The sequence below is a fragment of the Exiguobacterium sp. s59 genome, assembly GCF_018617475.1.
Lineage (GTDB): Bacteria > Bacillota > Bacilli > Exiguobacteriales > Exiguobacteriaceae > Exiguobacterium > Exiguobacterium aestuarii.
The window spans coordinates 230,687-288,357 of the sequence record NZ_JACSKG010000004.1 but is presented as its reverse complement, the minus strand read 5'-3'; the positions used below and the strand labels follow the sequence as shown (position 1 = coordinate 288,357).

Annotated in this window: 57 protein-coding genes (2 of these 57 running past the window's edge); 37 read left to right on the top strand and 20 right to left on the bottom strand. The window is 46.2% G+C overall.

The annotated features are described in order from the left end of the window. Window positions 1-614, top strand: the 3' portion of a protein-coding gene (locus KNO91_RS09635) for a glycine C-acetyltransferase (protein WP_214787695.1). 568 nt of this gene lie to the left of the window's left edge; only the last 614 of its 1,182 coding nucleotides appear in the window; its start codon lies off the left edge, out of view; the stop codon is at window positions 612-614. Window positions 615-752: 138 nt separating this feature from the next. On the opposite strand, the gene KNO91_RS09630 is transcribed toward KNO91_RS09635, so the two are convergent. Beyond that, on the bottom strand, window positions 753-1,301 hold the full coding sequence (locus tag KNO91_RS09630; protein ID WP_214817744.1) for a DUF4256 domain-containing protein: 549 nt from the start codon (window positions 1,299-1,301) through the stop codon (window positions 753-755). 463 nt (window positions 1,302-1,764) lie between these two features. Between KNO91_RS09630 and KNO91_RS09625 the strand changes: the two genes are divergently transcribed. Beyond that, complete coding sequence (locus tag KNO91_RS09625) at window positions 1,765-2,184, top strand: hypothetical protein (protein WP_214794788.1); 420 nt, start codon at window positions 1,765-1,767, stop codon at window positions 2,182-2,184. A gap of 105 nt (window positions 2,185-2,289) precedes the next feature. On the opposite strand, the gene KNO91_RS09620 is transcribed toward KNO91_RS09625, so the two are convergent. Then, window positions 2,290-3,447 (bottom strand): MFS transporter, encoded by a 1,158-nt coding sequence (locus KNO91_RS09620; protein ID WP_214794790.1) that lies wholly within the window; start codon window positions 3,445-3,447, stop codon window positions 2,290-2,292. Between the two features lie 157 nt (window positions 3,448-3,604). Here KNO91_RS09620 and KNO91_RS09615 point away from each other — a divergent pair, with 157 nt between their 5' ends. Together KNO91_RS09615 and KNO91_RS09610 are read left to right on the top strand one after the other, a co-directional pair. Further along, window positions 3,605-4,555, top strand: coding sequence for an alcohol dehydrogenase catalytic domain-containing protein (locus tag KNO91_RS09615; protein ID WP_214817741.1), 951 nt, complete (start codon window positions 3,605-3,607; stop codon window positions 4,553-4,555). A 15-nt stretch (window positions 4,556-4,570) separates the two neighbouring features. Further along, complete coding sequence (locus tag KNO91_RS09610; protein WP_214794794.1) at window positions 4,571-5,119, top strand: GNAT family N-acetyltransferase; 549 nt, start codon at window positions 4,571-4,573, stop codon at window positions 5,117-5,119. Between the two features lie 48 nt (window positions 5,120-5,167). Here KNO91_RS09610 and KNO91_RS09605 read toward each other — a convergent pair whose 3' ends face one another. After that, window positions 5,168-5,587: a MarR family winged helix-turn-helix transcriptional regulator gene (locus KNO91_RS09605; RefSeq protein ID WP_214787710.1), complete on the bottom strand. Its 420-nt coding sequence runs from the start codon at window positions 5,585-5,587 to the stop codon at window positions 5,168-5,170. A gap of 158 nt (window positions 5,588-5,745) precedes the next feature. On the opposite strand from KNO91_RS09605, the gene KNO91_RS09600 reads away from it, so the two are divergent. Together KNO91_RS09600 and KNO91_RS09595 are read left to right on the top strand one after the other, a co-directional pair. Continuing rightward, the gene (locus tag KNO91_RS09600; protein WP_214794796.1) at window positions 5,746-6,543 is read left to right on the top strand and encodes an enoyl-CoA hydratase; all 798 of its coding nucleotides are present in this window, start codon (window positions 5,746-5,748) and stop codon (window positions 6,541-6,543) included. Between the two features lie 82 nt (window positions 6,544-6,625). Further along, window positions 6,626-7,681, top strand: coding sequence for an enoyl-CoA hydratase/isomerase family protein (locus KNO91_RS09595; protein WP_214817739.1), 1,056 nt, complete (start codon window positions 6,626-6,628; stop codon window positions 7,679-7,681). A gap of 42 nt (window positions 7,682-7,723) precedes the next feature. On the opposite strand, the gene KNO91_RS09590 is transcribed toward KNO91_RS09595, so the two are convergent. Then, a complete protein-coding gene (locus KNO91_RS09590; protein WP_214794800.1) occupies window positions 7,724-8,728 on the bottom strand; it encodes a site-specific integrase in 1,005 nt (334 codons plus the stop codon). Window positions 8,729-8,829: 101 nt separating this feature from the next. Here KNO91_RS09590 and hflX point away from each other — a divergent pair, with 101 nt between their 5' ends. The 4 genes from hflX (at window position 8,830) to glnA (ending at window position 13,263) form a co-directional block, all read left to right on the top strand. Beyond that, on the top strand, window positions 8,830-10,077 hold the full coding sequence (hflX, locus tag KNO91_RS09585; RefSeq protein WP_214817737.1) for a GTPase HflX: 1,248 nt from the start codon (window positions 8,830-8,832) through the stop codon (window positions 10,075-10,077). A gap of 2 nt (window positions 10,078-10,079) precedes the next feature. Beyond that, window positions 10,080-11,378 carry a methionine gamma-lyase family protein gene (locus tag KNO91_RS09580; RefSeq protein WP_214794802.1) on the top strand — a complete coding sequence of 433 codons (1,299 nt, stop codon included), beginning with the start codon at window positions 10,080-10,082 and terminating at the stop codon, window positions 11,376-11,378. A gap of 92 nt (window positions 11,379-11,470) precedes the next feature. Further along, complete coding sequence (locus tag KNO91_RS09575) at window positions 11,471-11,875, top strand: MerR family transcriptional regulator (protein WP_214794804.1); 405 nt, start codon at window positions 11,471-11,473, stop codon at window positions 11,873-11,875. 47 nt (window positions 11,876-11,922) lie between these two features. Beyond that, window positions 11,923-13,263: a type I glutamate--ammonia ligase gene (gene glnA, locus KNO91_RS09570; RefSeq protein WP_214692727.1), complete on the top strand. Its 1,341-nt coding sequence runs from the start codon at window positions 11,923-11,925 to the stop codon at window positions 13,261-13,263. A gap of 139 nt (window positions 13,264-13,402) precedes the next feature. Here glnA and KNO91_RS09565 read toward each other — a convergent pair whose 3' ends face one another. Both KNO91_RS09565 and lexA read right to left on the bottom strand, forming a co-directional pair. Further along, complete coding sequence (locus KNO91_RS09565) at window positions 13,403-13,843, bottom strand: metal-binding protein (protein WP_214794806.1); 441 nt, start codon at window positions 13,841-13,843, stop codon at window positions 13,403-13,405. After that, window positions 13,843-14,463, bottom strand: coding sequence for a transcriptional repressor LexA (gene lexA, locus KNO91_RS09560; RefSeq protein ID WP_074033201.1), 621 nt, complete (start codon window positions 14,461-14,463; stop codon window positions 13,843-13,845). The genes KNO91_RS09565 and lexA overlap by 1 nt, the downstream gene beginning before the upstream one ends. A gap of 203 nt (window positions 14,464-14,666) precedes the next feature. On the opposite strand from lexA, the gene KNO91_RS09555 reads away from it, so the two are divergent. The 7 genes from KNO91_RS09555 to KNO91_RS09525 all read left to right on the top strand — a co-directional run bounded on the left by KNO91_RS09555 (window position 14,667) and on the right by KNO91_RS09525 (window position 22,095). Continuing rightward, entirely contained in the window at window positions 14,667-14,903 is a 237-nt protein-coding gene (locus KNO91_RS09555) for a hypothetical protein (protein WP_214787737.1), read from the top strand. A 71-nt stretch (window positions 14,904-14,974) separates the two neighbouring features. Further along, window positions 14,975-15,619, top strand: coding sequence for a YneB family resolvase-like protein (locus KNO91_RS09550; protein ID WP_214817840.1), 645 nt, complete (start codon window positions 14,975-14,977; stop codon window positions 15,617-15,619). A 60-nt stretch (window positions 15,620-15,679) separates the two neighbouring features. Continuing rightward, window positions 15,680-15,913 carry a DUF896 domain-containing protein gene (locus tag KNO91_RS09545; protein ID WP_012726456.1) on the top strand — a complete coding sequence of 78 codons (234 nt, stop codon included), beginning with the start codon at window positions 15,680-15,682 and terminating at the stop codon, window positions 15,911-15,913. Window positions 15,914-16,112: 199 nt separating this feature from the next. Beyond that, the gene (tkt, locus tag KNO91_RS09540) at window positions 16,113-18,104 is read left to right on the top strand and encodes a transketolase (protein ID WP_214787739.1); all 1,992 of its coding nucleotides are present in this window, start codon (window positions 16,113-16,115) and stop codon (window positions 18,102-18,104) included. Between the two features lie 125 nt (window positions 18,105-18,229). Continuing rightward, on the top strand, window positions 18,230-18,463 hold the full coding sequence (locus KNO91_RS09535) for a YneF family protein (RefSeq protein ID WP_012726454.1): 234 nt from the start codon (window positions 18,230-18,232) through the stop codon (window positions 18,461-18,463). Window positions 18,464-18,587: 124 nt separating this feature from the next. Then, entirely contained in the window at window positions 18,588-20,342 is a 1,755-nt protein-coding gene (locus KNO91_RS09530; protein WP_214817838.1) for an ABC transporter transmembrane domain-containing protein, read from the top strand. Beyond that, the gene (locus tag KNO91_RS09525; protein WP_214817735.1) at window positions 20,332-22,095 is read left to right on the top strand and encodes an ABC transporter ATP-binding protein; all 1,764 of its coding nucleotides are present in this window, start codon (window positions 20,332-20,334) and stop codon (window positions 22,093-22,095) included. The genes KNO91_RS09530 and KNO91_RS09525 overlap by 11 nt, the downstream gene beginning before the upstream one ends. Before the next feature lie 77 nt (window positions 22,096-22,172). On the opposite strand, the gene KNO91_RS09520 is transcribed toward KNO91_RS09525, so the two are convergent. Then, window positions 22,173-22,355 (bottom strand): aspartyl-phosphate phosphatase Spo0E family protein, encoded by a 183-nt coding sequence (locus tag KNO91_RS09520; protein ID WP_214787745.1) that lies wholly within the window; start codon window positions 22,353-22,355, stop codon window positions 22,173-22,175. A 188-nt stretch (window positions 22,356-22,543) separates the two neighbouring features. Here KNO91_RS09520 and KNO91_RS09515 point away from each other — a divergent pair, with 188 nt between their 5' ends. After that, complete coding sequence (locus KNO91_RS09515) at window positions 22,544-23,242, top strand: cytochrome c biogenesis CcdA family protein (protein WP_012726450.1); 699 nt, start codon at window positions 22,544-22,546, stop codon at window positions 23,240-23,242. A gap of 19 nt (window positions 23,243-23,261) precedes the next feature. Further along, a complete protein-coding gene (locus KNO91_RS09510) occupies window positions 23,262-23,714 on the top strand; it encodes a CcdC family protein (protein ID WP_214789828.1) in 453 nt (150 codons plus the stop codon). Between the two features lie 33 nt (window positions 23,715-23,747). Here the strand turns inward: KNO91_RS09510 and KNO91_RS09505 are convergent, their stop codons facing one another. From KNO91_RS09505 to KNO91_RS09495, 3 genes are all read right to left on the bottom strand, one after another. Then, the gene (locus KNO91_RS09505; RefSeq protein WP_214817734.1) at window positions 23,748-25,307 is read right to left on the bottom strand and encodes a solute symporter family protein; all 1,560 of its coding nucleotides are present in this window, start codon (window positions 25,305-25,307) and stop codon (window positions 23,748-23,750) included. Then, window positions 25,304-25,633 (bottom strand): DUF485 domain-containing protein, encoded by a 330-nt coding sequence (locus KNO91_RS09500; protein ID WP_214817733.1) that lies wholly within the window; start codon window positions 25,631-25,633, stop codon window positions 25,304-25,306. Before KNO91_RS09500 ends, KNO91_RS09505 begins: the two co-directional genes overlap by 4 nt. A 255-nt stretch (window positions 25,634-25,888) precedes the next feature. Beyond that, window positions 25,889-26,320, bottom strand: coding sequence for a DUF2621 domain-containing protein (locus KNO91_RS09495; protein ID WP_074033193.1), 432 nt, complete (start codon window positions 26,318-26,320; stop codon window positions 25,889-25,891). Window positions 26,321-26,498: 178 nt separating this feature from the next. On the opposite strand from KNO91_RS09495, the gene KNO91_RS09490 reads away from it, so the two are divergent. The 12 genes from KNO91_RS09490 to KNO91_RS09435 all read left to right on the top strand — a co-directional run bounded on the left by KNO91_RS09490 (window position 26,499) and on the right by KNO91_RS09435 (window position 40,767). Then, window positions 26,499-28,097: a peptide chain release factor 3 gene (locus KNO91_RS09490; protein WP_074033192.1), complete on the top strand. Its 1,599-nt coding sequence runs from the start codon at window positions 26,499-26,501 to the stop codon at window positions 28,095-28,097. A gap of 195 nt (window positions 28,098-28,292) precedes the next feature. Then, window positions 28,293-31,007, top strand: coding sequence for an aconitate hydratase AcnA (acnA, locus tag KNO91_RS09485; protein ID WP_214794814.1), 2,715 nt, complete (start codon window positions 28,293-28,295; stop codon window positions 31,005-31,007). A gap of 114 nt (window positions 31,008-31,121) precedes the next feature. Beyond that, on the top strand, window positions 31,122-31,616 hold the full coding sequence (locus KNO91_RS09480) for a DUF3939 domain-containing protein (RefSeq protein ID WP_214794816.1): 495 nt from the start codon (window positions 31,122-31,124) through the stop codon (window positions 31,614-31,616). 125 nt (window positions 31,617-31,741) lie between these two features. Beyond that, complete coding sequence (locus KNO91_RS09475; RefSeq protein WP_214787760.1) at window positions 31,742-33,307, top strand: BCCT family transporter; 1,566 nt, start codon at window positions 31,742-31,744, stop codon at window positions 33,305-33,307. A gap of 102 nt (window positions 33,308-33,409) precedes the next feature. Continuing rightward, a complete protein-coding gene (locus KNO91_RS09470) occupies window positions 33,410-34,087 on the top strand; it encodes a hypothetical protein (RefSeq protein WP_214817731.1) in 678 nt (225 codons plus the stop codon). Window positions 34,088-34,143: 56 nt separating this feature from the next. Beyond that, the gene (locus KNO91_RS09465; protein WP_214817729.1) at window positions 34,144-36,402 is read left to right on the top strand and encodes an AAA family ATPase; all 2,259 of its coding nucleotides are present in this window, start codon (window positions 34,144-34,146) and stop codon (window positions 36,400-36,402) included. 31 nt (window positions 36,403-36,433) lie between these two features. Beyond that, window positions 36,434-36,850: an acyl-CoA thioesterase gene (locus KNO91_RS09460; RefSeq protein WP_214787769.1), complete on the top strand. Its 417-nt coding sequence runs from the start codon at window positions 36,434-36,436 to the stop codon at window positions 36,848-36,850. Window positions 36,851-36,928: 78 nt separating this feature from the next. Further along, window positions 36,929-37,807, top strand: coding sequence for a M15 family metallopeptidase (locus KNO91_RS09455; protein WP_214817728.1), 879 nt, complete (start codon window positions 36,929-36,931; stop codon window positions 37,805-37,807). An 11-nt stretch (window positions 37,808-37,818) separates the two neighbouring features. Continuing rightward, window positions 37,819-38,439 carry a glycerol-3-phosphate 1-O-acyltransferase PlsY gene (plsY, locus tag KNO91_RS09450; RefSeq protein ID WP_214794823.1) on the top strand — a complete coding sequence of 207 codons (621 nt, stop codon included), beginning with the start codon at window positions 37,819-37,821 and terminating at the stop codon, window positions 38,437-38,439. Window positions 38,440-38,612: 173 nt separating this feature from the next. Continuing rightward, entirely contained in the window at window positions 38,613-39,383 is a 771-nt protein-coding gene (locus KNO91_RS09445; RefSeq protein WP_214787778.1) for a DeoR/GlpR family DNA-binding transcription regulator, read from the top strand. A gap of 13 nt (window positions 39,384-39,396) precedes the next feature. Next, complete coding sequence (locus KNO91_RS09440) at window positions 39,397-40,050, top strand: copper homeostasis protein CutC (protein WP_214794825.1); 654 nt, start codon at window positions 39,397-39,399, stop codon at window positions 40,048-40,050. Between the two features lie 72 nt (window positions 40,051-40,122). Next, window positions 40,123-40,767: a DUF975 family protein gene (locus tag KNO91_RS09435; protein ID WP_214787784.1), complete on the top strand. Its 645-nt coding sequence runs from the start codon at window positions 40,123-40,125 to the stop codon at window positions 40,765-40,767. A 19-nt stretch (window positions 40,768-40,786) separates the two neighbouring features. Here the strand turns inward: KNO91_RS09435 and KNO91_RS09430 are convergent, their stop codons facing one another. From KNO91_RS09430 to KNO91_RS09420, 3 genes are read right to left on the bottom strand one after another with little or no spacing between them, the layout of a single operon-like run. Beyond that, window positions 40,787-41,014 (bottom strand): DUF2188 domain-containing protein, encoded by a 228-nt coding sequence (locus KNO91_RS09430; RefSeq protein WP_214817727.1) that lies wholly within the window; start codon window positions 41,012-41,014, stop codon window positions 40,787-40,789. A gap of 45 nt (window positions 41,015-41,059) precedes the next feature. After that, the gene (locus KNO91_RS09425; protein ID WP_214817726.1) at window positions 41,060-41,932 is read right to left on the bottom strand and encodes an NAD(P)-dependent oxidoreductase; all 873 of its coding nucleotides are present in this window, start codon (window positions 41,930-41,932) and stop codon (window positions 41,060-41,062) included. Continuing rightward, window positions 41,929-43,659, bottom strand: a complete 1,731-nt coding sequence (locus KNO91_RS09420) for an ABC transporter ATP-binding protein (protein WP_214794831.1) — start codon at window positions 43,657-43,659, stop codon at window positions 41,929-41,931. The genes KNO91_RS09425 and KNO91_RS09420 overlap by 4 nt, the downstream gene beginning before the upstream one ends. Before the next feature lie 108 nt (window positions 43,660-43,767). On the opposite strand from KNO91_RS09420, the gene KNO91_RS09415 reads away from it, so the two are divergent. The 5 genes from KNO91_RS09415 to KNO91_RS09395 all read left to right on the top strand — a co-directional run bounded on the left by KNO91_RS09415 (window position 43,768) and on the right by KNO91_RS09395 (window position 50,502). Beyond that, window positions 43,768-44,874, top strand: a complete 1,107-nt coding sequence (locus KNO91_RS09415; protein WP_214787795.1) for an exonuclease SbcCD subunit D — start codon at window positions 43,768-43,770, stop codon at window positions 44,872-44,874. Beyond that, window positions 44,871-47,879, top strand: coding sequence for an AAA family ATPase (locus KNO91_RS09410; RefSeq protein ID WP_214817724.1), 3,009 nt, complete (start codon window positions 44,871-44,873; stop codon window positions 47,877-47,879). Before KNO91_RS09415 ends, KNO91_RS09410 begins: the two co-directional genes overlap by 4 nt. 15 nt (window positions 47,880-47,894) lie before the next feature. Continuing rightward, window positions 47,895-48,668 (top strand): AAC(3) family N-acetyltransferase, encoded by a 774-nt coding sequence (locus KNO91_RS09405; protein ID WP_214817834.1) that lies wholly within the window; start codon window positions 47,895-47,897, stop codon window positions 48,666-48,668. A gap of 28 nt (window positions 48,669-48,696) precedes the next feature. Beyond that, complete coding sequence (locus tag KNO91_RS09400; protein WP_214794835.1) at window positions 48,697-49,584, top strand: alpha/beta hydrolase; 888 nt, start codon at window positions 48,697-48,699, stop codon at window positions 49,582-49,584. 69 nt (window positions 49,585-49,653) lie between these two features. Further along, the gene (locus KNO91_RS09395; RefSeq protein ID WP_214817722.1) at window positions 49,654-50,502 is read left to right on the top strand and encodes a sulfite exporter TauE/SafE family protein; all 849 of its coding nucleotides are present in this window, start codon (window positions 49,654-49,656) and stop codon (window positions 50,500-50,502) included. A gap of 21 nt (window positions 50,503-50,523) precedes the next feature. Here KNO91_RS09395 and KNO91_RS09390 read toward each other — a convergent pair whose 3' ends face one another. The 4 genes from KNO91_RS09390 to KNO91_RS09375 all read right to left on the bottom strand — a co-directional run bounded on the left by KNO91_RS09390 (window position 50,524) and on the right by KNO91_RS09375 (window position 53,224). Next, window positions 50,524-50,721 (bottom strand): hypothetical protein, encoded by a 198-nt coding sequence (locus KNO91_RS09390; RefSeq protein ID WP_214692645.1) that lies wholly within the window; start codon window positions 50,719-50,721, stop codon window positions 50,524-50,526. 63 nt (window positions 50,722-50,784) lie between these two features. Further along, window positions 50,785-51,315, bottom strand: a complete 531-nt coding sequence (locus KNO91_RS09385) for a biotin transporter BioY (RefSeq protein WP_214794845.1) — start codon at window positions 51,313-51,315, stop codon at window positions 50,785-50,787. A 73-nt stretch (window positions 51,316-51,388) separates the two neighbouring features. Then, window positions 51,389-52,330, bottom strand: coding sequence for a DUF5692 family protein (locus tag KNO91_RS09380; protein ID WP_214817719.1), 942 nt, complete (start codon window positions 52,328-52,330; stop codon window positions 51,389-51,391). A 75-nt stretch (window positions 52,331-52,405) separates the two neighbouring features. Then, window positions 52,406-53,224, bottom strand: a complete 819-nt coding sequence (locus tag KNO91_RS09375) for a hypothetical protein (protein ID WP_214794849.1) — start codon at window positions 53,222-53,224, stop codon at window positions 52,406-52,408. Window positions 53,225-53,393: 169 nt separating this feature from the next. On the opposite strand from KNO91_RS09375, the gene KNO91_RS09370 reads away from it, so the two are divergent. After that, window positions 53,394-53,990 (top strand): TetR/AcrR family transcriptional regulator, encoded by a 597-nt coding sequence (locus KNO91_RS09370; protein WP_214794851.1) that lies wholly within the window; start codon window positions 53,394-53,396, stop codon window positions 53,988-53,990. A 39-nt stretch (window positions 53,991-54,029) separates the two neighbouring features. Here KNO91_RS09370 and argH read toward each other — a convergent pair whose 3' ends face one another. From argH to KNO91_RS09355, 3 genes are all read right to left on the bottom strand, one after another. Continuing rightward, window positions 54,030-55,418 carry an argininosuccinate lyase gene (gene argH / locus KNO91_RS09365; RefSeq protein ID WP_214817717.1) on the bottom strand — a complete coding sequence of 463 codons (1,389 nt, stop codon included), beginning with the start codon at window positions 55,416-55,418 and terminating at the stop codon, window positions 54,030-54,032. Further along, on the bottom strand, window positions 55,411-56,625 hold the full coding sequence (locus KNO91_RS09360; protein ID WP_214795365.1) for an argininosuccinate synthase: 1,215 nt from the start codon (window positions 56,623-56,625) through the stop codon (window positions 55,411-55,413). The genes argH and KNO91_RS09360 overlap by 8 nt, the downstream gene beginning before the upstream one ends. Window positions 56,626-56,751: 126 nt before the next feature. After that, window positions 56,752-57,671, bottom strand: the 3' portion of a protein-coding gene (locus KNO91_RS09355; RefSeq protein WP_214817714.1) for a CapA family protein. Its footprint extends 223 nt past the window's final position; only the last 920 of its 1,143 coding nucleotides appear in the window; the start codon falls outside the window, past its right edge — the gene reads right to left on this strand; its stop codon occupies window positions 56,752-56,754.

The following is a 57,671-nucleotide window of genomic DNA, read 5'->3' as shown; positions in this document are numbered from 1 at the left end:
TTGTCGAACTTGCAGAGAAATATGATGCTGCGGTCATGGTTGATGATGCTCACGCATCCGGCGTTCTCGGGAAGAACGGTCGCGGAACGGTCAACCACTTCGGTTTGGACGGTCGTGTCGCGTTACAAGTCGGGACGCTTTCAAAAGCGATCGGAGTTCTCGGCGGTTACGTCGCCTGTTCACAAGACGTGCGGGATTACTTGATTCATAAAGGTCGCCCGTTCCTCTTCTCGACATCACATCCACCGGCAGTCGTTGCGGCGAACCGTGAGGCAATCCGTGTCATGAAAGAGGAAGAAGAGTTGTTCGATAAGCTATGGGCGAACACGGAATTCTTCAAGAACGGACTTCGCGACCTCGGCTTCGATATCGGACATGCGACAACACCAATCACACCGGTCATGCTCGGTGAAGAGACGCTCGCGCATACGTTCTCGGACAAGTTGAAGGAGCACGGCGTATTCGCACAGAGTATCGCCTTCCCAACAGTTGAGCGCGGAAAAGCACGCATCCGGACCATCGTCACAGCGGAGCATACGCGAGATGACCTCGAACGTGCACTCGAGGCGTTTAAAACGGTAGCGGAAGAGTTGAATGTGACACTACACGCATGAATGAGGACTGCAGACGATTTGTCTGCAGTTTTTTGATGGAACCATAGTGAAATACCGAAACAAATTATTTATATTTCAATTACCGTAATTTGATTTATAGATTTTCATGCATAAAAGAAGCAAGGCGCATTGCCTTGCTTAAATCACGAGTATTCCTCTAAATCCTCGAGCCGCATAATAAGAGTCTGCACCATTGTGGTAGAGGAAGGTGTGATCATAGCGACGGTCGCAGAATAGGGCGCCACCTTTTTGGCGAATGGTGTCTGGTGTGTGAATCCAACTCGACGTCTTCAAATCGAATGCACCGAGTGTTTGTAAGTGTCGGTATGTTTCTTCGTCGAGAAGGGTTATGCCCATCTGTTCAGATAAGGCGACCGCGCTTCCGACGGGCTTATTCTTTTTACGTGCCTCAAGAGCTGGTTCGTCATAACAGAGGCTTCGTCGACCGCTCGGACTCTCGACTGAACAGTCGCAAAAAGCGAGATCTCCGTTAGCTAGACGAATTACGTCGGGTTCGCCTCCTGTCTGTTCCATTAATGAGAGTGTAGCCAACTTGTCCTGATTAATTTGAATTCGTTCCAATACGTCTGACCACACTTCGTCAGGATGACGTTCAACGTTTTCGGCAAAACGAGACTCTAAGGTATTTAGTAACTCGAGGGTTTCTTCCTGTGAAAGTTTCGACATGGAAATCACTCCGATCATTTGTTTCTTCTAGTATACGATATGAGTCGATACTGTTTGTCTATTCCATTGTGAGAAAGGGGAATCCAAATTGAATTTTGATGAAATAAACGTTGAGCATCTAAAGGTAAACTCATTTCAGACAATGGATCTGTTCACATTGAAAACAGACTATTTGAGTCGATTGCCTGTCAGTTCATATCGAGTCACAGATTACTGTGAACTTGACGTGATTATCACAAAGTCACAATTAGGACGACTTCGGTACGTTGATTTGACCTTGCCTCTGGGCGTTTATATAGAGGAACAACTCCTTTTCTTATACGATCCATATCGTCGAGAAATCTATTCATCCCATGAATTTGTCAATCATCTAAATGATCATAGTATCTCGACTGTTGATTTCTTATGTGCTAATAGTCGCAACTTTCATGATCCTGATTCGTATTCACTAAAGAGTGAAAGAATGTTTAACTTACCGTTGGATAGCAGCTGGAGGGAGTATGGGTTACCAAAAGTGACGTCGGCCCCATCGTTCATCTCCCGACTATTAACATTACTAGACGTTTCTTCTTTTCAGGTGGTGTCGAAGAAAAATCGATTTCTATCTGATCTCAAAAAATGGGCAGATGTGAAAAAGTGTGAATACAGTGTCGAGTATTACGGAAAATGGATGTGGTCGAATGAGTATATGATGACCTGTCATCTTCCAAACGTATCTGAAGTTGAACTTCTTCAATTGATTACGATGATTGAGGAGAGTGATGAGTTGGAAAGCTTTCGATTTTTGATTGAGACCGAGGCAAGCTTTCTGTCACTTTTTATTTTAGGAGATGTGAAGCGAGGCTATGGCGTAGGAGTATTTCAATACGAGAGTGACGAATAGGGGGAAATGAAACACTGGATTGTCATTGAAAAGGACGTCCAACTATTTATTTCGGTGGAAAATTCTATACTTAAGGCGCCCTCTCTTAGAGAAGGCGCCTGTTGTTTATACAGATGATACGGTTAACATGGACTGTTCAGTCAATCGCCCAATCCAAATCAACGGAAGGGTCAAAAGTGCTCCGAGAAGGTAAACCGAATCGATCGGTAGGCCGTCCGCGAGAAGACCGAACAATAAACTTCCTATACTGAATGCGAGGGCGTATCCCGTTTGTTGCACACTATATACATAAGGAAGCTGTGTAGCCGGGATCCGGTCTTGAATGACGGTATTTGTCTGAATGATCCGCATTTGTGTGGCTGCCCCTTGAATGACTAACGCCAGAATCGCAAACGCGAGATGTGCAGTCATGCCGAACAAAATGGCAGCGACAATGGATAAGATGACAGTCGACGATAGCGAGGGTGCGTATCGTGATCGATAAAGGTAGGCACTCACCGCAATCATGCTGATCAAAAAGGATGCGTTAAGCGTTCCCCACCAGCCCGTATCAACTTGTAAATGTCGCTCGAGATAGACGAGAAGCAAGGCGGAAATCCAAAGTGTACTGACGAAGGATTCATACGTGACAAACCAGGTCACGCGACGTGCGAATGGTGACGTCTTTACATAAGTGAGGCTTTCAAGTAAGGAAATCGATTCATCCGTTTCGTCATCCATCACGTCTTCCGTAAGCGATTGATTGAAGTAAAACGTCACGATTGTGGAGAGGCTGAAAAGAATGAGCGAAACGATTAACGCAAAGGCACTCGACATGAGAGAGACGAGCATCGTGCCAATTGGCCACATCGCGAGTTGGATGAACTGATTGGACCCTTGAACTAGGCTGTTCGCTTGTTGACGATTCGTCGTCAATCTTGGGATAAATGACGCTTGGATCGGACGCGCGAACCCATCGAGGAATGCAATCAACACGACAAGTCCGAGAACAAGAATCGAATCCGTGAAGAGAACGAGTACAAGGGTGACCGTCTTCATCAGTTGTGACAGGACGAGCGTTTTCCCGAGCGAGAAGCGACTGAGGATGCGGGCGAAAAAGAGGCCGCTGAGCGTCATACCGGCAGTCACGGCAATCGGGAAGCTAGCCGCCATGAGAGCGGACCCAGTTTGTTGATACAGCAAGGCAATGAGCGCGACGATGTATAGGACATCGCCAATGTTTGCGAGCCATTGGCTAACGAGCAGTGTGTAAAACGATTTCATCACAAATCTCCTCCGAATCTATTCAATTAGGTGGGTTGGACGAATCGTTTTTACACATTTTCACCTCTTCATAAAATGATATAAAAATAATTATACAAAATTTGATGAATTCTGTAAACTTGTCATATGGGTGAAATTGTCATAGTGGGAGGATGAAATGATTCAACAAGCTTTGAAACTCGTAGGTAAAAAGAAGTTGGAGTGGGTTACAACACGAATACCGACTCTTGAGGCGGATCAGGTTTTGATTGAAACCATCGCTACTGCCATTAGCATTGGTGCAGAGATTCCCCAATTTGAAGCAACGGATTTGACTGATGCAAGTCCGATCTATCCTCGTAAAGTGGGATATGAGAGTTATGGAAGGGTTGTAGATAAGGGTGAGAATGTCACAACACTCCATGTTGGCGACCGAGTAATTGCCTTTTATGGGCAACAAACGTATGGGATTGTCTCTGAACAAAAAGCGTTTTATGTTCCACCTGAAGTAGACTATGAAACAGCGTTGTTAGCGATTTTATCTTGCGATGCAGCGAAAGGAGTTAGAAAATTAGCACCATCTTCTACCGATTCGGTCATTGTTTCCGGTCTGGGAACGATAGGGTTACTCGCAATCTATTATCTACGCACCTATTATGGTGTGACGATGATTGATGCGATTGAGCCAGATTCGAATCGAAAAGAACTGGCTCATACGTTTGGAGCTTGCTGTGTATATACCCCGAATGAGGTGAAAGAGAGCTTTTATGATTACGGCATTGAATGTTCGGCTCGCAATGATGGATTCATGAACCTTCAAGAAGCTGTTAAGCCGAATGGATCGATCTGTATTTTATCAGACGGTAATCGAGAAGAATTGGTGCTACAACCTCAATTTTATGAGAAAGAACTACATATTGTTGGGTCTAGTGATGGCTGGGATTATACAGAACACTTCAGCTGGTATTTTGAAGCGAGTCGGCGAACTCCATACATAAAAGAGATTTTTGAGTTAGACATTGAACAAGATAGCTTGATTGGTACGTTTCAAGAATTAAGTGAAGGTGTCATCAATCCAATTAAAGTTTCCGTGACATATAAAAACGAAAATACATCATTTGATGAGTGAGAAGGATGGATTCATATGCTTGATTATAAAATAAATGACGATATAACACTGAGAATGTTTAATGTAGAGGACGCGGAAGCATTATTTCAACTGACGATGGAATCGAAACCTTACCTAAGAGAGTGGCTGGGGTGGCTTGATTATATCGAGTCAGTAGAGGATTCAAAGCAGAACATAGAAGGACGAATCAAAGGATTGATTGAAACGGGTGGATTCCCAAAATCGTTCGCTTTGATGTATAAAGGCGTGCTTGCCGGGACGATCGGATTCAACGAAATCGACCGTGGTATCAAATGTGGTACGATCGGTTACTGGCTCGGACAAGATTTTCAAGGCAAGGGAATCATGAGTCAGGCACTCGAGACAATCATCGAATATGGATTCCGTGATCTTAATCTAAATAAAATTGAGATTCGAGTCGCGACAGAGAACTTGAAGAGTCGGGCTCTCCCTGAACGCTTTGGCTTTAAAGAAGAAGGGGTCATTCGAGATGCGGAATGGCTATATGATCGTTATGTCGACCATGTCGTTTACGGGTTGCTACGGAATGAATGGGTAAGATAAAAATAGGAAGGACATTCTCTCTTGATGGGAGAATGTCCTTTTTGCAAGTCAATAATCGGTTTGTATGATAATTTCTAATGACTTTTTTAAAATTTCCACATCTCGATCCGATAAATGGTCGAAAACTTTTTCATTCAGTTCGATTGTCGCAGCTTCGATTCCACTTCTCAATTCTTCAGCTTTTTGAGTAGGTACAACCAATACGTTTCTACGATTATCAGGGTCAATCGAACGCTCGACGAGTCCTGCCTTTTGCATTTTATCGAGTATTCCTGAAATTGTCGGAGCCTCTAAATATAACTTTTCTGCAATCTGTTTCGGGGAAAGTTGTCCTTCCCTCCATAAACAATTCAATACCCCATATTGAGCTGGAGTCACTTCATATTCTTCTAGTAGCTTGCTGAAATATTTAAAAACCTTATTCTGGCTTGCGCTTAGTAAAAAGTTAATACAATCTTTCAATTCCATATCGTTCTCCCCTTATCTTGACACTACTTATCATATCATGTTAAATTTCGTGGTGAAACAGTTTTGGTACAAAACAATTTGATATGCGAATCTAGGTTTGACAGCTAGAAATCAACTTCATGATGAAACGTAATGCAAAATGAGGAGGACAACAAAAAATGAGTAATGAAAAACAATTTTCAAATTGCCATGTAAAAGTCGAAAATCACGTAGCCTATCTTTTCGTCAATAATCCACCAGCAAACGTAATCAGTTCAGAGACGGTTAGTGGATTATCAGCTTGCGTTGATTATGTCGCGAATGATTCAGAGATCAAGGCAGTCGTGATTACAGGGGAAGGAAAATTCTTCATTGCGGGTGCTGATATCAAAGAGTTTGTATCAGCGTTCGATAGTGAAGATAAAGGAAAATTACTATCTGTAGAAGCACAAGCTGTCTTAAACAAGATCGAACAATTAAACAAACCTGTCATTGCTGCGATTAATGGAGCTTGCTTAGGTGGAGGTTTGGAGCTTGCAATGAGTTGTCACATGCGGATTGCTGCAGACGAAGCCAAACTTGGACAACCTGAACTGAACTTAGGATTAATACCGGGCTTTGGAGGAACACAGCGGTTGGCACGGCTCACAAATAAATCGAAGGCTCTTGAAATGATTTTGACTAGTAAAGTCATTGGTGGGAAAGAAGCGGAATCGATTGGCTTAGTCAACAAATCAGTGCCCCTTGTCGAGTTGATGGATGAAGCGAAACAACTTGCCGAAGCCATTGCGCTTAAAAAGAGTCGATTATCGATTGCGGCAACGATGGAAGCGGTAAATAAAGGGTTGGAAACAACATTAGACGAAGGTCTCGCAATTGAAGCGGACCTCTGGGCGAAGTTATTTACAACGGAAGACATGAAAGAAGGAGTCAATGCTTTTATCGAAAAACGTGAGGCAGAATTCCAAGATAAATAATGATTGGATCATTTCAACCTGTTTTCAGCAAGTTTATGTTGTGTAGTAGTCATATTACCTATACTCAAGGCGGTGATCGATAGTGGATACTCGAGAAAGTGTCGTCACAGAAGTTCAAAATGGGATTGGATGGATCAAGCTGAATCGCCCCCGTGCGTTAAACTCTTTAAATGTTGACATGGTAGATACGATGAATGAACTGTTAAAGCAATGGAAGTCAGATGACCGTGTGTCATTGATATGCATCTATGGAGAAGGCGAAAAGGGTTTTTGTGCAGGTGGGGATATGCGAACCTTATACGATTTAAAAGAAAAAGGTAATGAAGCGTACGCCAATCAGTTCTTTTCGCTTGAGTACGGATTAGACAATGCAATTCATCATTATCCAAAACCAGTCGTCGTATTGATGGATGGCGTAGTTATGGGAGGTGGCGTTGGCCTCTCCATTGGTGCCTCACATCGGATTGTCACCGAGTCATCAAAGTGGGCAATGCCTGAAATGAACATCGGTTTTTTCCCTGATGTCGGGGCAAGTTATTTTTTGAATCGAATGCCTGGTTTGGTTGGTACTTACGTCGCGCTAACCGCTAGTGTCATACATGCAACCGATGTACTTTACGTTGGAGCGGCTGACTATTATATGGAGAGCAAAGATTGGCCGAGATTAAAAGAAAGCATGATGGAAAAACATTGGACGCCAAATGCAATTGAAACAGAACTCGATCAACTATTGGAGTCATTTCGAAGCCCTGTTTCTCTTCCTTCGTCAATATCATCGATACAAGACAAAATTGATCATCACTTTCGGTTTGAAACGATTGAAGAAATCATTTCATCACTCCAGGTATCTGCAAATCAAGGTGATGAATGGGCAGGAATCACGATGAGGACACTTCTATCTAAATCACCGACGTCACTAAAAGTAACCCTTCGTCAAATTCAGAAAGGGAAGGGGCTATCTCTTCAAGCTTGTTTTGATATGGAACAAAACCTCGCATTGAATTTTATGAAATGTCATGATTTCTATGAAGGGGTTCGTTCAGTTCTAGTTGATAAAGATCGTTCTCCCAAATGGAGTCCTACTACACTTGACGAAGTGACAGAACAGCAAGTTGAATCTTTTTTCAAAACGGTATAGCTCAGGGTCGTTGACGCGTAATGACAGAACTAGACCCGCCCTTCACGAGAGGGCGGGTCTTTCGTCTGATTTGAATAATTCAGTTCCAAATTCTTCATACGCCTGTTCGTATCGACGTAAGGAAGATTCTTTATGCATACACGTAAGGTTCATCCGCTCGATTGGAGTCATGTCGGTCGCATATGTCTTTAATACATGAGCGTTCCGTAGCATTGACGGGGTGACCGAACGCGCGAGTCTGCTCCGTTCGTTCAGCTGCCGCATCATCTTCGTGATCATGACGATCGTCAATTGCTTCGGTTGATTTTTCGCATACACCCAGCGGAACGTCATCCGTGCGAAATCGAATGAGACGAAGACCGGGTCTTCCGAGTACCAACGTGGTCGTACTGGTGTAGGGATATCAGCCAAATAATTCATGAGTAACGATTGGTCTTCCTGTGACAGTTTCAAGGTGAACTGATTCCCAAGACGGTCATACACGTCAAAGGTGTGGTCGGCCAGATGCAGGTCGCTCATTCGCAAACGAATGATGTGATGGACGCGCAAGCCGTATTTATAGAAGAGCGTCACGATCAGTTCATTCCGATTGACGAGATAGGGATGGGCTTGCAACTGATTCTCGCTCAATCCTCTCGTCGAACGAATCGTATGAACGAGTCGGTCAAATTCAGACTCGAGCGCGATCTGGTCGACGGACAACGTATGTGCCGGTTGCGAGTAGGCTAGCATTTTTTTTCGTAATGGATTTAAAAAGTGGGTCAGGCTATTGATGACCGTGACGATTCGGGCGACGGTCGCCTGTTGATAATGCTTTTCTTCGATTAGAAAATCATTCACGAACGTTTTCCATGATTCGATTGGAACGTCTAACCAGTCCGTCGGTTCGTTCAATTCGACATTGTGGTCGTGAAAGTACTTGTGCACATCAATCAAGTCGTAGCGATAGCGTTTAAGCGTCGAGGGTTGACGGCCGCTTGCTCCGAGATGATACAAGTATGTTTCGATAAATTCGGGGAGCGGATAGTCTTTTCTACGTTTCGTCATGGTCGAGCCTCCTTCTTCCTTTATCCTACCACAAACGGACGTTCTCTATACGCTGATTCGTGGTAAGATGAAAGGTGAGACTTTATGGAATGAGGGATTACATGATAGAACGTGAAAAAGTTGTCATCGTCGGCTGTCAGTTACCGAATGTCGATGATTGGACATATGAACAGTCGATGGGCGAGCTCGTCGAACTCGTGGATACGGCGCAAGGTGAAGTCGTCGCTCGGCTCGACCAAAAACGTCAACAAGTCGACCGTCGTACCTTTATCGGGAAAGGGAAAATTGAGGAGCTCGCGATGCTCGTCGAACAGTTCGAGCCGGATTTGTTAATCTTCAACGCCGAGTTGACACCGGCGCAGTCGAAGAACATTCGCATCGCCTTGAACGACCCGGATGAGATGAAGCTGATCGATCGCACGCAGCTCATCTTAGACATCTTTGCGAGCCGTGCGCAATCGCGCGAAGGGAAATTGCAGGTCGAACTCGCGCAGATGAACTATTTACTACCACGTCTCATCGGACAAGGGACACAGTTATCGCGACTCGGTGGTGGAATCGGGACACGTGGACCGGGTGAGACAAAACTTGAGTCGGACCGTCGCCACATCAAGCGTCGTATCGATGAGATTACGAAACAACTCGAAGGAACGGTCGCACACCGGGATCGCTACCGGGAACGTCGGAAAGAAAATCGCGTATTCCAGGTCGCGCTCGTCGGGTATACGAATGCCGGGAAATCGACAATCTTTAACCGATTGACGGATGCAGATACGTATGAACAGGATGAGTTGTTCGCAACACTTGACCCCTTGACGCGTGAACTCGAACTTCCACGCGGTGGGAAAGTGCTGATCACAGATACGGTCGGATTTATCCGTGATTTACCGACGAAACTCGTTGCCGCCTTCCGTTCTACTTTGGAAGAAGTGGTCGGTGCCGATTTGATCCTTCATGTCATCGATGCGTCGAACCCACATTATTTGAACCAAATCGATACGACGAATGGCGTATTGGAAGAACTCGGTGCGAGTGAGGTCCCACAACTCGAGGTATATAATAAGAAAGACCGTCTTACGGAAGACTTCGTCGGTGGACCCCTGTTGATCTCGGCAATTGCACCAGAAGATATCGAACAGTTGATTGGTGCACTCGAAGATAAAATCTCGGACATTTTGACAAAAGTCCACGTCGTCTTACCGGTGACGGCTTTTGAACATTATCACCCGGCGAAAGAGGCGATGTATCGTCTTGAGGAGAGTTTCTTAGATGACGGCTCGGTCGAGTTGATCGGTTATATGAGAGAAGACACGCGTCTATATGCGACGCTAAAACAATTTGAGGTGTAAGTATGTGGCAAGAAAAGATTGAACATTATGATGCACTCGCGCCGTATGTGAAAAAGGCCGAGGAGCGAGTGAAACCATTTTTTGAAAAGATTGAGGAGACGGCTGAGTTCAACCAGTATCGTGTTCTCGAATCGTTTAAAAAGCACAAAGTATCGGATTTTCATTTTAATCCGACGACGGGGTATGGATATGATGATCTCGGTCGTGACACGCTCGAGTCGATTTATGCAGACGTGTTCGGAGCAGAGCTCGCATTATGCCGACCGCAAATCATCTCGGGTACCCACGCAATTGGGATTGCCTTGTTCGGTGTCCTGTTACCGGGTGACGAATTACTGTATATCACAGGTAAACCTTACGACACGCTCGAGGAAATCGTCGGTATCCGTGGAGACGGTCGTGGTTCATTAAAAGAACTTGGTGTCCATTACGATACCGTCGAATTAAAAGAGGATCGTGAAATCGACATCGACCTCGTTCTTGAACGGATTCGTCCGGAGACGAAACTCGTCGGGATTCAGCGTTCGAAAGGATATGCGAATCGTCGCAGTATTCCTGTCGGAGAGATCAAAGTCGCGATCGAACGGATCAAAGCGGCGCATCCGCACGTATATGTGTTCGTCGACAACTGTTACGGAGAGTTCGTCGAGACGATCGAGCCGACGCATGTCGGGGCAGATTTGATGGCGGGTTCTCTCATCAAAAACCCAGGTGGCGGATTGGCGAAAACGGGTGGTTATATTGCCGGAACAAAAGAATTGATTGAACGTTGTTCTTTCCGGATGACAACACCAGGTATCGGTAGTGAGGCAGGTCCTTCACTCTATTCGCTTCAGGAGATGTATCAAGGTTTCTATATGGCCCCTCACACTGTGGCGCAGGCGCTCAAAGGAGCCCACTTGACAGCTAGTCTCCTGTCTTTGATTGGATTTGAGACAGACCCGCACTATACGACTCCTCGAACGGACTTGATTCAATCGGTGACGTTCCGCGACCGCGAGAAGATGATTGCATTTTGTCAAAGCATCCAAATGGCATCGCCGGTAAACGCACATGCGTTACCCGTCCCGGCCTATATGCCGGGATACGAAGACGATGTCATTATGGCGGCTGGAACGTTCATTCAAGGTTCGTCGATCGAGCTATCAGCGGATGGCCCGCTTCGGGCACCTTATACAGCGTACGTTCAAGGTGGTCTGACGTATGCTCACGTAAAAGTCGCTCTCATGTTGGCGTTGAGCCAATTACACGACAAAGGATTGGTCGAATTCAACGATCAAAATCAACACACGCATTTGTAACCATTCTGTCATGTTAACTTTCTTAACATCTATTGACAGGATTGTTGTCATGTATTATTCTCACATTGTGAGACAGAAAAGGAGGGGTAAGGATGGCTGATCAATTTCGTCGCTCCAACCCGTTGTTTCCGATTGGAATCGTCCAAGATCTGACGCAACTGACTGGTAGACAGATTCGGTATTATGAAGAACAGGGTCTGATTTCGCCTAGTCGGACGGAATCGAAACGACGGCTTTATTCCTTTAATGATGTCGAACGTCTACTCGCAATCAAGGATTACATTGACCAAGGCTTTAATTTGGCGGCAATTCGCCACATGTTAGAGCAAGAAGGTGAGAAGGAAGCGGAAACAACTGCTCCGACCGCACCGGTCAATGAAGCACCAAAGGTTTCGGAAAAAGAGTTACATCATTTATTGAAAACACAGCTTCAAGAAGCCGGCCGTTTCAATAAGACGTCGCTCATTCAAGGTGAGCTTTCGCGTTTTTATCGATAACGACGCACACATCAACCATTACACAATGTGAGAGGGGACATTTTACCATGGCCAGAAAAACGTTCACAAAAGAAGACATTAAACGCATCGCACAAGAGGAAGACGTACGCTTTATTCGTCTTCAATTCACGGACATCCTCGGAACAATTAAAAACGTCGAGGTACCGATTAGCCAATTGGACAAAGCACTTGATAACAAGATGATGTTTGACGGATCGTCAATCGAAGGATTCGTCCGCATCGAGGAATCAGACATGTACTTATATCCAGACCTCAACACATGGGTTGTCTTCCCGTGGACAGATGGCAGCGGAAAAGTCGCTCGCTTAATTTGTGATATTTATAACCCAGACGGTACACCGTTCAGCGGTGACCCACGCGGTACACTCAAGCGTAACCTTGAGAAAATGCAAAAACTTGGCTTCTCAGCGTTCAACGTTGGACCAGAGCCAGAGTTCTTCTTGTTCAAGAAAGACGCATCAGGCCGTCCGACACTTGAGCTCAATGACCAAGGTGGATACTTCGACTTGGCACCAGTTGACCTCGGTGAGAACTGCCGTAAAGAAATCGTCATCGAACTTGAAAACATGGGCTTTGAAATCGAAGCATCACACCACGAAGTTGCACCAGGGCAACATGAAATCGACTTCAAATACGCGGATGCTGTCACAACGGCAGATAACATCCAAACGTTCAAGCTCGTCGTTAAGACGATTGCTGCGAAGTATGGTCTTCACGCGACATTCATGCCGAAGCCACTCTTTGGTGTAAACGGTTCAGGAATGCACGCGAACATGTCACTCTTCAAAGGCGACACGAACGTCTTCTACGATCCAAATGGCGACATGGAACTTTCAGACACAGCTCGCGCATTCACAGCTGGTATTTTGGAGCACGCTCGTGCGTTCACGGCAGTATGTAACCCGACTGTGAACTCTTACAAGCGTCTCGTACCAGGCTACGAAGCACCTTGCTACGTTGCATGGAGCGCACGTAACCGTTCACCGCTCGTACGTGTTCCAGCAGCACGTGGTCTCTCGACTCGTATCGAAGTACGTTCGGTTGACCCAGCGGCTAACCCGTACCTTGCACTTGCTGCCCTCTTGGCTTCAGGTCTTGACGGAATCGAAAAAGATTTGAACGCACCAAAACCAATCGACAGCAACATCTACGTGATGGACAAGCCAGAGCGTGTAGCGAACGGAATCGACGATCTCCCAGCAACACTCTTTGATGCACTCGAAGTCCTTCGTGCGGATAAAGTCGTGATGGAATCACTCGGTGAGCACATCGGCGAACATTTCCTCGAATTGAAAGAAATCGAGTGGGATATGTTCCGTATGCAAGTAACGGAGTGGGAGCGCGATCAGTACATGACGCTCTACTAATAATAGAAGTATGCAAAAGAGCAATGGATGTCCTTCTTCAGAAGGATCGTTCATTGCTCTTTTTGTTGTGCTTCAGATGAAGCAGATATATATAAAGGACCACCTTCCGTGATCAGTCGGAAGGTGGTCCTTTCGTCGGTCAAAATGCTTTTTTTATAAATGTCGATGTATAGTCGAGTGCCGTATGCAATGTCGTCGCGAATACGAGTCCTAGAAAGAACGGCATGCCGTGAACGTCCACCCATGACCGAATCTCCGCCTCATATGCCGTAAAAGGTAATAGCAGGATGAGCGGAAAGCCGATGTACGCAATCCGAATCACATCACTCAAACCAGGTAAATGCGAGAAGAGCGAGCGGTGCGGCATGAGCTTCACATAAGGTAGCCATATCAATTTAAGTGGACCCCATCGATAATAGGCATCTGATTTTAGATCGAGATCCGGGGAGAGCCAGAGTGTGCCGATAATCGCACCGATGATCAATGCGAACGGAACATCGATTTCAAGAAAAGGCGTGGCAACCGCAAGTGCTCCGGTTGCCACGAGATTCGTTCGAGTATGTGTCTTGCCACTAGCCATTAGTGAATCGTCCGGTATACACCGATAACCTTCCCTAAAATCGAAACATTGTCAAAATACATCGCTTCTAACTCATCATTTTCCGGTTGGAGACGAACTTTTGAAGCTTCTTTATAGATTCGTTTCACCGTCGCCTCACCCTCATCGGTCATAGCGACGACAATCTCTCCATTGTCGGCCGTGCTCTGCTGGCGGACGAGCACGCGGTCTCCGTCCAAAATCCCAGCGTTAATCATCGAATCCCCAGAAACCGACAACATGTATACATTATCTGAACCAACGATATGTGCCGGGAGCGGGAAGTGTTCTTCCACGTTCTCGATGGCGGTAATCGGTGTCCCGGCGGTAACTTTCCCGATAACCGGTACGTACATGACGGACTCTTGTTCTTCCATTGCCGGCATATCTTCAGTCAAAATCTCAATCGCGCGAGGCTTCGTCTTGTCCCGACGAATCAACCCGCGTTTTTCTAGACGATCTAGGTGACCGTGTACGGTCGAACTAGAAGCAAGGCCGACGGCTTCTCCAATTTCACGAACAGAAGGTGGATATCCCTTTGCTCGAACTTCATCTTTGATGAAATCAAGAATCTGTTGTTGTCGCGCTGACATTTTTTTCATTATGTTCACCTCGATGTAATCGAATAACCTGCAAACGCATCCTATTCTTTATGTGTCTAGTGTAACACAAGAACACATGAGCGTACAAACATTCGTTCGTTATTTTCTGTTGACCGAACACGGGTTCTTGTTTTATGATGAGAACAGATAAACGAACAAACGTTCTAACGAACATATATTCTTATACAGGAGGCAATGCAATTATGAAAGATACACTCAACGGAATCATTTTAGTCGGAATGCTCTTGGTCGGGATGTTCGCTTTTTATTTGGCAGGAGAGATGCGGGGGGAACCGGCAGCGGTTGAACCAGTCGTCACATCGGAACGCACGATTGAAGAAGAGGTCGCGTATGTCCAGGCAGAATCACTCGAAGCACAGATCATGGCGGAGCGAGAAGAGCATAACGAACGTAAAACAAAATGGTATGCCGCTGAGTGATCGTTCATCATTGCGTACCGTTCTCGAACTGTGTATCGTAAGGAATGAATGCGATGAAAGGGAGTGATGCGATGCGAGTCGTCATCTATTGTCGGGTATCGACGAACAAGTCCACCCAAGAGACATCACTCAGTCGGCAAGTCGATGAATTACAGCAACTGGCTTCGCAACTAGGGGCAGAAGTCATAGATATCATCACGGAACAAGAAAGTGGGTACGAGGTGAATCGAAAGGGCTTGCTTGATTTACTTGACCACGTGTCGACGTCTGATTTGGACGCCGTGCTTGTCACGGACGACAGTCGCTTGGGGCGAGGAAATGCCAAGATTGCCATCTTGCACACATTAATGAAACACGACGTTCGGTTGTTGACGATGCAATCGACATCGGACTACGTCGTTTCCGATGCCGAGAAGATGGTGTTGGAGATTGTCAGTGTCGTTGAAGAATATCAGCGGAAAATTCACAACGCTAAAATTTCTCGTGGGATGCGTCGTGCCGTTGCCAACGGATTCAATCCGCAACGGAACATTCAGAACAACGATCAAGGTGGGCGACATCGAATCGAAGTACCAATTGAAGAGATCATTCAACTGCGCGAACGTGGGTTGACGTTTGCCGAGATTGCGGCAACGCTCCGTGGATTCGGGTATGAAGTGTCGAAAGCGACCGTGAATCGACGGTATCTCGAGCACCAGTCAGTTGCTGAAACTTGATTCTTCCTCTCTGATTTTGTAAAGTATAAGAACAAATTCACTAGAGAGGGGGCGAGTCAGATGTTAGCACCAGGACAATTGGAGCGAATCAATTTCCTCGCCAACAAAGCGAAGACAGAAGGACTGTCTCAAGATGAAATGAACGAGCAACAAAACCTACGCCAAGAATATTTGAAGGCGTTCCGTCAATCGTTCAAGTCGCAAATGATGGGCATGAAAGTCGTGGATCCAGATGGCAACGACGTCACGCCTGAGAAATTGAAAGAAGATCAAAAACGCTATCGTGGCGAGTGATGCTGAATGCACATCCTATTTCGTATAGGATGTGCATTTTTGTTATACACGAACGCTCATCAGACGAACGGATTTCGGTTCATTTCATGCAATTGAAGGAAACGATTTCAATGAATGTGTTATACTAATTAATTAGTTGTGACACACGAATGAGTGTGATAAAATATGACGGGTAGAAAACCTTCTTAACACAGAGAGGATGAAATTAGTGGAAACAACTACTAAAGAATTATTAGCGATTAACTCGATCCGGACGCTCTCAATTGATGCGGTCCAAAAAGCGAACTCTGGTCACCCAGGGATGCCGATGGGTGCTGCACCTATGGCGTTTACACTTTGGACAGACAAAATGCGTCATAACCCGAAAAACCCGAACTGGTTCAACCGTGACCGTTTCGTACTTTCGGCAGGCCACGGATCGATGCTCTTGTATTCGCTCCTTCACTTGTCTGGATATGATTTGTCGATGGACGACCTTAAATCATTCCGTCAAATGGACTCGAAGACTCCTGGTCACCCAGAGTACCGTCATACGGCTGGTGTAGATGCGACGACGGGACCGCTTGGACAAGGGATTGCGATGGCTGTCGGGATGGCCATGGCAGAGAAGCATTTAGAAGCGACTTACAACCGCGACGAGTTCAACGTCGTTGACCACTACACGTTCGGGATTTGCGGAGATGGAGATTTGATGGAAGGTGTTTCAGCGGAAGCAGCATCACTCGCTGGTCACTTGAAGCTCGGTAAACTTGTCGTGCTTTACGATTCAAATGATATCTCGCTCGATGGCGATCTTCACAAGTCGTTCTCTGAAAGCGTAGAAGACCGTTTCAACGCATACGGATGGCAAGTCATTCGTGTTGAAGACGGAACAGATATCGATTCAATCGCAAAAGCAATCGACGCAGCGAAAGCTGAGACGTCAAAACCAACATTGATTGAAGTGAAAACGGTCATCGGATTCGGTTCACCGAACAAGTCAGGGAAATCAGCCTCACACGGTGCACCACTCGGAGACGCTGAAATCGAATTGACGAAACAGTTCTATAAATGGGAAGGCGAATCGTTCTACGTGCCGAACGAAGTATACGACTTGTTCAACGAGAAAGTTGTCGAGCCTGGCGCAAAATACGAGTCAGACTGGAACGAACTCGTAGAAGCATATAAATCGGCACACCCAGAACTCGGTGCACAGTTCGAGCGTGCGATGAACAACGAACTTCCTGAAGGTTGGGACAGTGAGTTGCCGACATTCGAAATCGGTTCGAAAAAAGCAACACGTCAAACGAGCGGTGAAGTGTTGAACGCAATCGCAAAAGCAGTACCGACACTCTTCGGTGGATCGGCTGACCTTGCCGGTTCAAACAACTCGATGATTAAGGGTGCAGTGGACTTCGATGAAGATCCAGCTGGACGTAACATCTGGTTCGGTGTTCGTGAGTTCGCAATGGCGGCAGCTGTAAACGGAATGGCACTTCACGGTGGCGTACTTCCTTACGGTGCGACATTCTTCGTCTTCTCGGATTACCTTCGCCCGGCAGTCCGTCTTGCTGCACTCATGGGACTCCCATCGACGTTCATCTTGACGCACGACTCAATCGCAGTCGGTGAAGATGGTCCGACACACGAGCCGGTTGAACACTTGATGAGCTTCCGTGCGATGCCAAACCTCTCTGTTCTTCGCCCGGCAGACGGTAAAGAAACGATTGCTGCTTGGAAACAAGCTGTGACATCGAAAACGACACCGTCACTTCTTGTCTTGACTCGTCAAGCGTTGCCTGAGCTTGAAGGCACATCGATTGAAACGGCAGGAAAAGGAGCATATGTCGTTGCAGGAGAATCGAAAGATGCAGACGTCCTCTTACTCGGAACAGGTTCGGAAGTACACGTCCTCGTCGAAGCGCGTGAACAGCTCGCGTCAGAAGGTGTGAATGCGGCAGTTGTTTCAATGCCATCATGGGAACTCTTTGAAGCTCAATCTGCTGAATATAAAGAATCTGTCCTTCCATCTTCAATCACGAAGCGTGTATCACTTGAAGCGGGTGCGACACTTGGATGGTACAAATATGTAGGATTCGGTGGAAAAGTACTCGGAATCGACAAGTTCGGGGCATCTGCACCTGGAGACCTTCTTATGAAAGAATACGGGATGTCAGTCGACAACGTCGTCAATGCAGTGAAATCACTTTAATCGAATGCTAGAATGTTGTGGCGGCCGCTCATTTGGCCGTCACTTTTTTTCTGCACGACTAGCGAAGTTGTTCAATTTAGTGTATAGTAAAAAACGATGTTTCATATGGTAGAGGAGGTAAAGCCTTGAGTACATTATTCTGGATTCTTCTTGTCGTGGCAGCACTCATCGGGGGTATCGCGATCGGATTCTTCATTGCGCGTAAATACATGATGAACTACCTTGAACAGAACCCGCCAATCAATGAAGATATGATTCGTACGTTGATGATGCAAATGGGTCAAAAGCCATCACAGAAGAAAGTCAACCAAGTGATGCGCGCCATGAACGTGCAGATGAAAAACGAAAAGAAATCATAATCAGTCATGAAAGCACTTCGGTCTCCGAAGTGCTTTTTTGCTTCCTCTTTTTGTTAGACAATCGAACAAACTTTCGCTACGATTAATGAATAATCTTCATGTAAAGACAAAGGGGGCGTTTCACATTCGTGTATTTAAACAATTATCTTGGTTTTTACGTCTCGAGTGGAGGACGTATGCACTTGGCATCGTCTTACTCGTATTCGTGGCGGGATTAGAATTAATTCCACCGCGCATCATCGGTCGGATCGTAGATGAGATCAACCGTGGTTCACTTTCGTCGAACACGCTTTGGATGTTACTAGGCGGTCTGGCTGCCGTCGGAATCGGAAATTATGTTGCCCGCTTCTTTTGGCGCTATTTTATCTTCGGCGCTTCAATTCGACTAGGGAGAATGCTTCGAAGCCAACTGTATCGGCACTTTACAGATCTTGATCAACGATTTTACAAAAAGTCACGTGTCGGCGACCTGATGGCTCACGCAACAAATGATGTACAAGCCGTATCCATGACGGCAGGGGCAGGGATTTTAACACTTGTCGATAGCGTGACACTTGGAACGTTCGTCATCATCACGATGATTACAACAATCAGTTGGAAGCTCACGCTCGTCGCTTTGCTCCCACTCCCGATCATGGTCGCTCTGACAACGCGATATGGGAAGATGTTACATAGCCGATTTGGGGTCGCCCAAGCGGCATTTTCAGAATTGAATGACAAAGTACAGGAAAGTGTGAGTGGGGTTCGTGTCTTGAAGTCGACCGGGGAAGTCGAACGAGACGTAGACTCGTTCGAGAACTTATCGAGTGAGGTCATGGCAAAAAACGTACGGGTTGCCAAAATTGATGCCCTGTATGATCCAACTATCTTTGGTATTGTCGGTTTGTCGTATATCCTCTCAGTTGGCTATGGGGCGGTCTTGATTGAACAAGGTGAATTGACAATCGGACAAATTGTAAGCTTCACTGCCTATTTGGCACTATTGACATGGCCGATGTTAGCTTTTGGATGGCTCTTCAACATTGTCGAGCGTGGACGGGCGTCGTACGACCGGATTGAACGAATGCTCGCCGTCAAACCAGAGATTCAAGATGACCGGATGGCCGCGACGACACTTGCACACTCAGAGGTGGAAGTCGATGTGCGAAACTTTACGTATGACGATACCGTTGTACTCCATGATGTCCATTTTCGGATTGAGCGTGGGAAGACAATCGGGATTGTTGGAAGGACAGGTTCAGGTAAGACGACGATTGTCCGTCTGTTGACCCGTGAGTATGACGTAAAAGATGGAAAGATTAAAATCGGAGGCATCAATATCCGCCAAGTGAAAAAATCACTGTTAATGGACAAAATTGCGGTCGTGCCACAAGACCATTTCTTATTCTCGGATTCGATTGCGAACAACATCGCTTTCGGAAGACCTGAGGCGAGCATGGAGGAAATCATCGAGGCGGCCAAAGTCGCTGAGGTGCATGAAGATATCGTCCGTCTCCCGGAAGGGTATGCGACACTCGTTGGGGAACGTGGAGTGACCTTGTCAGGTGGACAGAAACAACGTATATCCATTGCGCGTGCGCTCATGACTGAAGCGGATGTCTTAATCTTAGATGATGCGCTATCTGCCGTAGATGCGAAGACGGAAGAGTCCATCATCGAACACTTCCGTGTCGGAAATCCTGATCAAGCTCGTGTCATCGTTGCGCATCGCCTCTCTGCCGTGGAACACTCGGATGAGGTCCTTGTGATCGAAGATGGGAAAATCGTACAGAGGGGGCGTCACGACGAATTGCTTCGAGAAGCAGGTTGGTATCGTGAAACGTATGATCGCCAACAACTTGAAGCGATTGTAGAAGGGGGTGGACATGATGAAGCATGATGTTCAAGAATGGGAAGTCATCAAACGGTTACTCAGCTATGCGAAGCGTTACGGAAAGTCACTCAGTGTCGCCTTCGTTTTTCTATTAATTGCGACAGGTGCTAAGTTGGCTGGTCCTTTTTTAATCAAAGTATTCATCGATGAATTTGTCACTCCCGGTGTCTACCCGACGAACTGGGTCATTGCACTCTTCACGGTCTATATGGTTCTTCACTTATCGGCGATCCTATTTGACTATCTGCAATCCATCTCATTCCAGAAGATTGCATTGAAGATTGTTCAAAACATACGAATGGATATTTTCCGCCACGTCATGGGGATGCGGCTCGCTTATTTTGATCGAACACCAGCGGGCGTCCTCGTATCAAGAATCACCAATGATACGGAGGCAGTAAAAGAACTGTATGTCGGAGTGATGAGTACGTTCGTGCAGTCGGCTGTTCAATTGATTGGGACGTATATTTTCCTATACATATTAGAACCGCCGCTTGCGACGATGGGACTCGTCTTATTGCCGCTCTTCTGGCTCATCATTTGGGCATATCGTCGTTTCTCAACGAAATATTTCGCGCAAGTGAGAGACCTGTTGTCACAGCTAAACGCCCAGTTGAACGAATCAATCAACGGCATGGGGATTATCCAACAGTTTCGTCAAGAAGAGCGGCTCATTCGTCAGTTTGAAGAGACGAATGAGGCGCACCAAGAGGCACGATATCGTAACTTAAAGCTCGACAGCATGTTGCTACGACCAATCATCGAACTCCTTCTTGCTTTCTCAATCATTGGGTTGCTTGGATATTACGGGGTGCTCTCGATGAGTGAACAAGTTCAGGTCGGGGTCGTCTACGCGTTCATCAGTTACATTGAACGGATCTTCCGACCTGTCCTCGATATTATGCAGCGATTGAGTGAGTTCCAACAAGCCGTCGTCTCGGCGGACCGGGTCTTTAAAATCTTAGATACGGATGAACCCGCTCCAGGGAAACAGATGCCGGGCGAGGCAAAGGTTACAGAAGGAGAAGTGCGATTCGAGGATGTGACATTTAGCTACGACGGAGAAGTCGACGTATTGAAACAGATTTCATTCGTTGCAAAACCTGGTGAGACGGTCGCGCTCGTTGGACACACCGGAAGTGGGAAAAGTTCAATCATCAACCTTTTGACCCGCTTTTATCCGTATGGAACTGGTCGAATCACGATTGATGGACAGCCGCTCGAGCAATTTGAAGAGCAAGAACTTCGTCAACAGGTCGGACTCGTATTGCAGGATCCCTTTTTATTCACCGGGACGATTGAAGAAAATCTGAAACTATTCAATCCAAACATCGATTCAGAACGTGCTCGTGAAGCTGCCGAGTTCGTCCAGGCACACACGTTCATTGAGAAGTTAGATGCGGGGTATGGACACGTCGTCGGAGAGCGTGGCGCGACATTTTCGAGCGGCGAACGGCAATTGCTCGCATTTGCCCGGACTGTTGCCCGTAATCCAAAAGTACTCATCCTTGATGAGGCAACGAGTTCAATCGATACAGAAACGGAAGAACGTGTACAGATCGCGCTCGACCGGATGCGCCGTGGCCGTACTACGATTGCAATCGCTCACCGGCTATCAACGATTCAAGATTCTGACTTGATTCTGGTGTTGCACCGTGGAGAAATCGTGGAGCGTGGCAATCATCAACAATTATTAAAACAAAATGGTCTATACAAAAAAATGTACGAATTGCAGTCGGGGCAACGTCTGATGTCTTGAATTGGAAAGGATACCTATTGGGGTGTCCTTTTTCCATGGAAAAAAAGCTCGTCACCATAAGTGACGAGCCATCAAGGTTAATTCGAATGCTGATCTTTTTTATGCTTTGATAGGACGTGACGTGTAATGAGAGAGTCAAGTTCTTGACTGACCAAAATGACTTCTGGTGAGGTCCAAGTGTGTGTTGACGCGATTTTATACAGTTCATCACGTTTCTGTTCAATGGCCTGGTGTAGTGTATCTGCTGCGGTGACTGCCACGTTCGTTCCCCCATCATGTAAATTAGAATTTTGCGAACTAGAATATCCAAATCTTAGCACCTACGTTTACAGATGACAAGTTTCATTTCCATTTCAAAAATTACAAAATGATGTTTCATTTCGAAAGAAAAGATTCGAGCAATTTAAATAGGTTTTCGCTATAATGGTCGTGAAAGGTGGAAATCGTCATGGAAGTCACATTATGGCTCGCATTTGGGGCGGGCGTCTTATCGTTTTTGTCACCATGTACGCTCCCGTTATATCCGGTGTTTCTCTCGTATATTACAGGGGTTTCCGTATCTGAATTAAAAAATGAAGGATTGAAACAGCGTACAGCTTGGTTCCACACGTTTTCGTTCTTGTTCGGCTTTTCAATCGTTTTCCTCGTGCTCGGATTATCGACCTCGTTAATTGCTGATGTATTCATCCAATATAAAGATAGTTTGCGGATGTTTGGCGCCATTTTAATTTTCGTGTTCGGCGTCTTTTTGGCAGGTCTATGGCAACCGCAGTTTATGATGCGCGAGAAGAAAATGGATATCGGCGAACGGAAGAGTGGATATTTTGGGACCGTATTAATCGGAATTGGCTTTGCTGCGGGGTGGACACCGTGTACGGGTCCAATTTTAGCTGGTGTGATTGCACTTGCCGCGACTAACCCGAGTCAAGGTCTCGGCTACATGTTGGCGTATGTCATCGGTTTCGCGATTCCGTTTTTAGTGATGGTCGCGTTTGTTGGCAAAATCAAGTACTTAGCACGAAACAGTGCGAAAGTTGCAAAAGTCGGAGGCTATTTGATGATGGCATTCGGCGTATTATTATATTTTGACGGAATGAACCGGTTCGCTGCTTGGATGAGCGAGCTTGTCGGATTCACCGGATTTTAAGGGGTTGACCGAGATGTCAATGTTATGGGGGTCGACTCTCATTGCATTATTGATGGGGATCGTGGCGAGTTTCGTTCGTGTGAAAGCATCAGCGAAACCGACAAATGCAAAAAAAATCTTAATTCCACCACTTGCCATGACGACCGGGATGATTCAATTTTTGATTCCTGCATTTCGTTTGTCATGGTTCGAAGTGCTTGAGGCGTTAGCGGTAGGACTAATCTTTAGTCTGTTCCTCATCAAAACGTCAAACTTTGAAAAGCGGGATGGAGAAGTGTATCTGTCACGCTCGAAAGCATTTTTTATCGTCGTATTCGCGCTACTCGCGATTCGTACAGCGATGAAAGTTTGGGTCGGGCATGAAGTCGATATCTTCTCTACAGGTGGGTTGTTCTACTTGATTGCCTGGGGGATGATCGTTCCTTGGCGGATTGCGATGTATCAAAAATATAAACGGATTGCAATCACGTAAAAATGGAGTGGCTCATGGCCACTCCATTTTTGTTTACGATTCTTTTGTGACGGCCACTTCCGTCTCCGCATCGATTCCAGTGTTTGCTTTGACGAGAATACGTTCGTAGTTTCCTGCAACTTCATCGGACTTCGTGACGAGCGTACCGATGATGGCTGCAATGAACCCGAGTGGAATCGAGACGATTCCTGGGTTCGAGAGTGGGAAGAGCGCTTCTCCAATGAAAATGGCTGAGCCGTCTGGTGCCCACAGGTTCGGACTAAGTGCGACCAAGATTAAAGAAGAGAACAACCCGACGACCATTCCCCAGATTGCTCCACCAGTATTGAACCGTCTCCAGAAGATCGTGAAGAGAATGACCGGTAAGTTCGCACTTGCCGCAACAGCAAATGCGAGTGATACGAGAAACGCCACGTTCATCGATTGAGCAAAGAATGCAAGTCCCATCGAGACGAGGGCGACTGCAACAGAGGCGATACGAGCGGCTTTCACTTGCTCCTTCTCTGTTGCTTCCCCTTTACGAATGATATGACCATAGAAGTCATGAGCAAAAGCAGAAGCGGCCGATAAAACGAGCCCGGCGACGACAGCAAGAATAGTCGCAAATGCGATTGCTGCTACGAAAGCGAACAAGAGATCGCCACCGAGTACTTGCGCGAGGAGAGGAGCGGCCATGTTACCTGCAGGGTTCGCAGCGAGAATGGCATCACGTCCAACGAAAGCTGCTGCCCCGAAACCTAAAAAGATTGTCAAAATATAGAAGGCACCGATGATCCATGTCGCATACACTACCGACTGTCTCGCGGTCGGTGCATCTTTGACGGTGAAGAAGCGAATCAAAATGTGTGGGAGACCAGCTGTACCAAGAACAAGCGCCATATTTAACGAAATCGTATCAAGCGGGAGCTTGAACTTGTTTCCTGGGTTCAGAAAGTCACTACCAAGCGGTGTCGCTTTGCTCACTTCTTTGAACATTGTTGTGATCGAGAAATCAAACCGTGCGAATACGAGGAACGAGATGATGGCCGTACCAATCATCAATAAGACGGCTTTTGTGATCTGTACCCATGATGTCGCTGTCATACCGCCGAACACGACATAGACCGTCATCAATATACCGACAACGACGACACTCGTCGTATATGGGATACCGAGCAACAGCTCGATCAAAGCACCAGCACCTACGAGCTGGGCAATCATATAAAAGATGGAGATGACAATCGCATTCATCGCCGCGACGCCACGCACGCGTGGTTTGTTGAAGCGTGCTGCGATCATATCGGCCATCGTATACTTTCCAAGGTTGCGGAGCGGCTCCGCGACGAGATAGAGGACGACGAGATAAGCCACGAGGAATCCGATGGAATAGAAAAAGCCATCAAATCCAGCTAGCGCAATCATACCTGCAATCCCTAAGAAAGAAGCGGCAGACATATAGTCGCCTGCAATCGCGAGACCGTTTTGGAAACCAGTCAACCCACCATCAGCCGTGTAGAAATCACTGGCGGTTTTCGTTTTTCTTGCTGCGAAGTATGTAATGACAAGGGTGAGACCGACAATGGCAGTAAAAAGGGCAATCGCTGTCCAGTTCATGATTTCACCTCTTCTTTCAATTGTCTCACGAGTGCATCAAACCGGCGGGCACGTCGACTATAGAGTACGCATAATGTCCACGTCATAATAAATTGGGAGAAGGCGAACGCCCATGCCCAAGTGATGTCTCCGACGAGTGGCGTATTCAAAATGGTCGTATAACTTGTTAAAACGGGGAGTGTGAAATAAAAAATGAGTGAGAAGATGATAGCTGGAACGATGAATCGATTTTTTTCACGCATCAATCGATGGAACGTTTCGTGCTCTGTGATCGACTGAGCGGAATGACTACTGGTTGTTTGTGCAACTTGCGTCACGTCATGCATACAATCCCTCCTAAGCTGTAAGATAAATCCATTATGCGATGTAAAAATGAGAGGAGTCATGCCTTTTTTTTCATGTCGAATCCTTCAACATTATTGTAATATTGGTCATACCAATTTATTGTAAGCGTTTTCAATATTGTCTAAAAATTGAACGTTATGTTTGAAAAGTAAATAGTTTGAGAAAAGGTACTTTTGACCCAATAGGCAAAAAGCACAATTCGACAAATAAAAAACTCTACCCAGGTCGGATAGAGTCTATTGCTGAAAATAGTGCTCGTAAGGCGTCCAGTCGATTTGTTCCTCGGCTAGTGCTTTCTTTAAAAACTTATGGTCTCGTTTCGGCGTTGCGGCAATATACCCTTTCACCACGAGTTCGGTCGTCATTTTTTTCGCGCGCGATTCGAGCGCAAACTGGCCGATCTTACCAGCGATTTTTCGGATGGCGACGTCACGAAACAGTTCTGGAACCGGTGAGACGAGTCGGTCTAATAACGTCCGTGTCTCTGGCGTCCATAGGTGTCGTGTTCTCTCTATATAGTCGTCTTCAATGTCTAGAAGGGAACGTCCGTCTTCTTTCGGCATTCGTTTTAAAAACTTACGAAACATGAAGTATCCGCCAATCGTCATGAGTCCAATCATGACGAATCCCCAGAATACAATGAAATACATCATCAAGTTTTCTGGCATCATCTTTCCCCCGTTCTATACATTCACTTGCTATCATCGTTAGTATACAAAAAAGAATCCATTTGCAAAAGGAGCACGTCTCGTTAGGATAGACGAACTCAACCGATTTCGTTAGAATAGATAGCGTTGCTACGAGAATAAGCATGAAGTGAGTCGAGAAAGGAAAGGTCTATCACATATGAGCCAATTGAAACAAGAAGTCGAGAGACGCCGAATATTCGGGATCATCTCTCACCCGGATGCGGGTAAGACGACATTAACAGAGAAATTACTTTTGCACGGTGGCGCGATTCGTGAAGCCGGTACCGTCAAAGCGCGTAAAAATTCAAAACATGCGAAGTCAGACTGGATGGAAATTGAGAAGCAGCGTGGAATCTCGGTTACATCGTCTGTCATGCAATTCATCTATCAAGATAAAGTCGTATCAATCATGGATACACCAGGTCACAATGACTTTGGTGAAGACACATACCGCGTATTGACATCGGTCGACAGCGCGGTCATGGTCATCGATGCAGCTAAAGGGATCGAGACGCAGACGAAAAAACTTTTCCAAGTGTGTCGGATGCGCGGTATTCCAATCTTTACGTTCATGAACAAATTGGACCGTCAGGCAAAAGACCCGCTCGAATTGATGGAAGAACTTGAGGAAGTACTCGGCATGCCTTCCGTTGCCATCACATGGCCGATCGGGAGTGGGATGCAGTTCGAAGGGGTCTATGATCGGATGAAAAATGAAGTTCATTTGTTCCGCGGAGACAAGTCAACCCTTCAATTAAGTGAGGACGGGGTAAACGACCCGGTGCTCGCTGATCATCTCTCTGAAGAAAACTTGACGAATCTTCGCGATGAGATTGACCTTCTCGACGGAGCGGGGAACGAGATTGATGTAGAGGCGATTCAGAGCGGTAAGTTGACGCCTGTATTCTTCGGGACGGCACTCGTTGACTTCGGTGTGACTGCGTTCTTGAACCATTATTTGGAGATGTCTCCAGCTCCAGAAGCCCGTAAATCGAACGTAGGCCCAATCAATCCGACATCAGAAGACTTCAGTGGGTTCGTCTTTAAGATTCAAGCCAACATGAACCCGGCTCACCGTGACCGGATTGCATTCGTCCGCATCTGTTCAGGTGTGTTCGAGCGTGGAATGGACGTCACGCTTACCCGGACTGGTAAGAAAATCAAATTGAGCCAGTCTACACAACTGATGGCCAACGATCGTGAAACGGTCGACCAAGCGTTCGCAGGAGATGTCATCGGGATCTATGACTCAGGTACGTATCAAATCGGGGATACGATCACGACATCGAAGCAAAAGATCGCCTTTGAAGCATTGCCGACTTTCCCACCTGAGTTGTTTATGCGTGTGTCGCCTGTCAACTCGCTCAAGTCGAAACACTTCCACAAAGGTGTAGAGCAACTCGCGCAAGAAGGGGCAATCCAAGTTTATCGCAACGAATACAATGAGATTTATCTCGGTGCGGTCGGCCAACTCCAGTTCGAAGTGTTTGAATATCGTTTGAACAATGAATATGGCGTAGACATCCGGATGGAACCTGTATCGTACAGCGTTGCACGTTGGGTAAAGGACAAGGAATTGAAAGCGTTGAAACCTTTCCAGGACTCACGGAACATGCTCGTTACAGACCGTTGGGAACGTCCAGTTTTCCTTTTCGCGAACGAGTTCACGTATGAGCGGTTCGCTGAACGTCATGCAGACGATTTGACGCTCGTCGAGGCACTTGATGTCAACGAAGAGATTGGAACAGAAGAATAATTTGTAAACACCTCAGTTTTGAGGTGTTTTTTTGTCGTTTATCCCTTTCTGAATGAATTGATAAGTTTTACTTATGACTAATTTGTGACGGAATGTATTTTACGTCACGCTATACTTGTATTATGATAAATATGTGAAAAGTAAGCGATTACGCATTGTCGTGTGGTCGGCGCTTTCAAAAAGGGGGAAATTGCAATGGAACAGACGAATGTTTTAGACGCCTTCGCATCTCGGACAACGTTCGAGGCGAACGGGCAATCGTATGATTTTTATCGATTGAAAAAGTTAGAAGAAGAAGGGTTAACGAACATCAGTCGTTTACCTTACTCGATTCGCGTTCTTCTCGAATCGGTACTCCGTCAACAAGACGGTCGCGCGATTACAAAAGAACATGTCGAGAACTTGGCAAAATGGGGTACTGCCGACGTCTCGAAAGACATTGACGTACCGTTCAAGCCGGCACGAGTCGTACTTCAAGATTTCACAGGTGTACCGACAGTCGTAGATCTCGCGTCACTTCGTAAAGCGATGGCGGACCTAGGTGGAGACCCGAACAAAATCAACCCAGAAATCCCTGTCGATCTCGTCGTCGACCACTCTGTTCAAGTAGATGCGTACGGATTTGCAGGCGCATTGATGAAAAACATGGACATCGAATTCGAACGTAACGAAGAGCGTTATAAGTTCTTACGTTGGGCTCAGACGGCATTCGACAACTACCGTGCCGTGCCACCAGCAACGGGTATCGTTCACCAAGTAAACTTGGAGTACTTGGCATCTGTCGTCCTTGAGAAAGACGATGCAGCAGGTACGGTTGCGTATCCGGATTCACTCGTCGGGACAGATTCGCATACAACGATGATCAACGGACTTGGTGTCCTTGGTTGGGGAGTAGGAGGAATCGAGGCGGAAGCGAGTATGCTCGGCCAACCGTCATACTTCCCAGTACCAGAAGTCGTCGGTGTTAAAATCATCGGTGAAGTCAATCCAGGCGTGACAGCGACAGACGTTGCCCTCGTCGTGACAGAGATGCTCCGTCATGAAAAAGTTGTCGGCAAATTCGTTGAATTCTTCGGCCCATCGCTTCACACGATGCCACTCTCAGACCGTGCGACAATCGCAAACATGGCTCCAGAATACGGTGCGACATGTGGATTCTTCCCAGTCGATACGGAAACATTGAACTATATGCGTACAACCGGCCGTTCTGAAGAATTGATTTCACTCGTTGAAGAATACTCAAAAGCAAATGACCTCTTCTACACGCCAGATCAAGCTGATCCGACGTTCACGAAAGTGTTGACGCTCGACTTGTCGAAAGTTCAACCTTCACTTGCAGGTCCGAAACGTCCGCAAGACCGAATCAACCTCTCAGACGTTCAAACGTCGTTCATCGATAGTTTAAGCGCTCCTGCTGGGAACAGTGGTTTCGGACTTGACCGCTCGGAACTCGAGAAGAAGGCAACTGTCAACTATGAAGATGGAGCAGTCGACATGAGCACGGGAGATGTCGCGATTGCTGCGATCACGAGCTGTACGAACACGTCAAACCCTTACGTTATGGTCGGTGCTGGACTCGTTGCGAAGAAAGCGGTAGAGCGCGGCTTGACTGTTCCGAAATACGTGAAGACATCACTCGCACCAGGTTCGAAAGTCGTAACGGACTATCTCGACAAAGCAGGCTTGACTTCTTACTTGGACGAACTCGGCTTCAACACAGTCGGTTACGGCTGTACGACATGTATCGGAAACTCGGGTCCACTTGACCGTGAAGTCGAAGAAACAATCACGGAGAACGACTTGCTCGTATCTTCTGTCCTTTCTGGGAACCGTAACTTTGAAGGACGCGTTCACCCGCTCGTGAAAGCGAACTTCTTGGCGTCACCACCACTCGTCGTCGCTTACGCACTCGCGGGATCGGTTAACTTCGACATCATGAACGATTCGTTCGGTACGGACAAAGATGGAAATGAAGTGTACTTCAAAGACATCTGGCCATCAAACGATGAAATCAAAATGGTCGTACAAGACGTCGTTTCACCAGAAGCGTTCCGTAAAGAATATGAGACAGTCTTCACTGGTAACGAACGCTGGAACGCGCTTGACGTACCAGAAGGTAACTTGTATGACTTCTCAGACGAGTCGACATACATTCAAAACCCACCGTTCTTCGAACAACTTGAACCAGAAGCGGGGGAAGTGCATGCATTAAATGGATTACGCGTCATCGGGAAGTTCGCGGATTCGGTCACGACTGACCATATCTCGCCAGCTGGATCGTTCTCGAAAACGACACCAGCCGGTCAATATCTACTTTCAAAAGGAGTAGAACCGATCGACTTCAACTCATATGGATCACGCCGTGGTAACCATGAAGTCATGATGCGTGGTACGTTTGCAAACATCCGTATCCGTAACCAAGTCGCACCAGGTACAGAAGGTGGATTCACGACTTACTGGCCAACAGGTGAGATCATGCCGATGTACGATGCAGCGATGAAGTATAAAGAACAAGGTACTGGTCTTGTCGTCCTTGCTGGAAACGACTACGGAATGGGATCATCTCGTGACTGGGCAGCGAAAGGAACAAACCTCCTTGGCATTCGTGCGGTCATCGCACAAAGTTTCGAGCGGATTCACCGTTCAAACCTTGTCATGATGGGTGTGCTTCCACTTCAATTCTTAGAGGGTGAATCAGCAGAGTCACTCGGATTGACTGGTGAGGAGGCAATCGATATCCAAGTCGATGAGTCTGTTCGTCCACGCGATATCTTAAACGCAAAAGCGACACACGAAAACGGAACGGTGACAGAGTTCAAAGTCATCGCTCGTTTCGACTCGGAAGTGGAAATTGATTACTACCGTCACGGTGGAATCTTACAGATGGTTCTCCGTAACAAACTCAAATAAACAATCGCTGATCAAACCTTCCTTTGAAAAAAGGAAGGTTTTTTCATGAATATGCGATTTTATGGTGAAAGTTTTAAAAGAATCGGGAACAGGAAGACAGGGAGGGGTGTGCTTATGGTGCGGGAAGAAAATAAGGGCAAGAGTTGGTGGAAACGATTGACACAGCAAAAAGAGGTAGAACCTGATCGGGAAATCGACATCACTTTACCTGAATTGCGTCATGCGATTCACGAATATGAACAGACGTTGCCAAAAGGCGTCAATCGTACGGTCTTACTCGATGACACGCAAGAAATTGACACCAAGCGATTGAAACATCATTTGTCCGGGGTACCGAAACAACGCTTCTATATGTCTAAGGAGACGTTTCATATCGTTCCGGAAGAAGAACGTGATGTCATTTATGAGATGGACCAAGTGCAACGTGCTCTAGACCTTTACATGGACCAAGAAAAGAAACTACCACTTCGTAAATTTCAAGACGCATTGCAATTAGATTTGACCCGGCTCCGTGATGGCGGCTACCTTAAGACATTGCCAAAAAGACCGTACTATGTGGTGGATGAAACGTTGATTGTCTCACTTGAACCAAAAGAGACGACTTCTTGACAAGACACCTATCTATTTTGCGGTAAATGACACATTTATGGACAGTTAGGGTTGAGACTTGTTTAAAAAGTATGTTAGGGTGGAAAACGTATATGAAAATAGAAAATTAAATAGGAGTGATTTTTATGGAACGGAAAAGCCGTGTGACGCCTGTATTCGTCATATCTGCAATCATAACGGGATTATTCACAATCTGGGGATTATTTCCCGAAAGTCTTCTCGGAAATGCTAGTTTATTGAACGTGACGAGCACGTTACAAGGTTGGCTATCGAACGGGATGGGCTGGTTTTACTTATTAAGTGCGACCGGATTCTTACTCGTTGCCATCTTTTTAATCTTCTCTCGATACGGTTCGATTCGTCTTGGTAAAGATACGGACCGACCTGAGTTTAGTTACATGTCATGGTTCGCCATGTTATTCAGTGCGGGAATGGGGATTGGGCTCATCTTCTGGGGAGCAGCAGAGCCATTGCTCCACTTCCATTCGCCACCTTTCTCTTCATTGACACCTGAAGGAGACGCACGGACAGCGATGCGCTATGCCTTCTTCCACTGGGGCTTCCACCCGTGGGCAATCTATGCCATGATCGCACTTGCCATCGCTTACTCAACATTCAGAAAAGGACGCCCTGCGACGATTGGGGAAACAATCGGTTCGCTCGTCCACAACCGCTACGAAAAACCTGTGAAACAAACGGTCGATATTCTTGCAGTCATTGCGACGGCATTTGGGGTGGCGACTTCACTCGGTTTTGGTGCTCAACAGATTGCCGGTGGTCTTCATTATCTCATCCCTGGGGTGCCGAACGCCTTCGTGACACAGTTGATCATCATCGCCGTCGTAACGGTGCTTTATATGATCAGTGCTTCTACCGGCCTTGATAAAGGGATTCGTATCTTGAGTAATACGAACATTTTCTTGGCAATCGTTTTACTCGTCGCGACGATGTTCGCCGGACCGACAGCATTTATTTTCGACTTATTCACACAAACCGTCGGAACATACTTGCAACAACTTCCTGGTATGAGTTTCCGTACAGCTGCGTTCGAACCGGTTGAACGTGAATGGATCAACGGCTGGACAATTTTCTATTGGGCTTGGTGGATTTCTTGGTCACCATTCGTCGGAACATTTATCGCACGCGTATCGAAAGGTCGGACAATTCGTGAGTTTATCATCGGAATCCTGCTCGTCCCAACATCATTCGGGCTCTTATGGTTCTCCGTTTTCGGCGGTTCAGCAATCTGGGCTGACTTGTTCGGTGGATACGACTTGATTGGTCAAGTGAACGAAATCGGGACAGAGGTCGGACTCTTCGCATTGTTTGATACGTTCGGTGGTTTTGGGACAGTACTCAGTATTGTTGCCATCTTCTTGATCTCGACATTCTTTATTACGTCTGCCGACTCTGCGACATACGTACTCGGGATGCTTACATCGAATGGGAAGCTCGTTCCTCCGATGGGCATTAAAATGACGTGGGGTGTCATTCAATCATCAATCGCAGCTGTGCTTCTATACGCAGGTGGACTAGATGCCCTGCAAGCCGTAGCAATTCTCGCAGCCTTCCCATTCATCTTCGTTCTCGTCTTTATGATTGTCGCCTTGTTCAAAGACTTGGCCGATGAACCAGATGAGCGAGATAAATGGTTAGAGGCACAAAAGAAAGATGAAGATAAATTAGGATAATCCGGAAGGGTCTCATACGAGACCCTTTTTTCAGTCAAAAATATTTTGCTTGTCCTCTTAGCTAGTGTAGGATAGTAAGTGAAGAAACGAGGAGGATAGGCGATGAAACAACAGATAAAAAAACGGTTGAGCTGGGTCATTTTGGCCGGCATCCTCATTATCGGAGCATTGCTCGCTTATAATTTTTACGTACTCATGAATTTGAATGGTGAAGAGACAGAACAGGTTGAGCCTTTCTACTCGAATGTCGTAATTGGGTACCAAGAGCGTAAACTTCCGAAAGAAGGAGAAACACTCGAAGAACGAGAATATCTCGTCACGTATGATGAAAACGGACATTTCGTCTCTGAAGTCGTGACGGGCCCAAACGTGGGCGCAAAAGCGGAATGGGACGGAGAGACGTATTTGGAGTTTAATCCAGATGGAGAAGAAGTCCTGCGACAAGAGACCAATTCGGGAGCAGTCGCACCACATCCTTTCTTGTCACGTGCCACGAACGAACAGATTCGTAAATGGTTAGATGATGGCACGCTCGGATCGAGTGAAGGTGAGACGAACTTGGTCGGTCGAACCGCACAAGCGTATGTAAAATCTGAATCGGCTGAAACGGTTCCGGAAGAATGGATTGAAAATTATCCATCTATTTTCAGTGAAGAAGAGAATAAAGAGACAGTCACATATTATGTTGATGCGAACGAACGGATTTTGCTAGCGGCAGAATCGCGGAATAACGGGAAGTTGTTCCATTCGATTCGGATGACATCTTTTGAATCAAGATAATCCGATGGGGAGCAGACGTCATGTCGGCTCCCTTGTCGTCTGAAAGGGAGAACAGGATGAAACAAATTCAAGTTGAACAAGTTCAAACGGATTTGACGAACTGGGAAGCTGGAGAAAAGATCAATGAGGCGGCGCTCTTATCCTACGCGCACTGGTCACGTGCGACTGGACATGAGGAGGAGTTGATTCGTTCATTGACCTTGCTCGCTACGCATCGACTCGAGCAGAAGGAATCGATGGACCCGTTATTGAACCGCTGGATAAAAGAGTTGGAGTCGATGAATGCGTTGCCCCCTGAATTACGTCTATTTCAATTGAATGAGCAATTGCGGCGTTCGAAGCAAGCACTTCAAATCGATTGGCCGACACTTCGCGAAGCGGATTATGCCTCGATGAAAGTACAAATTTTGACAGAGTACGAGTCCAAAACATCTGCGTTACTCGACCAACTTGACCAACTGCATGATGAGGTGGAAGCGGCGAAGTCTGATTTACGCGACTCTGAATGGCGGGGACAACTCGAGAAAATCTTTGAAGCCATCATCGAGGCGATGCAGGAGGTCGCGTCTTTAGAAGATGATACGGCATCTCTGCTCGCATCGATGCAAGGAAATTACTTCAGTCGAGAAGCGTTTCGTCGCTTCGGTGAACGTGTTGTGCTCGTCAAGGAGCGACTCGATACAATCTGTCAGTTGTTGCCGGAGCGTAAGAGCGAGACGCGTTCGAGCGCAATCGAATCACTCGAGGAAATGATCGGTCTTGACGATATAAAAGATCGTGTAAAGGCGTGGTATCGTTTCCTTCTCTTCCAAAAGGAACGTGAAAAAGCAGGGTTCTCATCAAAGCACCAACCCTCCCTCCATCTCGTGTTTACGGGTAATCCTGGGACCGGGAAGACGACGCTTGCTCGACTTATGGCAGAAATCTATTTCGAGCTTGGTTTGCTTAGTCGTCCGGATCTCGTCGAGGCAGATCGCTCGAGCCTCGTCGGGGCGTACGTCGGGCAAACGGAAGAACAAGTGATGAATAAGGTGAAAGAGGCAGAAGGTGGCGTTTTGTTCATCGACGAGGCATACGCGTTAAAACGCCAAGATGCGAGCGGAAGCGATTACGGACAAGCGGCAATCGATACGCTCGTCGCAGCGATGACAAGTGGCGAATATGCTGGGAAGTTTGTCGTCATCCTTGCCGGTTATCCAGAAGAAATGCGCCATTTCCTACTCGCAAACCCAGGTTTACGCTCACGATTCCCAGAATCAAATCATTATGAGCTACCAAACTATCGGGATGAGGAATTAGTTGCTATTGGAGAAAAGGTGGCACAGGAAAACAATTACGTGTTAACGGAAGAGGCGAAACGTGCACTTCTAACGCGGATTGACCGCGAACGAGTCGATTCGACGTTTGGGAACGCGCGAACGGTTCATAACATTTTACTCGATGCGATGTTTAAGAAGGGTTCTCGTTTTGGTGCGGATGCTCCTTTAGATGAAATGGCGCTCTTGCACGAAGAAGACTTTGATCAACCGATAGATGATTCACACTCAGTATCGCTAGACGATTTGGTCGGTATGGAAGAAGCTAAAGCACAGTTAGCGGAGATTGAAGCACTCGTGAATGTGCAAAAGAAACGTAAAGCGCTCGGTTTGAAGACGGCGCCGGTCCAGCTCCATATGACACTCACTGGAAATAGTGGTACAGGAAAAACAACTTTTGCATATCTGTACGCCCAAATGCTGAAGCGTACAGGTTATTTGAAGCGTGGGCATGTCAACGTCGTCAGCCGAGCGGACTTGGTCAGTGGTTATGTGGGGCAGACCGCTCAAAAAACCAAAGCGGCGATTCGTGACGCACTCGGTGGTGTACTGCTCATTGACGAGGCGTATAGCCTTAATGGGGGAGCGAACGACTACGGCCGAGAAGCAATCGATACACTTGTGGATGAGATGCCAAAACATGGAGAGAATCTTGTTGTCGTCCTTGCGGGATATGAAGGCCCAATGCGACGGTTGATTGAGTCCAATCCAGGATTAAGTAGTCGTATGAAACGCACGATTCATTTTGAGGATTATTCGCAAGAACAGTTAGTGGAAATCGCAACGAACTACGCAAATCAATTTGGCTACGTCATAGATGAGGAAGCGATGGATGCGTTATCGACACGATTAGGTGAAATCAAACACGCGAATGCACGGACTGCCTTGTCCGTCATTGATGAGTCAATTGCTCGTCAATCATATCGACTCATGTCGGAGGAAGAGAACGAGACGTCACTCCAACAATTATTAGTAGTAGATATTAAGAGTAAACTATAATACACTATTGGTAGGAAAGAAGGATGATTCAATGCACACGATTCAAATCCCAGTAAGATATCAAGAAACGGACATGATGGGAATCGTCTATCATGCCAACTATTTAGTTTATTTAGAAATAGCTCGCACCGAACTGTTGCGTCAACTCGGTGTCGAATACAAAGACATGGAAGAGGCAGGATTCGTTTCACCCGTGACGAACGTTTCTATGGACTACAAGCGAAGCGTCACATTTGGTGATACGGTTCATGTCCGTGTCTGGGTTGATCAGTACTCGAAAATCAGAACGATTTATGGGTACGAGTTAACGAACCAAGCCGGGGAACTCGTTGGCACCGCCAAGACAACTCATGTGGTCGTCAAACGGGGAGATTTTAAACCGATTCGCCTTGATCGGGAATTCCCAAAATGGCATGACATGTATATGAACGTCATGAATCCTGTCTAAGAATCTTCTGTCTTCGTACCGTCAGTATGGTATCATATCTTGACGGTACTTTTTGTTATCTAGAAAGGGGAAGATCGCATGCGTTATCCATCAATCTTGATGGTTTGCGGCGCCTTGACGTTCATGTTAGCCGGTTGTACGACAAACGAGCAAGTTGAACCGAAAGAACCAACGACACAGTCATCAACAATAGATGAACCACAAACAGAGCCAAATGAACCAACCTCGGACCAAGAAAAGGTTGAGACCGAGTCTCCGACAGACGAGGAGACGACGGAATCTGAACCGGAAGTCGAAGAAGAGCCAGCTGAGCCATCACAACCAACAACGGAAGAACCGACAACACCTGTTCAACCGATTGAAATGGATGGTGTGGCAAACTTAAATCTAGAAGAATTGATTCTCGTTAATAAACAAATTGCGTTGCCTGCCAATTATCAACCGAGCGACTTGGTTGAGGCAGAAATCGACTTTGTCGATTCGGCGGTCGGTGAGCGACGGATGATGCGAAAAGAAGCAGCACGTGCGATTGAAAGTTTAATGAGTGACGCCAAAGCGGCTGGAATTGATTTAAAAGGAACGAGTGCCTTTCGTTCATATGGTTATCAAGTGACACTATTCAATGCTTACGTCGAACGAGATGGTAAGGAGCAAGCGATGAAGTATTCTGCACCACCTGGTCATTCTGAGCACCAGACCGGTCTTGCAATCGACGTATCAAGTGCTTCTGTCAATTATCAACTCACACAAAGCCTTGGTGAAACCGTTGAAGGAAAATGGTTGGCAGACCATGCACACGAGTATGGCTTTATCGTTCGCTACCAAAAAGCGTTTGAGAAAGAGACGGGCTATATGTATGAACCTTGGCACTTACGTTATATTGGGACTGAACATGCCAAAGAAGTGCATACATTGAATCAGCCATATGATCGATATATTGAGGAATATATGAAGTAAGGGGAATTGCGATGCCATATGTGACAGAAATCATCATTATTATTTTAAGCTATTTACTCGGTGCAATTCCGTTTGCGCTCATCATTGGTAAGCTCGGTTATCGAGTAGATGTTCGAGAACATGGGAGTGGAAACCTAGGCACGACGAATACGTTCCGTGTTCTCGGTAAAAAGGCTGGTATCCTTGTTCTGCTTGGTGACATGGGGAAAGGATTGGTCGCTGCGCTACTGCCTCTCTTGTTTGGAAGTGAGATGAGTCTATTACTTGCGGGAATTCCGGCAGTGATTGGACATTCATATCCGATTTTTGCAAAATTTAAAGGTGGAAAATCGGTCGCGACAAGCGGTGGCGTTCTCTTAGCGGCGTTCCCATGGTTCTTCTTTGTCGTCGTCGGCACATTTATTGTGACACTTCTCATTTCACGGATGGTCTCTCTTTCTTCCATGGCTGCGGCTGTAGTCGGTCTTGTGACGGCCACGGCGTATAGTTTAGTGACAAAGGATTGGTTGCCGCTGATCGTCATCGTACCACTCGCCTTGTTTATCATCATCAAACATCGCACCAATTGGCAACGCATACGAGCGGGGAATGAACCGAAAGTGCCTCTTTTTCAAAACAAGCATAAATCTTAATTCATCTAGGTGCGTCTGATTCAGACGTGCCTTTTTTGTGCATTGTTGTTGATTTACATAAAGAAGAAACAAAAACATGTTGGATTTGCTCGTTCTTTACTTTCAATTTACGATAAATTTACATCCGTTCGTTACACTAGAAAAGGAAAGATTTTAGTGGAGGAGGCAGGGACGTGTCTTTAATCGGTGAAGAACGTAAACAGAAAATTGTCGAATGGATCGAACGAGAAGGAAAAGTGAAAACGAGCGAATTGATCGAACGCTTGAACGTGTCAGGAGAATCGATTCGACGCTATTTAGAAGAACTAGAGAAAGAACACCGTATCAAACGTGTTTATGGGGGTGCCGTCCTCCATCAGAGCATGTCCTTTCAGCCAATCGTGATTGCCAACATGGATGGAATCCGACGCATCGCATATACGGCATTCCAATTAATTCCGGACGATACGTTAGTCTATATCGGTCACGGTGTCGCGGCCGAACAAGTAGCGTCACGCCTACGCGGACGTAACGTAACAGTGGTCACCCCATCTCTAACGGTCGCGAAAGCGCTATTTGAGCAGCGAGCGAAAGGAGTGCTCGGTGGCGAAATACAGTTGTTAGGTGGTACAATCGACCCGAAACATCTCGTGACGACGGGAGAGCAAGTCCTTGCACAACTTCAAACATATATGTTCGATCTTGCCATCTTGTCTGTTGAGGGGGTCGATGCGACTCTTGGTCTAACGTGCGATGCTTATGGGCTCACCAGTATTACGCAGGCTGTGATGTCTCAAAGTCGCGAAACGTTCTTATTGACAGACCATACACAGTTGAACCAACAAAAACGGTATCGAGTCTGTGATTTTTCGAAGGTAACGGCCATCATCTCTGATTTTCCGGAACCTCAAGAATTTAAAGGCGTCTTAGCCGAACATGGTGTGGATTGGAAATTCGCACCGTAAAAGGAGCGATTACATGAAAATAGAAGTAATAGTCACAACGTTATCTGAAGCAATCCAAGCGGAACAACTCGGGGCGGATCGACTCGAGCTGATAGCGGATATGGAAAAGGGTGGCATCACACCAAGTTTTGGGACGATTCGGAATGTAGTTGAACACGTCTCAGTCCCGGTACACGTTATGATTCGACCGCATACACGTTCGTTCCATTTTAACGAGGATGACATCGAAACAATGCTCGCCGATATCGGTTTATGCCGTGAACTCGGAGTTGATGGAATCGTCTTTGGTGCATTGACACAGGACGGGGCAATCGATGAACGGATTTTAGGAGAGGTCATTAAGCATAAAGGGGAAATGACACTCACATTCCATCGTGCTTTCGATGCATCTCGTGATGTATTTGAATCGATTGATGTCTTAAATGACTTTCCGGAAGTCGATCTTTTATTGACGTCAGGCGGTGCGAACACAGCACTCGAAGGAATCGAGACGTTAGAGCGGCTTAAAGAACAAGCAGAGATGACAATCCTACCGGGAGCTGGCATCACAACAGAGACGTTACCTACCTTAAAAGCTCGACTTGGAGTAGACATGGTACACGTCGGCAATGGTGTACGGACAGATGGCCAGTTCGATGAGTCTAAGTTCAAACAACTTCGAGGATAAGTCAAAGCGGAAAACAGTCGTATGACTGTTTTTTTGCTATAATGAAAGAAAATGATAAGTGTAGGTGAACTCATGCAATCTTCTGTTTACAAACAATATGCGCTTCGAATGCTCTCTGGAAAGTGGGGCATATCTTTGCTCGTCGTCTTGACTGTCATGGTCATACAAGCGATGATTACGACGCGTCTCGACCTTTCCACAAATGATCCTGAAGTTCTCATGACTTCAGTGGCGTTGTTGTATGGAGCGACCGTATTGCTCGCGCCGATTGAACTCGGGAAAAATTGGGTGTTCCTTCAAGTCGCTAAAGACGAAAAGCCCAAGTTTGGATTATTGATTGAAGCGTTCGGGTCACTAAAAGACTATTCGCGTGCAGTGGTTTATTATGCGGTGTTCTATTTAGGGTTAAACGTGTTGATGTTATTCTTGATTGTGCCTGGCGTATGGTTTTATTTGACGTATCGAATCGCGCCATTCATTATGCGTGACGAACCAGATCTTTCGGCATTCCAGGCAATGCGAAAGAGTCGGTTAATGATGAAAGGGCACAAACAGACGCTGTTAAAACTGTTCGCAAGTTTTATCGGATGGTACGCGCTCGTTCTTCTCACTGGCGGACTCGCTTATATCTTTGTCACGCCTTATCTTCAAACAGCAATTTCAGGACTTTACTTAGAAATGAAGGCATCTTATCTCGCAAAACAACCGGTCGGGTAACCCGACCGGTTGAATACGTTTAATGCTGATCTGTCTTTTTCGGGTTAGGGGCGTCTTCAAAATCTTGCTTTTCTTGTTTTGACGCATCCGCATGCCACTTTTTCGCTTGTTCGGTGGCAATCGGTATCGCTTTCGTCTCAGAATAGCCTTGTGCGAGCAATGCGTTCGCAATATCGATGGCTTTCTTTTTTACAAGTGGATCGAAGTTTTTCAGTGATTCCGGATAGTCTCTCATGTTCCATGGCACGAAAATCGCCTCCTTCACTCCTACTAATTCCACAAACGGGATGATTCAAACGTCTTGGTTGAGATAATACTCGATGAGCGCTTGCGTCCCGTTCTCCCCGTATCCGTTTTCTTCGAGGATCGAGTAAAGACGATGAGCCAGTTCAAGTCCAGGTAATGTTACGTGAAGCTCGTTCGCACTTTCAATGGCGAGCGTCATGTCTTTTATAAAATGTTTGATAAAGAAACCAGGAGCATAATCTTCGACAATCATACGTGGAACTAAATTTTCCAGTGTCCAGCTACCCGCTGCCCCTCCGCGAATCGTACGGATTAGTGCTTCCGGGTCAAGACCTGCTCGTTTGCTGAACGCGAGCATTTCTGCATTTCCCATCATCGTTCCGGCAATTGCAATTTGGTTGGCGAGTTTCGCGTATTGACCGCTCCCAGCATACCCCATCCGCTCAATAGACTGTCCCATTGCTTCAAATAAAGGTTTCGCCTTGTTGAAGGCAAACTCCCCGCCTCCGACCAAAATGGATAACGTTCCATTTTTTGCGCCGATGTCACCGCCTGTGACCGGTGCATCAAGTGGGAGAAGACTCCGTTCGATCGCCGTTTCTGCGATGCGTTCGGCAAGCTTGGGAGAGGAGGTGGTCATGTCGATCAACAGTGTCCCCGGTTCCGCAGAATCGAGGATGTTTCCGTCCCCAAAATAGATAGATTCGACATCTGACGGGTAACCGACGATGGTGATGACGGCATCAGCATCGTCGCAGACGTCTCGAATCGATTCACACCATGTCACACCTTCTTCGAGTAGAGAAGTGGCCTTCTCCTTCGTGCGTGTATAAGCTTTTACGTCAAAGCCATGTTTCATCAAATTTCGTACCATAGATTGGCCCATTACCCCGAGACCGATAAATCCGATTGTTTTCATGTTGATTGTCCCCCTAATAATTGTTGTGAGACGAGTCGCTGATAAAGAGCGTTCTCGTTTAAAAGTTGCTCATGTTTTCCAATCCCGCTGATGCGTCCGTCTTCTAACACGACGATTTGGTCGGCATGTCTGACGGTCGATAAGCGATGGGCGATCACGAGCGTGGTTCTTCCGACCATAAGCCGATCGAGCGCTTCTTGGACGACGCGTTCCGATTCTGAGTCAAGACTTGATGTCGCTTCATCAAGCAATAGAATTTGTGGGTTGCGTAACAATGCTCTGGCAATTGCAAGACGTTGTCGTTGTCCTCCTGACAAGCGAATACCACGTTCTCCAATCTCCGTCTCGAGTTGCTCGGGCATCGCTTCAATGAAAGACCACGCATTGGCCATCTCACACGCTTCTTTAATTTTCTCATCACTTACTTCATGCTGAAGGCCGTAGATGATGTTTGTCCGAACAGAACCCGACAGGACAGGAGAGTCTTGGGCGACATAACCGACGATTTGACGCCACGTGTCACGACCGTATGTCTGAATGTCATGATTGCCGTACCGGATCAGTCCTCCCGTCGGGGTATAAAACTGTTCAACAAGCGAAAAGAGTGTCGTTTTACCTGCGCCGCTTCGACCAACGATAGCGGTCGTCGCACCTGGCGAAACGTGAAGGGATAGCCCTTGTAGAACAGGCTCTGTCCCGTAATGAAACGTTACATCCTCGAAGAATAGATCAGCCTGTTCGATGGATTCTTGACGTGTGCTGTATGGTTCTGGAACAACGTCGAGTAATTCGGCAATCCGTTCAGTTGCGCCACGAGCTTTTTGAAGTCTTGTTAGAAATTCACTCATCGTGATAAGTGGCGTGATAATCTGGAACACATACAACATGAAGGCGAGCAGTTCACCAGTCGATAAGGCTCCTGTCGAAACACGATAGGCACCAAACCCGAGAATAGCAATCAACATCCCCGTCAACGTGACGTTCAGGAGAGGGATGAGAATGGCTTGGATTCGCCCTTCTTTCACTCCGTAATCGAATAACGTCTCGATTTTTACTTTACCTGTACTCACTTCCATTTGTTCTGTCGCCTGTGACTTGACGAGTCGAATTTCACTGAGTAGTTCCGCAAAGAATCCAGACAAGTTTCCGAGCTCCTGTTGCGTTTCTTTCGCGATGATTCGAAGTTTTCGACCGAGTGGTATAACGATGACAAGCGTGGTCGGCACTGAAAACAAGATGACGAGCGTCATTTGCCAATCGAGCGTGAACAAGATGGCGACGGCACCGATGACCGAGACGAAGGAGGTCAACAATCGGACACTTTGTTCGGATAACAACTGTTGCAGTGTCGTCGTATCATTGTTTAAACGAGAGACGAGTTCACCCGATTTGATTCCATCGTAAAACGGGATAGGTAGTTTGATGAGATGGTCCCACAATGTCGTACGAAGATTGGCGACGACACGTTGACCGACGATATGTAGCCAGTAGATCGATAACGCACTCGTGATGACCTGGACGAGAAACGCAATGATAAAGTATGCGAGCCATTCGGGTGTCAACAGGTCGCTACTCCAACGGTCGACGACGCGTTGCAGGATGAGTGGAATCGCTAGCGATGCAACGGCTTGGAGGAGCGAAATCAGAATGGCTCCGACAAACAATCCTTTAGGAGGGTTCGCGATTTTAAAAAGCTGGAAAAACGTCTTCCACGTTGATGATTTCATTTTGAACAATCCTCCTCCCTTCTTACTTTCGCTGTTTCAAAATCGGGTGTCAAGACGTCGAATCGAACGAATGAGTCATGCTAGAATAAAAAGGAGAGGTGATACGTGATGAAATGGATTCACACGGCCGATTGGCATCTAGGTAAGATTGTCCATGGTCGTCATATGACAGAAGATCAACGAAATATTTTATTCCATTCGTTTTTACAAATCGTCGATGAGGAAAAACCTGATGCGGTCGTCATCGCGGGAGACTTGTATGACCGTGCCGTACCGCCAGTCGAGGCTGTCGATTTGCTAGATGAGATGTGGCGGGAATTGGTATTAAAACGAGAGATTCCGGTCGTCGCCATCGCCGGAAACCATGATTCTGCTGAGCGGCTCGAATATAGTTCAAAACTATTGAGACAAGTAGGGCTACATATCGTCGGTAAACTAGACCCAGATGCGGGTCCGCTTGAAGTAGCCGGAATCCCGTTTTACCCAATCCCGTTCCTTGAGCCGGCTCGGGTTCGACACGTTTTGGGAATCGATACGATTCGTACACATCATGACGCACTAAAAGCCGTCATAGAAGCATTTGGTTTGATTGAAAAGAATGCGGTCTCAGTCGGACATAGTTTTGTCGCAGGTGGACTTGAAACCGATTCGGAGCGTCAATTATCGATTGGTACTGCCGGGCAGGTCGCGAAAGGGTTGTATGACCCCTTTTCGTATACGGCTCTCGGTCATCTACATAATCGTGATGCGATTCAAGCAGAACGGATTGCGTATAGTGGTTCTCTCATGAAATATTCATTCTCTGAGGTCAACCATGAAAAATCAGTGGATATCGTAGAATGGGACGGGCAATGGAAGCGACGACGTCGAACGTTGACACCTGAACGTGATATGAGACAACTCACGGGAACGTTACACGAGCTGCTCGCGCCGTCATTTTATCAGCAACAACAGACAGATGATTATTTAAAGATTGTGCTGACCGATGATAAAGCACTTTTTGACCCGATGGCGAAGCTTCGCACTGTCTACCCGAACATTCTCCATCTCGAATTGGAACTGTTGCGACGACAAGAACAAACATCCACATTTGAACGGGAAACGCTCGAGCGACAATCGGTCGAAGAGGTGTATTTACAGTTCTTTGAAGCCGTGCATGATCGCACGGCCTCGGATGCCTTGAAACAAATGATTGAAGAAGGTGATGTCAGATGAGACCGGTTGAATTGAAGATTCAAGCATTCGGACCGTATGCAGAACGTGAAACGATTGATTTTACGCAATTAGTGGGCAGATCGATGTTTGTCGTAAGTGGTCGCACGGGAGCAGGGAAGACTACTATCTTTGATGCAATGACATTCGCCCTATATGGTCGAGCGAGTGGTGCGCTTCGAAATGCGAGTGATTTCAGAAGTCAATACGCTCAAGCTGAAATGAAGACGGAGGTCGACTTCTCGTTCACAATTCGTGGTGATCGCTATCGGATTGTGCGACAACCACAACAACCTCACCCTAAAAACAAAACACCCATCCCGCATGAGGCCGTTCTGTATGAATGGGAGGACGGTTGGAAGCCGGTAGCAACAAAAGTGAACGAGGTTCAAGAACAAATTGAGTCGATCCTACAATTATCGTATGAACAATTTAGCCAGATCTTGTTACTCCCTCAAAACCAATTTAGACAATTGCTCGACTCGAACTCAAATGAGAAGCAACAAATCTTGCAATCTATATTCAAAACAGAGGCGTATCGTGCTTTCCAAGAGCGATGGGCAGAACGTTTCAGTAGTTATCGGAAACAAGTTGAATGGGCGGTCGAACGAACACGACTCAAGTTACTCGAGCTCGAAGACGAAGCGATAGAGGATGTTTCGACAAAATCGATTGATGTGATCCATCACTGGCTGAATGAACGCGAACTACACTTGATCACAACAGCTGAGATGGCAGCAGACCAAAAACAAGTTCATTCGAAAACCTTTGAACAGGCTCGTACCGAATTAGAACAAGCGAGAGCACTTGTCAGTTTATTTCAAGAACAACAAGAAACCGTGCAAGCCCTCAATCAATTTCTAAAAGGGGAGACAGAACGAAACGAACGACACGAGCTGTTGCGGCATTTAGAAGCAGCCGCAACTATTCGTCCAGTCCATGATCGACTATTAGAAATGGAGAAACATGTTCTCCGTATGACGATAGAGGACGAAGCATCTTCTAAAAAGCTCGAACAATTACAACAAAAACAATCTTCTTTATCGGAGCAACAAGTTGCGATTGAAGAGGACAAACAAAAAATCTTATCCCTTCAAGAGCGACTCCGTCTAATTGATGAGATGTTACCTCGAATGAAAGAGCGAGCCGAACACGTAACTCGTCGTGAGCAACTGACGAAGCGTGCGAAGGATTTAAGTACTTTCCCTAAAGAAGCGCGACTTCAAGAACTACAAGAGCGTGAGCGACAATTCGTTGAAACGTTGGCAATTGAACCAGAAGAACGTGCGGTTGATGCAGAGCGATATGTCGACCGATTATTGTATTTGGATAAACTTGAAACAAAGATGAACGAGTTATCGGATCAACTCGCCGCTTGTGAGCGGGACGGAAAAGAAGTACAGCGACAGCATGCCATTCAGCAAGAATTAATGAATAAATATAAACAACAAGAACAGATGAATATGGCAAGACAACTAAGTGAAGCGTTGGAAGATGGCGAACCGTGCCCAGTATGTGGTTCGCGTCATCATGATGTTCCACAGTTCGAAGAAGCAGTCGAGTATTTGGATGAAAGAGAATCCGCTATGACGCGACTTGAAGAACTGTCAACACGTCTGATTGAAGCGAGAGCCGATTATCGTTCACTTCATCAACAGCTTGAAACGGTTCGAAGAGAATTTGACGAAGGGTTAAAGGACGTTCAAGTGGAATCGTCATTGACAGAAGAAATCAAAAAATGGCAAACGCATACGAATCGTCTACAACGTGAGGAGCGGACTCGTCTCGAGAATGAACGGACGTTGCGTCAACTAACCGGCGAAATGAGACAACTCGAAGAAGAGCGACGTAACCAGTTCGAAGAGCGTCAACGTGTCCTCGCAGAACTTGAAGCAACACAACAAAAGTTGAACGCGCTCGGTCAAACAGAGGAAGCGACGTTAGAAGGATTACAAACCGAACGGACGGAGCGACAAAATCTTCTCACGGCACTGACTAAAAAAGTCGAGTCGTTCAATCATGACTTCGAAATCGTCAAAAAAGAAACGTGGAAAGAGGAAGAACGGCTCACTTTGCTACGTCAACAACTCGTAGAGGCGAGAGGGCAATTTGATATACAAAGAACGATATGGAGTGAGCAGTTAGAAGCCGCTCGATTGACTCAGGAGCGATACGAACAACTTGCCAGTCGAATCGACCAGCGGACAAAGATGCAGGAAGACTTGCAACGTGAAGAAGAAGAAGGGGTCCGGCTTCGACATCGTATTCAAATGATTGAGGAGAAACTAGGAACCGTAGAACGACCTGACTTGCAGTCGATTGAAATGAAGGTCAATGAGGCCAAAGCGTTATACGAACGAGCGTCAGAACATTTCATTTCCTCACAAGATGCTTTATTTAGACATCGTCAAATCGTATCAGAGTGGCAAGCACTTCGTGAGGAAACAGCGCGCGAAGAACAGAAGCTAGAGACCATCAAGTTGATTGCTGAAACCGGAAAGGGAATTAATCCTCAAAAGATGACGTTTGAGACGTACGTACAAACGGCCTTTTTTGACCAAATCTTACATGCTGCAAATATTCATTTAGACCAGATGACAAGTGGTCAGTTCCGACTCGAACGTAAAGTAGAGACGGCGAAAGGAAACGCAAAATCTGGACTGGAACTCCTTGTGTTTGATGCATATACCGGTCAATCACGGCGCGTTCAAAACCTTTCCGGAGGAGAAGGGTTTAAAGCGTCTCTCTCACTCGCACTCGGACTTGCGGAAGTGGTGCAACAATTGAGCGGGGGCGTCAGTCTCGAAACGATGCTCATCGATGAAGGATTCGGGACGCTCGATGCCGAATCTTTAGACCAAGCGATTGAATTATTGATGTCTTTACAGGCGACCGGACGCCTTGTCGGGGTCATCAGTCATGTCCAGGAATTGAAAGATCGCGTCGATGCCCGAATCGAAGTGAAAAAATCTAGAAGCGGGTCAACGATCCAGCTGATTGTGGAGTGATAGATTGTGAAACAGATGGTGACGAAATCAAGTCTCATCAATCATTTGAAAGAAGCGGGAATCCGACCAGGAGAATCCTTGTTCGTGCATACCTCGCTCTCTAAACTCGGATGGGTATGTGGCGGTGCGCAGACCGTGATTGAAGCGTTGCAAGAAGTAGTGGGACCATCAGGACTAATCATGATGGCGACTCAGACAGGAGACAATTCAGATCCGGCTGAATGGGAGGCGCCACCTGTCCCGGTTGAATGGTGGCAGACGATTCGCGCCGAAATGCCACCTTATGACCAAGAAAAGACATCAACTCGCGGAATGGGACGTGTCCCAGAGCTGTTTCGGAATTATCCGGACGTTTATCGAAGTGCACATCCGATGTGGTCTGTTGCTGCATGGGGAAAAGATGCAGCAGCAATCGTTTCTGATCATACGATTGATGTCGGATTCGGTCCAGGCTCTCCAATCGAACGTATGATTGAACGGAATGCTCGAGTCCTCCATCTAGGGTCGCCACTCGATGCGACGACGCTTTGGCACTATGCCGAGTATGGGATTGATGGCCCGACAAAAACTTTCGGTTGTGCCGTTCTCGAAGATGGTAAACGCGAATGGCGGACGTTTGATCATACCGACGTGAACAGCGATCCCTTTGGAGCAATCGGAGAAAATATCGTCAAACAAAAAGACGTTCAGATGTTTTCCATCAACGAAGCGACGTGCTATCTGATTCCAGCTAATACGTGGGAGCCGGTTCAACACGCTTTAATTGCACTCCGTAGCTGGTTGAGATAATGAATGCAGAATCGAGGGGAAGAAATAAATGAATCGTTGGATGAAAATAGTGAGTGTTGCTGTAGTCGTGATTTTGATTGTGGCGGGGTTGGCAATCGGTGGAATCTCGGCTCATATCGGTGATCAGTTGACGTCACCTGAGCGAGAAACGTTAACATATACTCCGAAATCACTCGGATTGAAGTATGAGAATGTGACAATCCAATCTGAAGAAGGACATGACTTATATGGATGGTGGATTCCACATCCAACACCTCGTGCGACAATCGTCTTTGCCCACGGATATGGAAAGAATAGAGAACAGGATGACTTGCCGCTTAAAGAGTTGATTCCAGAATTTCATGAACAAGGATATCAATTTTTAACGTTCGACTTCCGAGGATCAGGGATTTCTGAAGGAGACCGTGTAACGGTCGGTGCGAAAGAACAATCAGACTTACAAGCCGCCATCCAATACGCCAAAGGTCGCTCAGACGGCCCAATCGTACTTTACGGAATTTCCATGGGGGCGGCGACGGCTCTCTCTACGGCTGACGATGTTGAAGTAGCAGCAGTCATCGCAGATAGTCCGTTTAGTGATTTGCGAAATTATCTCGAGACAAATCTTCCGGTGTGGAGTGACCTACCAAACGTTCCTTTCACGCCTGTCATCATGACAGTGACCCCTTGGTTCACAGGACTCGATGCGGATCTCGTCTCACCAATTCAAGATATTCAAGCGATTGAGGCGCCGATTTTGTTGATTCATAGTGCGGGTGACGATGCGATTCCGGTCTCAGAAAGTGAAAAACTGGCGAGCGCACGGGACGGTGTCGAGCTATGGGTGACGGAGAACGATGGACATGTCGGATCGTATCAATCATTCCAGACTGAATATCGTCAACAGATTTTCGATTTTCTAGAACGGTCATTGTAAGCAAAGGGGCGCATTTGTCGCCCCTTTTTGATATGATTGCAAACGAGACCAATGAAAGAAGGGTGCAAAATGGACTTATTACAACTATTTCAGTTTCTCTTGCTCGGTACATTGATTGGGATATTGAGTGGCTTCTTCGGAATCGGTGGTGGGATCTTGCTCACGCCACTCCTTCTCGTCTTCGGTTATGAAGCGAGTGCGGCGATCGCACTTAGTCTCATGTTGACGCTTGGTTCGACGGCGGCAGGAACAATCTCGCACATTCGTTTACGGAACGTGAACGTGTCACATGCGCTATGGATTGGTGTGTTCGGGATTGTCGGAACTTGGATTGCCACACCGCTTGTCTTTTACTTAGAAGGGGTGGACGGCGCTACACTGATCATCTCACTCGTCTACATCGCGTTACTTACGTACTTTGCGATTTCATTCTTCCGGTCGAAACAGCATGTCGAAGGTAGTGTCGGGACAGCTTCTGTACCACGACTTGGGATTATCGGTGTCTTTGCAGGATTTATCTCTTCTTTGATGGGGGTAAGTGGGGGCTTTGTATTGACGCCGCTCCAAGTCAAGCTACTGAACACTGAAATGAAGCGAGCGGTCGGAACGAGTATTTCAGCAGCTCTCCTCATCGTAATATCAGGCGTGATCAGTTATGCCGTGGCAGGTGCTGAAACGAATTACTGGCATGGACTCGCATTAATAGCAGGTGCGATGATTGGATCTCCGTTTGGAGCTAAACAGTTGCAACGTTTCAGTTCGCAACATGTCAAAAAAGCATTAGGTGGCTTTTATGTCACGGTCGCATTTAGTGTGGCCCTTAATTTAGTCGGATGGAATACAGCCTCACTTATATTACTTGTCACACTAGCGCTTCTCTTTATCATCACGCTCATCATTCGACCACGCAAAAAATAAACCCCGTCTTTGGACGGGGTTTTAACGTCTAGCGATATGGTCAATGTTTTCTTGAATCTCTCCAACTTTCGCTTTTGCTTCGCGAAGTCTGCGCTCAAATGCTTCTGTGTCACGTTTCTCATGAGACGACTTGTCAACTCCTTGACGTTGCCCTTTGTCAGAGCGTTGATAAAAGTGGGTCGCTTTTTGTAAGCGTTTTTTAAACGTCGAGTCGCTCATAGGGACACCCCCTTCCATACTTCATTTATTCCACATATGGAAACGGGCGAAACGTTCGAACGTTTAAGATGCTAAGGAACGACGAACTTGAACATTCTGAGAAATTTTCACAGCTAATATTGCAGCGAGCACGGCCTTAAGTGAATCTCCAAAAATAAAAGGGATATTCACTTTTAGCGCATCAATGAAAGACATACCGAGAACGATTTCGAGCCCGATGCTTCCAAGTAGGTATACAAGCCCGAGGCCGAATAAAAGGTTATAGCCAATCAATGCTGGGATGGAGCGATGGCGCTCGCTGAACCAGCCAATGAAGAAAGCGGCGATTGGAAATCCAATTAAATATCCGACGGTTGGTCCAACGAAGGGAGCAAGACCTCCTTGACCACTCAGTACGGGAAGGCCGATCAAGCCGAGTAGGAGGTATACGATGACTGCCAAAAATCCTTTTCGTGCACCGAATACGCCGGCGATTGTCATGATGGCCAGTGTTTGAAGGGTAATCGGAACGGGTCCGATTGGTATTTCGATGAAACCGATACTTGCGATGAGTGCTGCCCCGAAGGCAATTTGAGTCATGTCTTGAATCTTCATATGTAAACCCCTTTTCAGTTAACGTTAACAATATAAAAGTTAACATTTTGAGAATGGGTTGGCAAGAATTATTTCAAGACAAACCATTTTGACTCAAAGCTGTCTGATATGCTTTCGTTTCAACATAAAGTTCATCTTTTAGTGGATGGAGATGTCGTTGACGGATACGATAAAACTGATAGGCAACAAGAGCCACGTTGAATGAGAGTGAGAGTAGACTGACAATAAAGAAGGCTCTTGGGTCATGTATCGAAGGAACGGGAGCTAACCGGTCAGCGAACGATGGAACTGTCATGACAAACATAATCCATAAAGCCAAGGTATGCGCACGATGTTGCAACCAAGCCCCTCTCTTAATAAAGAAAGAAGGGATAGTACATGAAAGCAACAGAATTAATCCCGCATAGAACGAATGGTCAGAGATACAATTATAAACATAAGCGAAATTCCATAGATCATAGGCTATGATCCATGGCCAAATCATATCGGGCCAAATCATGTCTTTCGATTGATCTTTAGAAATATTGATTCCAATCCACCCGCAGATGGCGATAATATTTAATAATCCGGCGAAACCGTTCATCAAATTCCAAGGACCCGACATGACCCAAAGGTGATCGATATAAGCACCATCAGGAACATTAAAGAAATATACTTGAAAGTCTCGGATACAGGCTTCTAAAATGTTTAGTGCTAAAATCCCAGGTGGAAAAATCAAAATCCATTTCTTTCGTAATAGCGAGGGACGATAACGAATGGCCATAAAACCGAGACAGCCGGCGAGAGCAGAATAAGTTTTCACCCAGTTGAACCATGTACCTGTGCCATATTCATTCCCTGGTGAGGCAGTTGTCGGCCAAACATAGAGGGTTAGTATAGTCGGCACGATCAGGAATAATGTTATTCCTCCCCACTTAGTCGAGCGGCTGAATTCATTGAAGGCCATCAAGGAAAACAAGACAAATAACCCAATTCCCCATCCGACGAGATCGATTCGTTCATACAGGATCCCCATTCACATCTTCTCCTTACATTGGTTATTTGTTCACTACTGAGCAATCAGGCTCATACGTTCACATGTACGATTCCTTCATGATACTTTGACTCTCTTGAAGCTGATGATGGCCTTATTGTGATGAAGTTGCCACATATGCCAAAAGACATAAGGGACGATGATCACAAAATTAATTACCCCCCATGATTTTAATACTTCAGGGTTAAACCACGTCGAAGAGTTCATAACTTGTGGGAAAATGTCATAGCAGGCACGAATCAATAAATGGGCTGCCAAAGTGTAAATGCGAGCGGTAATGTATAGCTCAGGGCGTCCTTTGATGACCGGATATAGTTCTGCCGCAAGTAAGATACAGAGTGAGCTTGCAAAATAAGTAGGAGACTCCGCATAGACGAAACATGCGTTCCATGACGTATAGATAAAATTCCAAGAGCCTGTCGTATAAGCTACGAGATCGGCATAGCCTTCTTTCGCAAACGTCCAAAATGTCGGTGCGAAAGGAATCGTCACACAGAGTAAAAATCCACAGGCGGCATTAAAGTAGTTGCCGAGTGTCACGTCTTTAATTGTGGCTTCAGCGATATTTAAAAACAAGATGGCATAGAAGAACCATAAAAATTCGTCACGCTTTAAGAAGTTCCAGATTCGTCCTTGCTTGTTCTCGTAAATAGCGATTCGAGAGAAACCAACGATGATCGTTGGTATGATAACGCTTACAATTTTTGCCCAACGAAACCAGCCATCGACATTCCCCATCATCCATAATGGGATGGTCAATAACGAAGCGAGCCAAAAGTAGGCGGATAGTTTATAGTGCTTTCTGAAAAAAACGATGATTCCTAATAACAATCCTAAATAGAGTGGCATCGAGATCATATGCGGCCAGACGTTCATTCCATTCACCTTCTCATTTAAATTTAACAAACATAACGTTTGTTATGTTTTTAGTGTACGCCGTCTATTTAGATTAGTCAATGTGAAAAATTTCACATTATGTGGTTTTGAGCGCTATCGATTATGTGGCTATGGTATTCTAAAATGGATTTGAAAGGGGATGGTATACGTGGATGGGAAAAATAAAATTTTGGATGCGGCAAGAAATGTCATTATACGCAATGGGGTTAACGGGGCAACAGTTAGAGCAATTGCAACAGAGGCTGATATGACGACAGGTGCTATCTACCATCATTACAAAAATAAAGAAGATTTATTATACGATTTATTGAATGAAAGCTTATCGGTCTCCTCTCAAATAGCCAAAGACGTGACAGACAAATCCTTTTCAAAAGATAACATTAAATTGGAAATTGTTCGAAACACGGCTGAACGGTTTCATAAAGATGCAGAGAATAGGTTGCAATATCATTTTGCTCATGAAGTATTATTGGGGAACGTTGATGCGCAAGTAAAATTAAAAAATAAGTACTCAGAATGGATAAAAAAGATTGAACAAATCCTGATTCATTTGTACGGACTAGAAAATACTCGTTTAAACAAAGCATTCAGTTCATGGTTGATTGCAGCGGTCGATGGAGTCGTCCTGCAATATTTGCTAGACGTCAATGAAAACTCTATTGATGAGATGATGGAGGTGTTCGATATCCTTCTGGATGAAGGACTTTCTTCTTTCGTTGAACGTTTGAATGAGCAGGAGAAATAAAATGACCCGTCACAGAAAATAGTGACGGGTTCGATTCTATTATGAATGGGTCATCTTATTTATGCATTCCGAAGCTTCTTTTAACTGTTCACGAACGGCATCAAATCCTGTGCCGCCGTAACTATTACGACGTGCAACTGCCTGTTCAGGGGTCAAGGCGTGATACACATCTTCTTCAATCAAAGTAGAATGTGTTTGGAACACAGACATCGGTAGTTCGCGTAAATATAGACGTTCATCGACGCAGTATTTGACGAGTTTCCCAGTTACTTCATGCGCTTCACGGAACGGCATGCCTTTTGCCGTCAAATAATCAGCAAGCTCGGTAGCATTTGAAAAATCGTGTTCGGTTGCTTGCTTCATCGTGTCCGGGTGGAATGTCAATTCATTCATCATCCCGGCCATAATACTTAGCGATCCTTGAACGGTTTTGACCGTGTCAAACATACCTTCTTTGTCCTCTTGCAAATCTTTATTATACGCGAGAGGAAGTCCTTTCATAAGGGTCAACAATCCCATCAAGTTTCCGATAACGCGACCTGATTTCCCACGTACGAGCTCGGCCATGTCTGGATTTTTCTTCTGTGGCATCATGCTTGAACCGGTCGAGAACGTATCAGACACGGTAATGAAGCGATATTCTTCACTTGCCCAAAGAATTAACTCCTCACAAAAGCGCGAGAGATGCATCATGAGCATCGATGCGTTCGACAAGAACTCGAGAATGAAATCGCGATCACTGACGGCGTCTAAACTGTTCGGATAGACACGATTAAATCCGAGTAATTCAGCCGAACGAGCACGGTCAATCGGGAACGTTGTCCCAGCGAGTGCACCTGCACCGAGCGGTGACCAATCGATTCGCTTCAAACTGTCATTAAAGCGTTCTTTGTCTCGTTCGAGCATCCAAAAGTAGGCGAGTAAATGATGTGCCAAAGAAATCGGCTGAGCTCGTTGGAGGTGCGTATAGCCAGGCATAATCGTCTCTACATTTTCTGAGGCGTGTGCATATAATTCATGTTGAAGCGATTCAATCAATTGAACGACTTCTTTTACTCGTTCTTTCAAGTAAAGGTGCATATCCGTCGCGACTTGATCATTACGACTACGTGCCGTATGCATTTTCCCAGCAATCGGACCAATCTCTTCATGGAGCAACGCCTCTAAATTCATATGGATGTCTTCATGATACACCTCAAACGTCAACTCGCCAGCGATTGCTTTTTGTTTAAGTTGTTGTAATCCTTGAATGAGTTGTTTCACTTCGTCATGGGAGAGGATGTGTTGCTCCCCGAGCATCGTCACATGCGCCATACTGCCTTCTAAATCTTCAAGGACGAGTTGAGCATCAAATTCAATCGAGGCACCAAATGCATCGACCCAATCGCTAGCTGTCTTCTCGAAACGCCCTCCCCATAATTTACTCATTAATGAACGCCCCTTTTTCCATCAATACCTCTGACTGTACTTTTGTAGGGAGACCCCATAGTTTGATAAATCCAACGGCTGCTTGTTGATCGAACGTGTCTGCAGATGTATACGTCGCAAGTTCCTCGTCATAAAGCGAGATTGGTGACTTACGTCCGTCTACAATTGCTTGTCCTTTGAACAGTTTCATCCGCACCGTACCTGTGACGGTCTGTTGCGTCTCGTCGATGAAAGCGAGTAGTGCTTTCGTGAGAGGAGAGTACCAAAGTCCGTTATAAATCGTCTCCGTCAACTTTTGCTCGACAATCGGTTTGAAATGCGCAACTTCACGCACAAGCGTCAATGCCTCAAGCGCCTTATGAGCTGTGATCAACGTCATTGCGCCAGGAGCCTCATACACTTCACGTGATTTGATTCCAACGACACGGTTCTCAATGTGGTCGATTTTACCGACGCCATGTGCACCTGCGACAATATTCAACTCTTTTAGAATATCTGTGAACGATTGGCTTTGACCATTGATGGCCACCGGAACCCCGTTCTTGAACTCGAGCTCAAGATAAGTAGGCTCATGCGGTGTATCTTCAAGAGCCGCCGTCAACTCATAAGCGCTCTCTGGTGGTGCGGCCCATGGGTCCTCTAAAATGCCGCATTCAATCGCACGTCCCCAAATGTTTTGGTCGATTGAGAAAGGTTCTTCTTGAACGATTGGGATTGGGATATTGTGTTTCGCTGCGTATGCGATCTCTTCTTCACGTGACCATTTCCACTCACGAACAGGTGCAACGATTTCAAGTGACGGATCGAGTGCATGGATGGACACTTCAAAACGAACTTGGTCGTTTCCTTTTCCCGTACATCCGTGTGCCACGGCAACTGCACCTTCTGCTTGAGCAACTTCAACCAATTTTTTCGAAATGAGAGGGCGTGATAGAGCGGATACGAGTGGGTATACGCCTTCGTATAACGTATGTGCCTGCATCGAGTAGCGTGCGAAGTCGCTCACGAATTCATCGACCGCGTCGATGACGATTGACTTTTTAGCCCCGACTTTCATCGCCTTTTGTTGAATTTTTTCTAAGTCCTTTCCTTCTCCAACATTTAAACATACGGCGATGACATCATATCCTTGTTCATCCAACCATTTGATTGCAACCGATGTATCAAGTCCACCTGAGTAAGCCAATACGAGTTTTTGTTTCAAAATGTAAGCACCCCTTATGAATAATTATTAATCTTTGTTTATAAATATACGACTTAGTGTAAGGGATAATAAACACTGTGGCAACCCTTTTTTGAAAAGAAAAAAATGACCACGAAACATTCGTGGTCATCATTGTTCGATTGTAAGCTCTGGTAACCATTGCGACATATGTTCGCTGACAGGAGAGAAGAGCTCGGATTTTGCTGATTTTAAAGGGACGACTTCATAATGTCCTTCTGATGATTTCTGTGTAAATGTTGGATAAAACATCGGATTTTTCAATTCGAATGTTGAAACATCGTCTTCGGTCGTTTTGACAACGTCTATCCCGATGATTCCACCTGTATTGCGATCATCGCCTTGTTGTCCAGATAGGAAGTTACCGAGTGAATACACGACGAATGTTTGATTGCCATCAGCTCCCTCAAGCATCTTCGGTGGTTGTAGGACGTGAGGATGGTGACCGATGATGATGTCGACGCCGAGATCTGAAAGAGTTTGAGCAAGCTCAGTTTGACTTTCGTTCGGTATCGTTTCGTATTCTGTTCCAAAATGTAAGGATACGACGGTCAAATCGGTAGTTTGTTCTGCTTTCTCGATTTCAGGGCGCATTTGCTCGAGATCGATATAGTTGACGTGGTATGGCTGTTTCGGAATCACGCCGTTCGTTCCATACGTATAGGCTAAAAAGGAGAAGGAAATCTCGTTTGCCGTCAATGTTCGGATGTTTGCCTTGTCTTCAGCAGATAAGAACGAACCGGTATAAGGCATTCCGATTTCATTCCAGTGACCAATCGAATTCTCAATCGCACGAACGCCGCGATCTAGCGTATGATTGTTCGCCGTCGTGACTAAATCAATCCCGGCACGTTGCAAAGCATCGCCAATCTCAAATGGGCTGTTAAAAGCCGGATAGCTCGACAACCCAATTTCGCTCCCGCCAATCATACTCTCTTGGTTAGCGATTGCGATATCCGCTCGTTCTAAAATCGGCGCGACTTGTTCAAAAGAAGTGTCAAAATCATAGCCGTCATTGACACGGGCTGCGT

What these genes read in the sequence shown, in the direction of transcription:
- KNO91_RS09555 (WP_214787737.1), top strand. Translation starts at nt 14,667, where the DNA reads ATGAAAGATACACTCAACGGAATCATTTTAGTCGGAATGCTCTTGGTC.
- KNO91_RS09460 (WP_214787769.1), top strand. Translation starts at nt 36,434, where the DNA reads ATGCACACGATTCAAATCCCAGTAAGATATCAAGAAACGGACATGATG.
- KNO91_RS09455 (WP_214817728.1), top strand. Translation starts at nt 36,929, where the DNA reads ATGCGTTATCCATCAATCTTGATGGTTTGCGGCGCCTTGACGTTCATG.
- KNO91_RS09415 (WP_214787795.1), top strand. Translation starts at nt 43,768, where the DNA reads ATGAAATGGATTCACACGGCCGATTGGCATCTAGGTAAGATTGTCCAT.
- KNO91_RS09605 (WP_214787710.1), bottom strand. Translation starts at nt 5,587, where the DNA reads ATGGAATTGAAAGATTGTATTAACTTTTTACTAAGCGCAAGCCAGAAT.
- KNO91_RS09390 (WP_214692645.1), bottom strand. Translation starts at nt 50,721, where the DNA reads ATGAGCGACTCGACGTTTAAAAAACGCTTACAAAAAGCGACCCACTTT.
- KNO91_RS09615 (WP_214817741.1), top strand. Translation starts at nt 3,605, where the DNA reads ATGATTCAACAAGCTTTGAAACTCGTAGGTAAAAAGAAGTTGGAGTGG.
- KNO91_RS09470 (WP_214817731.1), top strand. Translation starts at nt 33,410, where the DNA reads ATGAAACAACAGATAAAAAAACGGTTGAGCTGGGTCATTTTGGCCGGC.
- KNO91_RS09410 (WP_214817724.1), top strand. Translation starts at nt 44,871, where the DNA reads ATGAGACCGGTTGAATTGAAGATTCAAGCATTCGGACCGTATGCAGAA.
- KNO91_RS09400 (WP_214794835.1), top strand. Translation starts at nt 48,697, where the DNA reads ATGAATCGTTGGATGAAAATAGTGAGTGTTGCTGTAGTCGTGATTTTG.
- plsY (WP_214794823.1), top strand. Translation starts at nt 37,819, where the DNA reads ATGCCATATGTGACAGAAATCATCATTATTATTTTAAGCTATTTACTC.
- KNO91_RS09440 (WP_214794825.1), top strand. Translation starts at nt 39,397, where the DNA reads ATGAAAATAGAAGTAATAGTCACAACGTTATCTGAAGCAATCCAAGCG.
- argH (WP_214817717.1), bottom strand. Translation starts at nt 55,418, where the DNA reads ATGAGTAAATTATGGGGAGGGCGTTTCGAGAAGACAGCTAGCGATTGG.
- hflX (WP_214817737.1), top strand. Translation starts at nt 8,830, where the DNA reads ATGATAGAACGTGAAAAAGTTGTCATCGTCGGCTGTCAGTTACCGAAT.
- KNO91_RS09510 (WP_214789828.1), top strand. Translation starts at nt 23,262, where the DNA reads ATGTTATGGGGGTCGACTCTCATTGCATTATTGATGGGGATCGTGGCG.
- KNO91_RS09550 (WP_214817840.1), top strand. Translation starts at nt 14,975, where the DNA reads ATGCGAGTCGTCATCTATTGTCGGGTATCGACGAACAAGTCCACCCAA.
- glnA (WP_214692727.1), top strand. Translation starts at nt 11,923, where the DNA reads ATGGCCAGAAAAACGTTCACAAAAGAAGACATTAAACGCATCGCACAA.
- KNO91_RS09545 (WP_012726456.1), top strand. Translation starts at nt 15,680, where the DNA reads ATGTTAGCACCAGGACAATTGGAGCGAATCAATTTCCTCGCCAACAAA.
- KNO91_RS09580 (WP_214794802.1), top strand. Translation starts at nt 10,080, where the DNA reads ATGTGGCAAGAAAAGATTGAACATTATGATGCACTCGCGCCGTATGTG.
- KNO91_RS09515 (WP_012726450.1), top strand. Translation starts at nt 22,544, where the DNA reads ATGGAAGTCACATTATGGCTCGCATTTGGGGCGGGCGTCTTATCGTTT.
- acnA (WP_214794814.1), top strand. Translation starts at nt 28,293, where the DNA reads ATGGAACAGACGAATGTTTTAGACGCCTTCGCATCTCGGACAACGTTC.
- KNO91_RS09500 (WP_214817733.1), bottom strand. Translation starts at nt 25,633, where the DNA reads ATGCATGACGTGACGCAAGTTGCACAAACAACCAGTAGTCATTCCGCT.
- KNO91_RS09505 (WP_214817734.1), bottom strand. Translation starts at nt 25,307, where the DNA reads ATGAACTGGACAGCGATTGCCCTTTTTACTGCCATTGTCGGTCTCACC.
- KNO91_RS09620 (WP_214794790.1), bottom strand. Translation starts at nt 3,447, where the DNA reads ATGAAATCGTTTTACACACTGCTCGTTAGCCAATGGCTCGCAAACATT.
- KNO91_RS09575 (WP_214794804.1), top strand. Translation starts at nt 11,471, where the DNA reads ATGGCTGATCAATTTCGTCGCTCCAACCCGTTGTTTCCGATTGGAATC.
- KNO91_RS09420 (WP_214794831.1), bottom strand. Translation starts at nt 43,659, where the DNA reads ATGAAATCATCAACGTGGAAGACGTTTTTCCAGCTTTTTAAAATCGCG.
- KNO91_RS09385 (WP_214794845.1), bottom strand. Translation starts at nt 51,315, where the DNA reads ATGAAGATTCAAGACATGACTCAAATTGCCTTCGGGGCAGCACTCATC.
- KNO91_RS09375 (WP_214794849.1), bottom strand. Translation starts at nt 53,224, where the DNA reads ATGAACGTCTGGCCGCATATGATCTCGATGCCACTCTATTTAGGATTG.
- KNO91_RS09590 (WP_214794800.1), bottom strand. Translation starts at nt 8,728, where the DNA reads ATGACGAAACGTAGAAAAGACTATCCGCTCCCCGAATTTATCGAAACA.
- KNO91_RS09435 (WP_214787784.1), top strand. Translation starts at nt 40,123, where the DNA reads ATGCAATCTTCTGTTTACAAACAATATGCGCTTCGAATGCTCTCTGGA.
- KNO91_RS09630 (WP_214817744.1), bottom strand. Translation starts at nt 1,301, where the DNA reads ATGTCGAAACTTTCACAGGAAGAAACCCTCGAGTTACTAAATACCTTA.
- KNO91_RS09565 (WP_214794806.1), bottom strand. Translation starts at nt 13,843, where the DNA reads ATGGCTAGTGGCAAGACACATACTCGAACGAATCTCGTGGCAACCGGA.
- KNO91_RS09490 (WP_074033192.1), top strand. Translation starts at nt 26,499, where the DNA reads ATGAGCCAATTGAAACAAGAAGTCGAGAGACGCCGAATATTCGGGATC.
- KNO91_RS09600 (WP_214794796.1), top strand. Translation starts at nt 5,746, where the DNA reads ATGAGTAATGAAAAACAATTTTCAAATTGCCATGTAAAAGTCGAAAAT.
- KNO91_RS09475 (WP_214787760.1), top strand. Translation starts at nt 31,742, where the DNA reads ATGGAACGGAAAAGCCGTGTGACGCCTGTATTCGTCATATCTGCAATC.
- KNO91_RS09425 (WP_214817726.1), bottom strand. Translation starts at nt 41,932, where the DNA reads ATGAAAACAATCGGATTTATCGGTCTCGGGGTAATGGGCCAATCTATG.
- KNO91_RS09525 (WP_214817735.1), top strand. Translation starts at nt 20,332, where the DNA reads ATGAAGCATGATGTTCAAGAATGGGAAGTCATCAAACGGTTACTCAGC.
- KNO91_RS09395 (WP_214817722.1), top strand. Translation starts at nt 49,654, where the DNA reads ATGGACTTATTACAACTATTTCAGTTTCTCTTGCTCGGTACATTGATT.
- KNO91_RS09495 (WP_074033193.1), bottom strand. Translation starts at nt 26,320, where the DNA reads ATGCCAGAAAACTTGATGATGTATTTCATTGTATTCTGGGGATTCGTC.
- lexA (WP_074033201.1), bottom strand. Translation starts at nt 14,463, where the DNA reads ATGAAAAAAATGTCAGCGCGACAACAACAGATTCTTGATTTCATCAAA.
- KNO91_RS09480 (WP_214794816.1), top strand. Translation starts at nt 31,122, where the DNA reads ATGGTGCGGGAAGAAAATAAGGGCAAGAGTTGGTGGAAACGATTGACA.
- KNO91_RS09380 (WP_214817719.1), bottom strand. Translation starts at nt 52,330, where the DNA reads ATGGGGATCCTGTATGAACGAATCGATCTCGTCGGATGGGGAATTGGG.
- KNO91_RS09610 (WP_214794794.1), top strand. Translation starts at nt 4,571, where the DNA reads ATGCTTGATTATAAAATAAATGACGATATAACACTGAGAATGTTTAAT.
- KNO91_RS09465 (WP_214817729.1), top strand. Translation starts at nt 34,144, where the DNA reads ATGAAACAAATTCAAGTTGAACAAGTTCAAACGGATTTGACGAACTGG.
- KNO91_RS09405 (WP_214817834.1), top strand. Translation starts at nt 47,895, where the DNA reads ATGGTGACGAAATCAAGTCTCATCAATCATTTGAAAGAAGCGGGAATC.
- KNO91_RS09625 (WP_214794788.1), top strand. Translation starts at nt 1,765, where the DNA reads ATGTTTAACTTACCGTTGGATAGCAGCTGGAGGGAGTATGGGTTACCA.
- tkt (WP_214787739.1), top strand. Translation starts at nt 16,113, where the DNA reads ATGAAATTAGTGGAAACAACTACTAAAGAATTATTAGCGATTAACTCG.